Raw genomic sequence first — 57,671 nt, forward strand, 5'->3', positions numbered from 1 at the left:
GAGGTTGAGGCCTTTGTTCTCCATCGCGCCCGAGTTGTAGTCCTCCACCGCCACCACCATGTAGCGGTCCAGGTCGAGGGCCAGCCCGTAGCGCGCCTCGTCCCAGATCACCGAGGCCAGCAGCGAATTCATCGCGTGCTCGGTCTTCTCCAGGTCGCCCGGGCGCACGTAGACCTGCAGCAGGTGGTCGCGGCCGCCGCGCGTGCGGATGCGCTGGTCGCGCGACACCAGGTTGCCGGCCACCAGGGCGAACAGGTAGCTGGGCTTGGGGAACGGGTCGTGCCACCTGGCGTAGTGGCGACCGCCGTCGAGCAGGCCCTGCTCGACGAGGTTGCCATTGCTCAGCAACACCGGGTAGCGCGCGCGGTTGGCGCGCAACAGCACGGTGTAGACGGCCATCACGTCGGGTCGGTCCAGGAAGTAGGTGATGCGGCGGAAGCCTTCGGCCTCGCACTGCGTGAAGAAGCCGCCGCTGCTGGTGTAGAGGCCCTGCAGCGCGGTGTTCTTGTCGGGCGCGCAGGTATTGCGCACTTCCAGCGTGAAGCGGTCGGCCTCGGGCGGGTTGTCGATGACGAGCTCGCCGCCTTCGTGGCGGAACGAGACGCTGGCGCCGTCGGCCTGCACGCGCAGCAGCGTCAGCGCCTCGCCGTGCAGGCGCAGCGGCTGGCGCGGCAGCGCGAGGTTGCGTTCGATCGTCAGCCGGCTGGCGACGATGGTCTTGGCCGGGTCGAGGTCGAAACTCAGTTCGGCGGCACGGATGAAAAACGCCGGCGCGGCGTAGTCCTCGCGGCGCACGAGAGTCGTGGTGGCTTCACGCATGGGGCGTGGTCTCCAGGGAATGGTGGGCCGGCAGCCCGCGGGGGCTACAGCCCCTGCTTCAGGCTGGCTTCGATGAAGGTGTCCAGGTCGCCGTCGAGCACCTTCTGGGTGTTGCTGATCTCCACGTTGGTGCGCAGGTCCTTGATGCGGCTGTTGTCGAGCACGTAGCTGCGGATCTGGTGGCCCCAGCCGACGTCGGTCTTGGTGTCTTCCAGCTTCTGCTGCGCCTCCTGGCGCTTGCGCAGTTCGAAGTCGTACAGCTTGGAGCGCAGGCGTTTCCAGGCCACGTCGCGGTTGCCGTGCTGGCTGCGACCGTCCTGGCACTGCACCACGATGCCGGTGGGGATGTGCGTGAGGCGCACGGCCGAGTCGGTCTTGTTGATGTGCTGACCACCCGCGCCGGAGGCGCGGTAGGTGTCGGTGCGCACGTCGGCGGGGTTCACCACGACGTCGCTCGTGTCGTCGGCCTCGGGCATCACCGCGACCGTGGCGGCCGAGGTATGGATGCGCCCCTGGGTCTCCGTGGCCGGCACGCGCTGCACCCGGTGCACGCCCGACTCGTACTTCAGGTGGCTGTAGACACCGTCCCCCGAGAGCATGATGGACACGTCCTTGACGCCGCCCACGCCGCCCGCGCTCATGTCCATGATCTCCGCCTTCCAGCCCTTGCGGTCGGCGTAGCGGAGGTACATCTGCATGACCTCCTCGGCGAACAGGCCGGCCTCGTCTCCGCCCGCGCCGGCGCGGATCTCCAGGATGACGTTCTTGTCGTCATTGGGATCCTTGGGCAGCAGGAGGATCTTCAGCTCCGCCTCCATCTCGTCGCGCTGGGCCTTGAGGCCGGGCAGGGACTCGCGGGCGTAGGCCTTCTCGTCGGGGTCCGAGCTGCCGAGCCAGGCCTCGACCTCCTTGAGATCGGCGAGCACCTTGCGGTAGGCCCGGAAGGCCTCCACCAGCTTCTCCAGGCCGGCACGCTCCTTGGAGACCCGCTGCAGCCTGGCCGTGTCGGAGATGATGTCCGGGTTGGACAGGTCGGCGGTGAGCCGCTCGAACTTGCGCTCCACCTCTTCGAGTTTGTCAATCATCGGTCTGGGGTGGGGGTTGTGCCCCGTTGTCCGGCCACTGGCAAGGCCGGACGGGGTCAAGAAATTCCGTGGACTTCCGGGCCGGGAGCGTGAAAAAAGGGCGGTTCGCTGCCGCCAGTGCCAATGCGGCCCACTTCCGCCTATACGGAGTACCAGAAGATGCCTGCCCAGAAGGGAAACCGCAGCAAGAAGAAGCTGTCCAACCGCTCGGCCACGAAGAAGGCGTCGCTCAAGCGCCGCCGCGCTCGCGAGCGCCGCAAGTAGTTCTCCGCCTGCCTCCTCCCCTGGTCTCCGGGGGAGGGGGCGAGTAACCGTCTCCAACGCCGGACTCCCTTGGGGCGGACCCTCTCGGGGCAGCTTGACTCTTGCTTGCGCCCCCAAAGAGGCGGCGCCTACATTGCCCCGCGACTTCATGGCCAGGGAAAACGACAACATCGCGCTCTCCGACGAGCACAACTCGCGTGGCATCGAATTGGCCGATCGCGGGTGGCTGGATGAGGCGATCAAGGAGTTCAAGAAGGCGATCGATCTCGATCCCGACTCCGCCCACGCGCACGACAACCTCGCCACCGTCTACGCGGAGAAGAAGCTCTTCCGCGAGGCCCTCGGGGAGTACCTCACCGCCCTCAAGCTCGAGCCGGAGAGCCCCACCGCGCACTACAACCTCGCCTGCTTCCTGTCCTCCCACGCCGCCGAGATGGCCGTGACCGAGTACCGGGAGGCCATCGAGCTGGACCCCGAGTACCCGGACGCCCACCTCAACCTGGGCCTCACCTACGCGGACCAGGGCCGGATCGAGGAGGCCATGCGCGAGCTGCAGACGGCCATCGAGCTGGAGCCGCAGGACGCCTTCCCCCGGCACGAGCTCGCCGCGCTGCTCATGGACGAGGGGGACTACCGCTCGGCCATCACCCAGCTGAAGGAAGTGGTGCGGCTGGAGGCGGACAACTTCGAGGCGCACCTGGATCTGGGCATCTGCTACGCCCAGAAGGGCTTCTACGCCGAGGCCGAGCGCTCCTACGACAAGGCGCGCGCCCTCAACGCGGACGATCTGCTGCTCAACTACAACCTGGCCGCCCTGTACGCCCTCTGGGGCCGGCGGGCCGAAGCGTTGTCCTACCTGCAGAAGGCCGTGGCCGCGGATCGCCAGAAAGTGCAGGGTTGGCTGGCCACGGATACGATGTTCGACGCTCTGAAGGGCGACCCCGAGTTCGAGGCGCTCTTCTGAGCGTCTGAGCTCTCTCTATGGAATGGGTCTTCCTCGGGCTGGCGATCCTGCTGGTCTTCGCGAACGGGTTCTTCGTGGCGACGGAGTTCGCCATCGTGAAGGTCCGCCACACACGCCTGCAGGCGCTGGTGGACGAGGGCCGGCCGGGTGCTGGCGCCGCCATGAAGATGGTGGAGAAGCTGGACGCCTACCTCTCCGCCACGCAGTTCGGCATCACGCTCGCGTCACTGGGGCTCGGCTGGCTGGGTGAGCCGGCGTTCGCCCATCTGCTGGAGCCGGTGCTGAACCAGGTGGTGCCGGAGGCGGCGGGGCCCACGCTGGCGCACTCGCTGGCGGTGGCCATCGCCTTCGCCATCATCACCTTCCTGCACATCGTGGTGGGGGAGTTGGCCCCCAAGAGCTTCGCCATCCAGCGCGCCGAGGACACGACGCTGACGGTGGCCCTGCCCATGCGGCTCTTCTACTTCGTCTTCTACCCGGCCATCTGGCTCCTCAATGGCGTGGCGGGGTGGTTGCTGAGGGTGGCGGGCCTGCACGGTGCCCACGAGTCGCAGGAGGCCCACAGCGAGGAGGAGCTGCGCGTCATCCTGCATAGCTCGGCGCAGGCGGGCGCCATCACCACGGCGCGCGCGGAGCTGCTGGAGCGCTCGCTGGAGATGGCGCAGAAGACGGCCCGGCAGGTGATGGTGCCGCGCAACCAGGTGAAGTTCCTGGACGTGGAGGAGCCCCTGGACAAGTGCGTCGCGGACGCGCGCGCGGCCGGCCACACGTGGCTGCCGGTGGCCCGGGGCAACATGGACGAGGTGGAGGGGGTGGTGAACGTGAAGGACCTCTTCTTCCTCCTGTCCAAGGGCGACCTGCGCAGCCTCGCCCAGGTGCAGCGCCCGGTGCTCTACGTCCCGGAGCACGTGACGCTGGAGCAGCTGCTCAACGAGTTCCGCCGCCGCCGCCGGCAGATCGCCCTGGTGGTGGACGAGCACGGCGGCACCTCGGGGCTCGTCACGCTCGCGGACGTGGTGGCCGAGGTGGTGGGCGACGTGGCCGAGCTGGGCCGGCGGGTGGACGAGGTGCGCGCCCTGCCGGGTGGCCGCTTCGAGCTGCCGGGCACCGCCCAGCTGGATGACCTGGAGGACCGCCTGGACGTCTCGTTCGAGATCGACGACGAGGACGTCGAGATCACGACGATCGCCGGCTACATCATGGCCCGGCTGGGCCGCATCCCCGAGAAGGGGGACTCGCTCAAGCTGGACATGTGGCGCATCCAGGTGGAGGAGGTGGAGGGGCCGCGCGTGGTGCGGGTGACGGTCGAGCCCCAGGCGAGCCCCAAGCCCCCGGTGACCGCGGCGGTACCGGAAGTCTCCTGAGCCGTCCTGCCCGGCTCAGCCGAAGTTGTAGGCGAAGTCGACCCAGGGGACGGGGATGGGCAGGCCCGGCACGCGAATGCCGCCGAGGTCCACCGCCCAGCTCTCCCCGAAGGGGCGCACCGCCAGCGAGGTGACTGCGCACGGGGACGCTCGCCGGAGCCGGCTTCGATGTTCGGACCTGTAGCAGCCCGTAGTCTGGGTTTGGCCCGCCCGCTCGCCTGGAGAGCGGCCATGTCAGACCGGCCTGCTATGCCGCGAAAGCTCACACGAGGAGCGAGTGAGCGGACAGGCGCCCGAGCCCAGGTCGCCTGTGGAATCGATTGAGGAAGGGTAGGGTCTGTTCTCGCCCTGACAGCCCCCTGTCCGCCAGGCCGGTGGGCGCCATGCTTGCCTGCTCGCATATCGTCACGCATGGCAGGGTCATGCTTGATCGGCTGAGATCCAGCGTGCTACTCGTCTGATCGCTCCGAGGCCGATTTTTCGGCCTCCGGAACGCTTTTCCGCCCGCTCGCCCACCTTTCGGGAGCACGTCTCGACATGCGAATCAAGCGCCTGGATATCACCGGCTTCAAATCGTTCATGGAGCGCAGCGTCTTCACGTTCGATGACGGAGTGACGGGCATCGTCGGCCCCAACGGCTGCGGCAAGTCCAACGTGGTGGACTCCATCCGCTGGGTGATGGGCGAGCAGAGCGCCAAGAACCTCCGTGGCCGCGGCATGGAGGACGTCATCTTCAACGGCTCGGAGTCCAAGCCGCCCCTGTCCATGGCCGAGGTGTCCCTCACCTTCCACGTGGACGACACGGACGTGCTCCCCGCCCACCTCTCGGGCCTGCCGGAAGTCACCGTGACGCGCCGCCTCTTCCGCAGCGGCGAGTCCGAGTACCTCATCAACAAGACCACCTGCCGCCTGCTGGACATCACCGAGCTCTTCCTCGGCACCGGCGTGGGCACCAAGGCCTACTCCATCATCGAGCAGGGCCGCGTCGGTCTCATCGTCTCCAGCAAGCCCGAGGACCGGCGCAACCTCATTGAGGAGGCCGCCGGCGTCACCAAGTACAAGTCCCGCCGCAAGGCCGCCGAGCGCAAGCTCGAGGCCACCCAGGCCAACCTCCTGCGCGTCTCGGACATGACGAACGAGCTGGAGCGCCGCCTGGAGAGCCTGTCGCGCCAGGCCAAGAAGGCCGAGAAGTACAAGAAGCTCAAGGCGCGCATGAAGGAGATTGATCTGCACTCGGCCTCGCACCGCTTCCTGGCGCTGCACGCCGAGTCCAAGGTGCTGGTGGAGAAGCTCAGCAGCCTGGGCGGCGAGGAGCGCGAGAACCTCGAGAAGATGCGCGAGCTGGAGCTGGTCATCACCAACCGCCGCACCGCGCTGGAGTCCGAGACCGAGGCCCTCCAGAAGCTCTCCGCCGAGGTGCACACGCTGGAGAGCAACGTGCAGCGCGCGGACCAGGACCTGGCCTACTGGCGCAAGGACCTGGAGGAGACGAGCGCCCGGGTGGCGCAGTCCGAGGCCGAGCTGCACAACGTCCGCTCCCGCCAGTCCGAGCTGGCCGAGACCATGGCCTCCCGCGAGTCCGAGCTGAGCAACATCGCCGGCTCGTGGAAGGAGGACGAGGTCGCCATGAAGGTGGCGCAGGAGGAGCTGCGCCGGGTGAGCCAGCTGCAGGCGGAGATCTCCCTGCGCCTGGAGCAGGAGCGGGCCGCCGTCGTCACCGTGGCGAGCCGCCTGGCCAACCACGAGAGCAACCTCGTCAACCTGGCCCGCCAGAAGGCGGACCTGGAGTCCCGGCGCGCCCGCAACCGCGCCGAGGCGGACGCGCTGCGCGAGCAGGAGAAGCAGCTCGAGGACGCGCGCCAGCACGTGGCCCGCCGGGTGGAGGACAGCCGCCACCTGTCCATGGAGCTCGCCGAGCGCAAGGGCCACGAGGAAGAGGCCCTGATGCGCACGCGCCAGGCCTTCATGGAGAACGAGGTCCAGGTCATCGGCCTCCGCGAGGAGCTGAGCGACAAGCGCAGCCGGCTGGCCTCCCTGGAGGCGCTCCAGAAGGACTACGAGGGCTTCGACAAGGGCGTGCGCGCGGTCATGGTGCGCGCCGGTGAGGAGGCCCGGCAGCAGGGCATCTTCGGTCTGGTCGCGGACGTCATCTCCACCACGCCCCGCTACGAGCGCGCGGTGGAGGCCGTGCTGGGCGAGCGCCTGCAGCACGTCGTCGTGGAGAGCCGCGACAAGGGCGTGGAGCTGGTGGAGTACCTCAAGTCCGCCCTCGAGGGCCGCGGCAGCTTCCTGCCCGTGCCCACCCCCGAGCGCGTGCCCTCCGCCGTGCAGCCGGACGTGTCCCGCCCCGGCGTGCTGGCCCGCGCCCTCGACGAGGTGACGTGCGAGGAGGCTCTCAAGCCCGTGGTGCAGCTGCTCCTCGGGGACGTGGTCATCGTGGAGGACATGGCCGTGGCCAGGGCGTACGCCGAGGCCGAGGGTTCCTCCTGCACGCTCGTCACCCTGGACGGCGAGGTGTTCCGCCCCGACGGCACCATCATCGGCGGCGAGCGCGAGGGCGTCGCCGTGGGCGCCCTGCAGAAGAAGCGCGAGATTCTCGAGCTGGCCTCCGAGGTGGCCCGCGTCGAGGAGCGCTACAACGAGATCCTCACCCGGCACTACACCCTGCAGAAGCAGATGGGGGACACGGAGGACCTCCTCAAGGGGCTGGCGAAGAACCAGCACGCCGAGGAGCTGAGCCTCGCCAGCCAGGAGAAGGACCTGCACAAGGCGAGCGAGGACCTGGCGCGGGTGCGCGACCGGCTCCGGGCGCTGGACGCCGACGAGGCGCAGCTCACGCAGATGTACGACGGGCTGGCCCACGAGGAGGAGAACAGCCGCGGCGAGGTGGCGCACGGCCAGGCGGACCGCGAGGCCCGTGAGGAGCGCGTGAAGCAGCTGGTGGGCGAGCTGGAGTCGCTCAAGCAGCGGGCGGAGACGGCCACCCACAACCTCACCAGCCTCAAGGTGAAGGTGGCCGCCGGTGGCGAGCGCGGCGAGGCCGCCCGCAAGGAGCTGGAGAGCCTGCTGGCCCAGAAGGAGGAGATGGCCAACCGGGTGCGCAAGCTGGAGTCCACCGTGCGCGAGGGCTCGGCGCGGGTGGAGGAGTTCCAGCGCCGCATCGCCGAGACGGAGGCCGAGCGCGCCAAGAAGGCCGAGGACCTCGCGGTGACGGCCGGCGTCCTGGAGTCGCGGCGCACGGCGCATGGCACCGCCTCGTCCGAGGTGCGCGAGCAGGACAACGCGCTGCGCGAGCTGCGCACGAAGCTGGAGGGCCTCACCCAGGGCCTGTCGCAGATTACGTTGCGCGAGCGGGAGATCGCCCTGGAGCTGGAGCACCTGGTGGCCGGCATCCGCGAGCGGCACGGGACGGAGCTGCAGGAGGAGGTGCACAAGTACCACCTGCTGCCGTCGCTGAGCGAGGAGGCCGAGCAGGAGCTGAAGGACCTGCGCGCCCAGGTGGAGAAGATGGGGGAGATCAACCTCACGGCCATCGACGAGCACGCGGATCTGACGAACCGCTCGGAGTTCCTGCTGACGCAGAAGAAGGACCTGTCCGAGTCGATGGAGAAGCTGCAGGAGGCCATCCGGCGCATCGACGCGTCCAGCCGCGAGCGCTTCAAGCAGACGTTCGACATCGTCAACGAGAAGTTCCAGGCCATCTTCCCGCGCCTGTTCGGCGGCGGCCGGGCGAGCCTCGTGCTGACGAACGAAGGGCAGGGCGGCGAGCCGGGCGTGGAGATCGTCGCGCAGCCCCCGGGCAAGAAGCTGCAGAGCATGAACCTGCTGTCCGGTGGCGAGAAGGCGCTGACGGCCGTGGCCCTCATCTTCGCCATCTTCCTCATCAAGCCCACGCCCTTCTGCCTCCTGGACGAGGTCGACGCCCCGCTGGATGAGGGCAACGTGGGCCGCTACAACGACATGGTGAAGGAGATGAGCAAGCAGTCGCAGTTCATCCTCATCACCCACAACAAGCGCACCATGGAAGTGGCGGACACGCTCTACGGCGTCACCATGGAGGAGCCGGGTATCTCCAAGCTCGTCAGCGTGAAGCTGCGCGAGGCCAAGGCGGCCAACGACAACATCACGGCGGCCTGACCCCCGCTCAACCCCTGCCGTCCAACCACCCCTCTCCCCTCGGGAGAGGGACGGGGTGCGGGTATCCGGCTCCCGGATTCCCCCCGTGTGAAGGCGCGAAACCTGACTCCAGGTCCCGCGCCTTCGCCGTTTCAGGAGGCTTCAGTCCTCTCGCCGTTTGGCGCGAGAGATCTCCCGGCCCATCCGGGAGCGGGCCCGCTCCAGCTGGCGCTGTTGCCGCTGCGCGGCGGGATCCGCTTGCCGGGCCTGCCAGGCCTGCTCGCGCCGCAGCTTCTCGTAGCTGGCCAGCCGCTCCTTGGAGAGCTCTCCGGTCTCCAGGGCGGCGCGCACCGCGCATCCCGGCTCACCCCGGTGGGTGCAGTCCCGGAAGCGGCAGCCGCCGGCCAACGCGAGGATGTCCGCGAAGGCGTGCTCGAGCCCTTCCTCCTCGCCCCACAGCCCGAGCTCGCGCATGCCAGGCCCATCGATGAGCAGCCCTCCGTGGGGCAGCACGAACAGCTCCCGGTGCGTGGTGGTGTGGCGGCCCCTGTCGTCGTCGGCGAGGACGGACTGGGTGGCCAGACGCGACTCGCCCAACAGGTGGTTGACGAGGGTGGACTTGCCCACGCCCGAGGAGCCGAGCATCGCGCCCGTCCTTCCGGCGGGGAGTTGTGCACGCAGCGCCTCGAGCCCCTCCCCGGTGTGCGTGCTCAGCGCGAGCACGGTCACTCCGGGGGCGAGGGCCTCGACTTCGAGCACCCGGGTGGCCGCCTCCGGCTCGAGGTCCGCCTTGCTGAGCACCACCACGGGCGTGGCTTCACTGTTCCACGCCAGGGTGAGCGCCCGCTCGATGCGGCGGGGGTTGAAGTCGCCATCCAACCCCGTCACGAGGAACACCACGTCGAGGTTGGCGGCGATGGGTTGACCCGCGTGCTCGTGGCCCGCCTCGCGCCGCATGAGGACTCCGCGGCGGGGGAGGACGGCGTGCAGCAGGGCCTCGCCTTCGCCGGGAGGCAGTTGCACCGCGACCCAATCGCCGATGGTGGGCAGGGACTCGGCGCTGGCCGCGTGGTGGAGGATCCGTCCCGAGGGCCGCGCGAGCACGGTCCTCTCCGCGGTCTGGACGGTGAGCAGCCCGCGGTCCTGGCGCACGACGCGCCCGGGGATGAGGGAAGGGGAGGACTGGGTGAGGAACTGCGAGAAGGCGGAGGTGAGGTCAGGACCCCAACCGAGGGATTCGAGGAACACTGTGAAGGACTCCGGGCAGAGCGGTGCCGATGGCGCACTTTTGAATTCAAGGGCGCCCAGCAAGGAGCGGGACCGCGCTGCGTCGGACCTTCGGCCGGCTAGGCGGCCCGCGCCTCCTGGGCGAACAGGGCGTCAACCACGGCAAGCGCAATGGGAGCGTTCATGGAATCCTCCGGGGGCAAACCGCTTCTTCTGACTCAACCGACGCGGAAATCCTGACAATTTCCCTCGGGAGGGGGGCGGGCAACCCGGAAAGACAAAAGGCGCGGAACCCGTCGGGAGGGCTCCGCGCCTTCGTCATCCAGGGCCCCTCACGAGGCCCAGGTGGTCACTTGTAGCTGACCTTGGGGCAGGCACCCTGGTCGGCCTTGAGGCGCTCCTCGGCGCTCTTCACGTCCTGCTCGGCGGCGGTGACGGCCTCCTGCAGCTTGCCCTCCAGCTCACCCCAGGCCGCGTCCTTGGCCTTGAGCTCCTGCACGTTGGCCAGCGACTGCTGCTCCACCTGCAGCTGCGCGGTGAGGGCAGCCACCGAGCCCTTGGAGGCCTCGACGAGCGCGTTGCACTTGCTGGTCAGCTCCGGCAGCAGATCGTACTGCTTCTTCTGCGGCGTCTTCTGGAACCTGGTGATCACCGCCTCGTAGATCTCCGCCGCGTTGGCGCGGGTGCCGAAGGCCAGGGCCGTGTTCGCGGCGCGCTGATTGCGCAGCAGATCCAGCTGGTAGAAGCGCAGCTCGGGCGACATGTCCGCCGACATCTCGCTCGCCTGCGAGTGGAAGTGGGTGAAGCGGTAGGGGAACTTCAGCTCGGTCACCGAGATGTTGGCCGGCAGGGCCATCATCTTGGCCTGGAGGCAGGCGGCGAGCGCATCACCCTCGGGGGAGCCGGGGGAATCGAAGACGACCTCCGCCGGGTTCGGCACGCCCTTCTTCAGGTCCACCGTGGCCTTGAGCTGGGGCGGGATCTTCGTGCCGAAGGGGGCGTAGCACTCGCACCAGGTCGGCTCGGCGAGCCGCACCGTGCCCGAGAAGTCCGAGCCCGGGTTGATGCCGAACTTGACGGTGGCGCTGCTGCCCACCTCGTGGACGAAGGTGCTCTCGGACGTCACCGGCTGGGCGCCCTTGGGCAGGGCGGTGAGCGGCACGCGCGTGTCCACCACCTTCTGGATGCAGGCGGTGCCCTCGGGGGTGAGGTTCTCCCCGGAGATGGCGTGGGTGCCACCCTGGTCGGTGAGGGTGGTCTTCACCACCACGCGGGTGGTCTCGGCGCCACCGCGGGACTTGGGATCCACCAGGCACTCCATCACCTCGGGACGGGTGCTCAGGAGCGCGCCCACGAGGACGCCCTCGTTGGGAGGCTGGGGGAGGGTGAGGGCCTTGGGCTGGCACACCGCCACGTCGAAGGGCGGCTGGTTGGTGATGCGCATCCGCTCCTCGGTGGTGGTCGGGCCCGCCGGCTTCTTCTGGGCCTCCTGTACGCCGGCACAGCCGGTGACGGCGAGGATGGACGCGATGGCGATACGGCGCATCATGCTGGGGAATCTCCCTTGGGGTTGGGGAAAAGCGAGGGCCTATTTATCAAGGCCCTCGGCATTCTTGAGATCCTTCAACCGCAGCCCGTTCTTCTTGAGCAGGCGGTAGAGGCTCTGCATGGACAGGCCGGTGTGCTGCTCGGCCGTCTTCATGTCGAAGTTGGACACGCGCATGACCTCGGCGAAGTAGAGGCGCTCGAAGTCCGCCACCACCCGGTCCTTGGCCTCGTGGTAGGGCATGCCGGTGACGAGCGCGGCCACGCTGGTGGTGGGCTGCTGGCCCTCCGCCTTGCGCTCGGGCTGGGCCATGAAGTCCAGCCAGCTCACGTTGCCCGTCTCCTGCATGAGGGCGCCGCGCTCCAGCACGTTGCGCAGCTCGCGCACGTTGCCCGGCCAGTCATAGCCCTCGAAGAGGGCGAGCGTCTGGGGGGTGAGCTCGAAGGAGGACTTGAGGCCGCGCAGCAGGGACTGGGCGAGCACGGGGATGTCCTCGCGCCGGGTGCGCAGCGGGGGCAGGCGCACGCGCGCCACCGCCAGGCGGTAGTAGAGGTCCGCGCGGAAGCGGCCCTGGCGTACGTCTTCCTCCAGGTTGCGGTGCGTGGAGGCGATGACGCGCACGTCCACCTGCACCGGCGCCCCGTCCAGCGAGGGCACCTCGCGCGACTCCAGCACGCGCAAGAGCTTGGGCTGCAGCGACAGGGGCAGCTCCCCCACCTCGTCCAGGAAGAGGGTGCCGCCCTGGGCCGCCTCGAAGACGCCCTTGCCGCCCTCGTCGCCGTTGGAGCGCAGGCCGCCGAACAGCTCGCGCTCGGCCTTCTCCTCGGTGATGAGGTTGCAGTCCACCACCTTGAAGGGGCCGTGCCGCCGCCGCGAGTGCTCGTGCACCGCGCGCGCCGCCAGCTCCTTGCCCGTGCCCGTCTCGCCCTCCAGCAGGAGGTTCATGTCCTCCCGGGCGATGCCGCGCAGCTGCGCGAAGACGACGCGCATCTTCTCCGAGGCCGCCACCAGGTGGCCGAAGGCATCCGCTCCACCCGTCACCTCCACCTCGGTGGCGCGCGCCTCCTGCTTGATGGCCAGCTTCGTCTTGCCCACCATCACCTTGTCACCCGGCTGCAGCAGCGCCTGCATCACCTGATGACCATCCAGGAAGGTGCCGTTGCGGCTGCCCAGGTCGCGCACGATGATTCCCTTGCTGGTCCGCTCCAGCTCGATGTGCCGGCGGCTCACCGTCTGGTCGCTCAGCACCAGGTCGCTCGCCACATCCGAGCCCACGCGCAGCAGCGCATCCTGCGTGGTGACCTTCTTGCCCTTGTCCGGGCCGGCCACCACCTCCACCGTCCAGTCACGCACTTGAATCCGTGTCGAGCGAGCCTCGGGGCTCTGCACGGTCTGGGTGACCTCCGGCCTGTCGTCGATCATTGGCGTAGACCCTCCACCCGGGGCGGCGGACTGGGTACTTCCGCCAGCGTCGCGGGAGTTTCCTGTTTATGGGGCCGTTACGGCGGGAGCAAGCGTTAGTGTCCGAGTGTACGGACCCCTGCATCAGGGCGGCTGTAAAAAAGAAGCCGCCCGGGAGGTCCAGAGCCCTCCCGGGCGTGCGTGCTTCATCGGGTATCCGGGGTCCGTCAGTACCTGGAGGGTGAGTCGCTGGCCGGGAAGGACTCCTTGGCCTGCTCGTCCACGATGTCATCCGAGGCGTTGCCACCGGACTTCACCTGGGCGTTGGTCTGTGCGCCGGCCGAGCGGCGCGCCTTCTTCGTGTCCTGGGCTTGTACCGTCTTCTGGCCGCCGCTGATGCCGCCGCTGGCCTTCACGCCCCCGGTCCGCGCCAGCCGCGCGCCCAGCAGGTTCTTCGCGCGCTCGGCCAGGTCCTTCTGGGCCTCCTGGTAGTCACGGAAGAAGTCCACCAGCTCCTGGTCCCCGCTCTGCTCGGCGTCCTGGATGTACTGGCCGATCTCCGAGGCGCCCTGGAGACAGTGGTAGAGCACGCTGATGACGTCGTAGTTCTCGTCCTGGGTTCCCGTGACCTGTTCCCCTGCCTCTGCCATCGTCCACCTCCGTGGGTGTGGAGTTGCTCCGGGCAACCTGCACACGGTGGAAGGGGGACGCCCGGGGAGCACGGCTGGCCGCCTGCTCCCGGAGGCGCGGAGCGGTGACTCAGGCCTGGAGCATCGGCTCGAGCCGCCCCTCGCTCTCCAGCCGGGCCAGGTCGGAGTAGCCACCCACGTGGGTGTCGCCGATCCAGATCTGCGGCACGGTCCGCTGGCCGCCGCTCATCTCCACCAGCTTCGACCGCATGTCGTCGTCACCGGTGACGTCCAGCTCCTCGTACTTCACGCCCTTGCGCGTCAGCAGATCCTTGGCCCGGACGCAGTAGCCGCAATAGGTGGTGGTGTAGATTTTCACGGGCTTCACGCATGTCCTCCTCGTGTCTTCCTCCAAACTAAGGGGGAGGGGGACGCCACGCCACCCGGCGTACGCTCGGCTCCCTGAAACGCGAACGGCCCCCGGCTCCACGAGGGAACCGGAGGCCGTCGCTGGAGGCACTCCCACGGACACCGGAGCGCGAGAGGCACCCGCGCTCCGCTGCCCGGGGGCGACTACATGCCCATGCCGCCCATACCGCCCATGCCGCCCATGCCGCCCATACCGCCGCCGGCGGGCATGTCCTTCTCCTCCTTCGGACGCTCGGCCACCATCGCCTCGGTGGTGAGCATCAGGGAGGCCACGGAGGCCGCGTTCTGCAGCGCGTAGCGGCTCACCTTGGCCGGGTCGATGACGCCGGCGGCCAGCAGGTCCTCGTAGACGCTGGTGGCGGCGTTGAAGCCGAACGAGCCCGTGCCCTCCTTGACCTTGTTGACGATGACGCTGCCCTCGAGGCCGCCGTTGCCGACGATCTGGCGCAGCGGCTCCTCGACGGCGCGGCGGATGATGTCCACGCCGAACTTCTCACCGGCCTCGACCTTGAGGGTGTCCAGGGCCTTGGAGCAGCGCAGCAGGGCCACGCCACCACCAGGCACCACGCCCTCCTCGACGGCGGCGCGGGTCGCGTTGAGCGCGTCCTCGACGCGAGCCTTCTTCTCCTTCATCTCGGTCTCGGTCGCGGCGCCCACGTTGATGACGGCCACGCCGCCCACCAGCTTCGCCAGACGCTCCTGGAGCTTCTCGCGATCGTAGTCGCTGGTGGTCTCCTCGATCTGGGCGCGGATCTGCTTCACGCGCGCCTCGATGTCCTTCTGCGCACCGGCACCGTCGACGATGGTGGTGTTGTCCTTGTCGATGGTGATGCGCTTGGCCTTGCCCAGATCCTGGAGCGTCAGCGTCTCCATCTTGATGCCCAGGTCCTCGGCGATCATCCGGCCGCCCGTCAGGGTGGCGATGTCCTCGAGCATGGCCTTGCGGCGGTCACCGAAGCCCGGCGCCTTCACGGCCGCCACGTTCAGCACGCCACGGATCTTGTTCACCACCAGGGTGGCCAGGGCCTCGCCCTCGATGTCCTCGGCGATGATCAGCAGCGGCTTGCCGGAGCGGGCCACCTGCTCGAGGATGGGGAGCATGTCCTTCATCGAGGAGATCTTCTTCTCGTTGATGAGGATGAGGGCGTCGTTGAGGACGACCTCCATGCGCTCCGGGTCCGTCACGAAGTACGGGGAGAGGTAGCCGCGGTCGAACTGCATGCCCTCGACCACGTCCAGGGTGGTGTCCAGGCCCTTGGCCTCCTCCACCGTGATGACGCCCTCCTTGCCGACCTTCTCCATCGCATCGGCGATGATCTGCCCGATGGTGGTGTCGCCGTTGGCGGAGATGGTACCGACCTGGGCGATCTCCTTCTTGTCCTTGGTCGGCTTGGCCAGCGTCTTCAGCTCGGCCACGATGGCGGCCACGGCCTTGTCGATGCCGCGCTTGATGTCCATCGGGTTGTGACCGGCGGCCACCAGCTTCGCGCCCTCGCGGAAGATGGCCTGGGCCAGCACGGTCGCGGTGGTGGTGCCGTCACCGGCCACGTCGGAGGTCTTGGAAGCCACCTCCTTCACCATCTGCGCGCCCATGTTCTCGAACTTGTTCTCCAGCTCGATCTCCTTGGCCACGGTCACGCCGTCCTTGGTGATCGTGGGGGAGCCGAACGACTTCTCGATCACCACGTTGCGGCCCTTGGGGCCCAGGGTGACCTTGACCGCGTCGGCCAGGATGTTCACGCCGCGGAGAATGGCCTCGCGAGCGCGCACGTCGAACAGAATGTCTTTCGCCATAGTGATGAATTCCTTTGGGTGGGTTGAGGAGCGGGGAAGGGGGACGACTACTTCTCGATCACGCCGAGCACATCCTCCTCACGGAGGATGAGGTGCTCCTCACCGTCGATCTTGATCTCGGTGCCCGCGTACTTGCTGAACAGGATGGTGTCGCCGGCCTTGATGTCGAGCGGGCGGACCTTGCCGTCCTCGAGCACCTTGCCGTTGCCGACCGCGATCACGTGGCCCTCGAGGGGCTTCTCCTTGGCGGTGTCGGGGATGAACAGACCGCCCTTGGTCTTGTTCTCCTCGGCCACGCGCTTGACGATCAGGCGGTCCTGCAGGGGACGAATCTTCATGGTCTGTCTCCTTGAGCTGGGGCGCCCCGGCATGCGGAGCACCCATGGGGGTGGGAATAGGGGCCTCGCGGCCCGGGCCGTTAGCACTCGCACCTCGCGAGTGCCAATCAGCCAGCGCGCGGGATAATAACCAGCGAAGTCGACCCGTCAAGCGAGCCGGGACCGCGGGGAGGGGTCTCGCCAAGTTCCCGTCACAATTGGGTTTTTCCGCTCTGTCTTCCTGTGGACGTCGGGAGCCGGACAGCGGGGGACCCCCACTGTTTCTGGCAGTCGTGGGGGTCGAGTGCCAGCGTAAGTACCCGGAATGACTGGGGGACCTTTTGCCGCACGTGGGGGGGCGTTGGTAACTTTTACGTGGCGTCCCCGGCCCGCAAAACCCTGGGGGGCGTTGGAGGTCGAGAGTCCATGAGTCAACTGGTGACGGCCCCGTCGTTGAAGGAGTTCTTCAAGGCGCTGTTGGAAGAAGTCATCCGGCGCCAGAAGCTCGCTGTCGGGGAGACGACGGAATTCTACCTGGTCAACCTGCTGGCCGAGTTCGCCTGTACCGACAACCTGTTCAGCAAGGGGGAGGACGGGCGCAAGGAGCAGGAGCCGCTCGCCATGCTGTACCACCGCTCGCTGCAGCAGCAGCGCGACGAGCGCATCCGCACCCTGCGGCGGCTGGGGGACGTGTCGCTCTACCAGGCGGGCTTCTTCTCCGGCGCGCTGCGCGAGAGCGCCGTGGGCCAGGACTACTACATCCAGATGGGCGGCGCGGCCTACGGGCAGCTGGCGGACCTGGCGCCCGCCGCGGGCTTCGCCGCCGTCTACCGGGAGCTGAGCGCCCGCTTCCGCGCCCTGGTGGACGTGCTGGAGGAGATCGCCGCACGGGGGCTGGTGCAGAACGGCCCCTCGGGCGCCCTCAAGGTGTACGAGAGCTGGGTGCGCACCGGCAACGACAAGCTGGAGCAGGTGCTGGTGGATGCCGGCCTGGTGACGCCCAAGGGCCTGCCGAACTGAAGCCGGGAGGCCCTGAATGATAGGCCGAGTGCAGGAGCACCTGGAGGCCATCTACGGCATCACCTGCGCCGCGCGGGCGGAGGGCTTCGTGGTGGACCGCGAAGCCGCCGTCCAGCTGGGCGCCACCGGGCGCAGTGAGGAGGAGCTGCTCGTCCACGAGGCGGAGGGAGAGCTGGAGATGGCCCTCTACCTCGCCCCCGCGCTGCTCCACCGCCTCAAGCCCTACGAGAGCGGCCCCGTGGACTCATTGTTGGAGTCCGAGCTGGACGGCTTCTGCCAGCTCGCCGAGGGCGTCTCGCACTTCCTCTACGTGGCGCACACCGCCATACATGGGCGTACCGTCTCCCTGCTGGAGCTGGAGGCGCAGGCGGAGGTGGACAAGTTCGCCCTGTGCCTGCTGCACCGGTGGGGGGATGGGGTGGGGAGGTGGGCGGAGGAGCTGTTGGGGAGGCTGTTCGACCGGGTGTCCTACCGGGAGCGGCTGTCCGCGGCGGAGCGGTGGCGGTACGAGGAGGCCAACCGGCTGTCACGCAACTTCTGCTCGCGGTTGATGGGGCACGTGACGGGGCGGCGGCTGGAGCGGCTGCTGACGGATCTGCGTTACGCGTACCGGTTGGGGGCAGAAGCCAAGCTGCGGCATTTCGGACAAGTCTCCTGACCGCGGCGGCCGGGCATCGGTTAACTTGAGGCCATGCCCCGTGAGGCGTCCGCCGGAGGAATAGTCATCCGAGAGCAGGGGGGCGAGCTGGAGGTGGCCGTCATCCGGCCCCACGGCCGCTCCCTGTGGGCGCTTCCCAAGGGGCATGTGGACCCGGGGGAGACGCCCGAGCAGACCGCCGTGCGCGAGGTGTGGGAGGAGACGGGGCTGAAGGCCACGCTCGTCGCGCCGCTGGGGGAGATCCGCTACGTCTACCAGTTCCGCGGGCAGCGCATCTTCAAGCGGGTGCACTTCTACCTGTTCCGCTACCAGTCCGGGGTGCTGGGAGACATCCAGCACGCGGGCCACCGGGTGGAGGTGGACGAGACGCGCTGGGTGCCGCTGACGCGGGTGGCGGCGCTGCTGGGCTACAAGGGCGAGAAGGCCATCGCCGCGCGCGCGGCCAGGATGCTGCTGCGCGCGGGGGCCAGCCTCGCCCTGTCCGGGCTGTTACGCCCGGAGGGCTCGGGCGACTAGGCGCCGTTGGCCTTCTCGGACGCGGCGTACTTGCCGGTGAGGGCCTCGCGCACGTCCCGGTCGAACTTCACGTGGCCGGTGGCCACCTCGCGCAGGGAGAGCACGGGCGGCTTGTTCTTCGAGGTGTCGATGATGGGGCGGGCGCCGGCCATGAGCTGACGGGCGCGCTTGGCCGCCAGCAGCACGAGCGCGAAGCGGTTGTCGACCAGGGGGAGGCAGTCTTCGACTGTGACGCGAGCCATGGTGGGAAACGTCCTTCGCTAAGTACTGGGAGAAGAGATTCAACCTAGAGAGGGACCCCCACCGAGTCAAGGAAGGATGACGCGCCCCGTGGGGCAGGGGAAGCGCGGGGGCGCTCGGCCGCCCGTGTGCTACCCTTGTCGAGGCCTGAACGGACCCCCCGGCTGACGCCGCCCTGGACCTCTCCCGGCGTGCTCGCTGGCGGACGCGGTAGCCGATGCCCTGAAGCGGGTCTCGCTCCGGTTGAAGCACGTACAGAGTGCGCCCCAGAGAGTCCCCCATGCACCGCCTCCTGCCCCTGTTCGCCACCGTCGCCCTGTGTTCCCTCGCCTGCGAGCGGAAGTCCCCGCCGCCTCCGCCCTCCGCTCCCGCCACCTCGGAGCAACGCGCCCCCACACAGGAGGGGCCCATCGTCATCGGCTCGTTGGGGAGTCTCACGGGCTCGGAGGCCTCGTTCGGCACGGTGGTGCGCGATGGCATCCAGTTCGCCGTGGAGCAGGTGAACGCCGCCGGCGGCGTGAAGGGCCGCAGGGTGGAGCTCCGCTCCTATGACACCCAGGGCAAGCTCGAGGAGTCCGTGGCCGCGGCCAAGCGCCTCCTCACGCAGGACAAGGTGGTGCTCATCCTCGGAGACGTGACGTCGTCCGGCTCGCTGGCCATCGCCGACGCGGTGCAGGCGGCCCGCGTGCCCATGGTGACGCCCTCGTCCACCCACCCCGACGTCACGAAGAAGGGCGACTTCATCTTCCGCACCTGCTTCATCGATCCCTTCCAGGGCGGTGCCATGGCCCGCTTCGCCCGGGAGAACCTGAAGCTCGAGCGCGTGGCGGTGCTGCACGACAGCAAGAACGCCTCCTCGCTCGGCCTGAGTGACGCCTTCATCGAGACCTTCAAGAAGCTGGGCGGGACCGTGGTGGCGGTGGAGAGCTACTCGAAGGGGGACTCGGACTACCGCGGGCCGCTGCTGGCGGTGAAGAAGGCGAAGCCCCAGGCCCTGTACCTGCCGGGCTTCTACAGTGAGGTGGGCGTCATCGCCCGCCAGGCACGCGAGATGGGCCTGACGATGCCGCTGCTCGGCGGCGATGGCTGGGAGTCGGACCGCATCTTCGAGCTCGCGGGCGGCGCGCTGGAAGGCGCCTCCTACTCGTCCCACTACGCCGAGGACAACCCCGCCCCCGAGCTCCAGCGCTTCATCACCTCGTTCCGCGAGCGCTACGGCCGCTCTCCCGAGGCCGCCTCCGCGCTGGGCTACGACGCGGCGAAGGTGGCGCTCGCGGCCATCGAGCGGGCGAAGTCACTCTCCGGCCCGGACATCCGCGACGCGCTCGCGAGCACGAAGAACCACCCCGGCGCCACGGGCACCCTCACCCTGGACGCGGACCGCAACCCGGTGAAACCCGCCGTCATTCTCACGATCCGCGAAGGCAAGCGCCGGTTCGCCGCCGCCGTGACACCCTGAGCCCTCTCGAGCCTTGTCGCCTCCCGGTCGTTTTCCACCGGCCAACACCTGTCTTCTTTTGAGGGATGACGTCGGACCCGGAGTGCGGATGTTGGGTGCGCTCTGGGAGGTCTCCGTATGGCGGATGTGCGCGATGAGGCGTTGGCCGAGGAAGGCTCATCGCTCAAGGTCGTGATGATTGCCGCGGTGGCCGCCGTGGGTGGCTTCCTGTTCGGTTTCGACACGGCGGTCATCAATGGGGCCGTCGGCGCCCTGCAGTCCACCTTCCATGCGAGTGACGCGGCCATCGGCATCTCCGTGTCCTCGGCGCTCCTGGGCTCGGCGGTGGGAGCCTTCGTGGGCGGGCAGCTGGCCGACCGCATGGGCCGCACCCGGACGATGGTGGTGGCCTCGGTCCTCTTCTCCGTGGGCACCGCGGGCTCCGGCGTGGCCTTCGGGCTGGTGGATTTCAGCCTCTGGCGCCTGGTGGGCGGCATCGCGGTGGGCATCGCCAGCGTCATCGCCCCCGCCTACATCGCGGAGATCGCCCCGGCCCACCTGCGGGGCCGGCTCGGCTCGCTCCAGCAGCTGGCCATCGTCTCCGGCATCTTCGCCGCGCTGCTCGTGGACTACGGCATCGCCGCGGCGGCGGGCGGCTCCGCCTCGAATCCCCTCTGGCTCGGCATGGCGGCGTGGCGGTGGATGCTCCTGTCCGAGCTTCCCCCCGCGGTCCTCTATGGCATCGGCGCCCTGCTGATTCCCGAGTCCCCCCGCTACCTCGTCGCCAAGAAGCGCGATGACAAGGCCCGGGACGTGCTCCGCTCCATCATCGGGGCTCGCGCCGAGGCGAAGGTGGAGGAGATCCGCCAGAGCCTCTCGAGCGAGCACACCGGCCGGTTCTCGGACCTCCGGGGCCGCTTCGGGCTGCTGCCCATCGTCTGGGTGGGCATCGGACTGTCCGTCTTCCAGCAGTTCGTGGGCATCAACGTCATCTTCTACTACTCGAGCGTCCTCTGGCAGGCGGTGGGGTTCTCCGAGCGGGACTCGCTGGCCATCACCGTCATCACCAGCGTCACCAACATCGTCACCACGTTCATCGCCATCGCCACGGTGGATCGCTTCGGGCGCAAGCCGCTGCTCATCGTGGGCTCGGTGGGCATGGCGCTGACGCTCGGGGCGATGGCGTACCTGTTCGGCACGGCCGGGGCGGATGCCGCGGGCAATCCCGTCCTCCAGGGAGCGGCGGGGACCATCGCCCTGGTGGCCGCCAACCTCTACGTCTTCTGCTTCGGCCTGTCCTGGGGACCCGTGGTGTGGGTGCTGCTCGGGGAAATGTTCAACAACCGCATTCGCGGCCGTGCGCTGGCGCTCGCGGGCTCGGCGCAGTGGATCGCCAACTTCATCGTCTCCTCCACGTTCCCCTCCCTGCGCACCGCGGGCCTGGGGCTGGCCTATGGGCTCTACACCGCCGCCGCCGTGGCCTCGCTCGTCTTCGTGCTCGTCTTCATCCGGGAAACCAAGGGCAAGGAACTGGAGGACATGGAGTGATGGAGGGCCAGAGGCAATCCCCTGAACGCCTGCGCGACTGGGCCGAGGCGTGTTGAGCCGCTTGATGCGGCCCTCCTCGATGCTCCTGCTCGCCATGGCTCCCTTTTTGTCGCTGGCCGCTTGTCCTCACTCGCGCGGCTGGTCCATAATCCATCCACCTTCTGCCCATCAAAGCCCCAGCTCACCGCCCGATGCACTTCATGTTCGGACACGTCTCGCGCCAGAGCACACCCCTGAACGTGATGAGGATCCGAGCAGCGCTGATGGGGCTGTGCCTTCTCGGCTGCGCCAGCGGCCCACATACCGGACAGACGGAAGACTACGGCTTTTTGGGAGACTCCGAAATCGTCTGGGTACGTGGTCCATGGAAGGACATCCGTCCCTCGACAGATGTGGATGAAGTCATCGACCAGCTCTGCCCAGCGGTGCTGGCACTCCCCAGAGCGCAGCTGGGCGAATATGGTCAGGAGTACTGCGGCGTCATCTACTCGTTCGAGGATGGCCTCTACTACGCGAGCATGCCCTCTCCCCTGACGAAAGCGGCGCTGGTGGGCCCGAGCAGAAGGAAGTCCTGTTTCTCACCAGCGGTGGTGAAGGACCCTCGAGGCCAGCTCGCGCCTCTTGCCGACTTCCACAGCCATCCATGGCCCTCCTCGCCCTTGAGCGAGCCAGACAGGCGTGGGCGGAATCAGCGTTATCGCGTTCGCATCCAGTTCGATACGACCTGCCGCATCCAGAAGTTCGTGCCCTATGTCCGTGAGGCCCGGCCCGGCGAGGTCTATGAACGGCAGTCCGGGAACTGGAAGCTCATCGGCTACATCCAACCCCAGAACAAGGACTCAGGCTTCATCACCCCTGTACAGCCATGAATACCCATCTGCACTCTCGGCGCCGTTGGGAGGCGTTCATGGGAAGAGCCGCCGGCCTGATGCTCTGCTGGGCCGTGTCGGGATGCATGACAGCTCGCAGCTCTGTCCGTTACGTTCCAGCCGAAGAGGCCGCCTGGTTCAAGTTCGGAAGGGATTTGCCCGAAGAGGGGAGGGTCGAACTCTCCGGTGCCCGGGCCGCGGCCATCCAACTCGCCATGGCGCGTTTCCTCCCGTGGGATGTGCGTCCTCCAGCCGGAGCAACCCGGAGCGACATCTGCATCCTCCAGCGCCAATCCTGGGACGTGGAGACGGCGCCAGGAAGGGACGGCACCACCCTGGTCCGCTTCTCCCTCGCCCCTGGAGCTTGTTACCGGTGGGGTCCGCCGCTGGACATGGAAGCCACCTATGAAGTGGACCTGCGGAACGGGCAACTCCTGGAGAGGGACCCGATGCAGCCTCCTCCCGAGCTTCCCAGGGAAGGACGGCTCCACCTCGAGGGCAACATCGCCGCGGCCATCCAGCTCGCCCTGGAGGACTTTCTTCCCAGCGAGGCCCTACCGCCCAAGGACACCCGTCCAGAAGAGGCGTGTCTCTACCGGCCCGGCTCCTATGACGTCACGGCGGCTCCTGAGCCCACGGGAGTCGTGCAGGTCCGATTCACTGTCGATGAGCGAGCCTGCCAGACGAACGCGCTGTGGGGCTCTTCGGGAGCCCTGGCCAGCATGGACAGAACCGTTCATGCCGTGGACATCCGCACGATGCGCATTCTCGCTGTCGGCAATCACGCGCACCTGAGACCCGCTGCTCAGACTCCAATCGAGCAGAAGCTGGAGAAAGAGAAGCCGGCAGCGAGTGCCCCCAGGAGTGAGCCGGACAAGGCCCAACCGGACTGAGCATGGAGTGAGGGAGGGCCCGCTCACGGCTGCTCCAGCGCGGACACGTCCGGGCAGGCGGAGGCACTGCCCACCACCGCAGGCTCCCAGCTCCGCTTCAGATAGGTGACGCGGAAGCTGGCATCCCAGCACTCCACCTGCGTGGCGGTGAAGCCCGGAGGCACGTCTCCGCCCGTCACCGAGATGATTCCCACGCCTCCCCGGTCCGTCGTCCACCGGCTGATGATGGCGAGGTCCTCCTTCTGCGTGCCGGGGAGGATGTCGGTGTCCTCCAGCAGGAAGCCCATCTCTCCGAGGCCGCTGGGAAGCTCGCGGTACGCGTAGAGGAGCTCGGAGGCCTTCTCGGGCGAGGAGGGCACGAAGCGCATCCGCACGGTGATGGGGAGCGCGCGCGTCTGGTAGACGATCTCCAACAGGTCCAAATCCGCGAGCCCTTTGACGTCGAAGCCGTGGGCCTTCGTCTGCTTCACGAGGATCCTCACCGCGCCCGTGCCCTTGCGCAGCCCACCGTCCGGCTGGAAGGTGCCCTCGATGGCGGACCACCACCCCTCCTCTCCAGTGCCCTGGGTCCGGAACTGGAGCAGGTAGATGAAGCTGTCGGGCTCGCGCTTCATCGCGAAGCGCACCTCGTGACCGGGGTGGTCCGGGTCCGGCCAGGGTCCCCACACGCGCAGCTCCGGCGCACGTGTCGTGGGCGGCAGCTCGCGGATCCGCTCCAGCAGGGTGAGCAGCCCATCCATCCCGTTGTTGAACGTGTCCGAGGCGGCGCGCGTGTCCCGGTAGAGCGTGGACGGCTCTCCCACGGCCAGGGCATCCGTGCGCCGGCGCAGCCCCCCCTCGCTCACCGTGCCGCTGGAGCCGGGAAGCTCGGAGGCCAGGTCCTCCCGGGTGGGCAGGGCGTTGAGGAACTCGAGATCGTCGTTGGAGAAGTTCCCGCCGCACGCGGCGAGGCAGCCCAGCAGCAGGAGCCAGCAGTGGCGCATGAGGCGCTCCCTGTCAGAGGCGGTACGTCACGAGCGCTCCGAGCTCCCAGTAGCCCAGGGAGCGCTGTGCGTCGACGTTGTAGAGGAGGTAGTGGACGCGGGCGCGCCCGGTGAGCTCGAAGCGGTCCGATAGCCGCCAGCGCACGCCGCCCACGAGGCCCGGGGTGAGCACGGCGTAGAACTGGTCCGGGAGGCTCGCGTCCTCGAAGTCGCGGCCCATGACGAGGTAGGCGAGCCGGGGGCCCACGAAAGGGGAGAAGCGGCCCAGGGGCCACTCGGCCACGAGCGAGGTGCCCACGTTCAACAGCGAGTACCGGTAGCGCGGCCCCGAGAGCGTGGGGAGCTCCAGCGTGGCCTGCCGTCCGCCGAGCGACAGATCGACGTCCCAGCGCCAGTTCTCGCGGAAGTAGTGGTGCAGCCCCACCTCCAGGCCGAGCAGCGGCGTGGAGAGGAAGAGGTTCTCGCGCGTGGGCGTGTCGAAGAAGGAGTGGTAGCCGCCGGTGAGTCCCAGCGTCCAGTACGTGCGCAGCGCGCGCTCGCGAGGCGCCACGCCCTTCACCGGGTCATCCGAGAAGGGCGCATCGTGCAGCCGGGACTCGTCGAGCACCGTGGTGCGTCCGCGCTGGACCTCGGCCTCGCCCACGCGCAGCCGGTCCGCCAGCCGGCGCTTCACCGTGTACCGGCCCGGGGCCAGGGCCAGCCGCCGCTCGGCGTCCACGGCCTTGTCCACCTCCGCCACCACCAGTCCGGCCGGGTTCACGAAGTAGTAGGCCCCCGCGGGCGCGGTGCGAGGCACCAGCAGGCCCTCGTCGCGTCCCCGCAGGTCCGTCAGCACCAGGTCGCCATTGCCGGCGAGGTCGTAGCTGAAGGTGGGGTGCTGGGCTCCGGCGCTGCTGTCCGCGGTGTCCGCCACCGTGCGGGCGTAGGCATGCGAGTACGCCTCGAAGAGCGTCACCTGCCCGTCGCCCGAGCGATCCGCGTCCCCCATCATCCCGCTGCCCAGGTGGTGGGAGAAGTAGCTGCCCCCGAGCAGGTCCGACTCTTGCGAGTCCTCGTCCGCCGAGCTGGAGGTGAGGATGACGAGCCCCCGGGCCTCGCGCGTGGCGCTCGTGTCGATGGCGAAGGCCGGGGCGCGCCGGGCCCCCTTGGTCCGCGTGAGCGCTCCGGAGCGGCACGAGTCCAGGATGGCGATGCGGATGTCCGCGGGGGCCGCCAGCAGCCGGCGCTTGAGCGACTCCAGGTCCAGCGCGCTGTCTCCCAGCCGCAGGGCCCCGTCCTTCGCATGGCCCGAGTAGTAGACGATGAGCGCGGTGCGCTCGCCCCGGGCCCGAGCCACCTTGGCGCTCGACTCCAGCTCGGCGAGGGCGCGCAGGAAGTCCCCGGCCTCCTCGTCCAGCAGCAGCCGCGCGTCGCCGTACTCCACGCCACCCAGCCGCGTCAGCAGCCCGTGCATCTTGCGCGCGTCATCCCGGGCGAAGCGCAGGGGCCGGGTGTCCGCGCCACCGTCGTCATTGCCCACCACCAGCGCGAAGCGTCGCAGCGGCTGCGCCTGCACGGCCGCCGCCAGCACCAGCGCCAGCACGAACACCAGCCCTTGTCCGGACGGGCGGCTCATGGCTTGCGCAGCAGCCAGTGGGTCTCCTCACCGCCGGAGCCTAGCGTGGTCATGTTCTCCACCTTGCCGCCCGCCGCCTCCCAGGCCCGCCGCGCCGACGCCCGCACCGCCTCCACGCTCAGCGGCCGATCGGAGAGCACCATCACCACGCGCTCGTAGCCCGCGCCGCTGAACACCACGCTGTCGGGCAGCCAGTGCCGGCCGGGGCCCGCCTCCACCGGGAGGCTCATGCCGTCCTGGGCGTAGAGCTCCGACACCTCACCGGCCGCGTCCACCGACACCGCGAGCACGTACCGGTAGGGCCCGGCCACGTACGCCAGCCGCACCTTCTCGTCCGACTCCAGCGCCTCGGTGTCTCCCGGCAGGACGCCGCGCTGGGGCCCGCCTCCGCCGACCCGCAGCTCCGCCGAGGCTCCGCCCTTGAGCCGGTTGACGGGCGGCTGGGAGAGCATCGGCCGCACCAACAGCACCAGCAGCACCGAGGCCGCCATCGCCACCAGCACCCCATTGCGCAGGGGCCGCGAGGGCTGCGTCTTCGGCTTGTTCAACGCGCGCTCCACGCGGGCCTCGAAACGCTCGAAGGGCACCTGCGCCTCGAAGCGGGCCTGGTCCGTCTCCAGCCCCTTCACCACGTCCTGGCACTCCGCGCACCCGGACACGTGGGCCCGGGCCTGCTCGGCCTCCTTGCCGGGAAGCTCTCCGGCGTGCAGCCGCCGCAACGTCCACTCCGACAGGTGCGCGCTCATGGGACCTTCAGCTCCTCGTTCGACATCGCGGCGAACTGCTCCAGCCGCTTCCGCACCGTGGGCACCGAGCGCCCCAACATCGCGGCCACCTCTTCCAACGTCATCCCGTCCACCCAGTAGTGCACCACCGCCGCCTGCGTCTCCACATCCACCCGCGACAGCAGCGAGCGCACCAACTCCCGCGTCTCCAGCTTCCGAGCCCCGTCATCCCCCTCGGGGCGGGCCAGCTCGTCCCGCTCGAACCAGCGCCGCCACGGCGCCCGCTCCGCGCGCAGCTGGTTGAGGCAATGGTGGGTGGCGATCTTCATCAACCACGCCAGGGGCGAGGACTCGTCGCGCAAGCCCTCCGAGTGGGTGAGGGCGCGGGCGAACACCTCCTGCATCGCGTCCTCGGCCCGGCTGGCGTCCTTCAACAGGTAGCGGCAGCGCCCATACACGCTGCCGCCATACGCCGTGTACAGCTCGCGCAGGACCGTGCGCCGATCCTTCTGACCGCCGTCGATTCCCGTTAGGACCGGTGGACTCGCTCCTGCCACGAACTGCCTCGTCTCGCTGCGGGTTGAAGGGCGGCGAGCTTACAACGAGGAGTAGCTGGCCGTGGCGAAGACGCAGTCGGTGGCCTCGGCGCCGTACTGCACCTGGGGCAGGGTGTAGCTGGCATACAGGTAGCGGCTGGCGAAGGCCGGGTCCCAGCACTCGCTGGCGTGGCCCTTCTCCGCGCCCAGGTCCCCGCCCGACAGCTCCACGTCCGAGCGGCCGGCGCCCGTCTCCAGCCAGCGGCTCTTGATGGTGAGGGTCTCCTTCTTGTCCGAGCCCTCCGCCTTGTACCAGTCCTGGACGAGCTTGAAGTCGAACTGGCCGCCCTGGCCAGGCGTGGCGGCGTAGCGGTAGTCCGCGTCCACGCGCTTGCTGGCGTCGTTCTCGTCACGCACCTGGCGGAACGCCGCGTCCACCGTGGCGGCGCTCGTGTCGTCCTGGCGCGCGTACTTCACCGTGAAGCGGCCCACGTTCGCGTCGTGCTCGGGCAGCGTCGCCTGCTTGTCCCAGTCGAGCGTGAACTCGCCCGTGCCGAAGCCCCTCACGGGCTCGCCCGCCTCGTCCACCGCGGCGGTATGGGTGCCGGTGATGACGTCCACGAAGGCCGAGTCCTGTGCCTCCTTCGCCTTCGCCGACACCGTGTAGCTGTAGGTCTGCTCGCCCGTCTTCTTCACGGTGAGCTTCCACGTGTTGCGCGCGAGCGCCTCGGTGTACGGGCCCCACACCGCGGTGTCCTGGGTGAGCGTGGTGGGCGGGTACTGCGTCACCTTGTCCACCAGCCCCAGCACCCACAGCGTGCCGCCGTTGACCAGCACCGTCGTGGCCCGCGTCAGCTTGTACATCTCGCTCAGGTCGCCCTTGCCCTGGGCGTGCACGGCCTCCGCGGACGTGAGCCCCTGGCCGCTCTTCTCCGGCGTCTTCACCTCCACCAGCTCCTTCGTGGGCAGCACGGAGCGGAACTCCGTCTCCCGGTCCATCCGGCCACAGCCCGCGAGCATCAGGGCGGAGATCAGCAGGCTCTTGCGCAGCGTCATGTTCGTTCCCTCTCGGTTGTCCGCCCGGCCTTCGCGTCCGGTGCGGGTCATCTGCCCGTAGGGACACAGCAGGGTCCAAAAACAGAAAAGGCGATTTTCGGTTCGAGCAAAACCCAGGGATTCCAGGGGGTTGGAAGTCCCCTGGCCGCCCTCCAGGCATACCGGACGGGGGCTCCGACGAGAAAAAGGACCCGTTCCTAGGTTTGGCCCATGGAAAAGCGACACCCCAACCACCCCGGGGAGATGGGAATCGACGCCTCGCTCGCCGAGAGGAACCGCACCACGGACGAGATCAACGCCCGTGGCCGGGCCATCGAGGTGTTGCTGGACGCCGGCGTGCCGTTCCTGGTCGGCGGCGCCTACGCCTACTCCACCTATACGGGCATCTATCGCGACACCAAGGACCTGGACCTCTTCCCCCGCAAGCGGGACGCGGAACGGGCGCTGGTGGAGCTGGAGAAGGACGGCTGGCGCACCGAGCGCGCGGACGAGGTGTGGATCTACAAGGCCTACAAGGGCGAGTACTTCGTGGACTTCATCTTCTCCTCGGGCAACGGGGTGGCCACCGTGGACGACGAGTGGTTCGTCCACGCGAGGACGGCCTCCGTGTTCGGCCACCCGTGCCTCATCGCGCCGGCCGAGGAGACCATCTGGTCCAAGGCCTTCGTGAACGAGCGCGAGCGCTACGACGGCGCGGACATCAACCACCTCATCCTCAAGATGGGGAGGGGGATGGACTGGGAGCGGCTGCTGCGGCGCTTCGACCGGTACTGGGAGGTGCTGCTCAGCCACCTGATGATGTTCCGCTTCGCCTACCCGTGCGAGCGGGACCTGGTGCCCACGTGGCTGATGACGGAGCTGATGTCGCGCACGCTGGACACGCTCAAGGAAGGCAACTGGGACGAGCGGCTGTGCCGCGGGAATCTCATCTCGCGGGTGAACTACGCGGTGGACATCCATCACTGGGGCTACGGCGATGGCCGGTCCTGGGATGAACGAGATCGAGAGAAGGGGGAGGCACGTGGCGCGGGACGCGAACTCGAAAATACGCTTGGCGGCGGTCGGTGACCTGCACTGCCGCGAGGATCAACACGGCCGCTTCCGTCAGCTCGTCAAGCAGGTCAACGCGGAAGCGGACGTGCTGCTCCTGTGCGGAGATTTGACGGACCGGGGCATGGTGGAGGAGGGCAAGGTGCTCGCCGAGGAACTCTCGGCGCTGCGGGTGCCGGTGGCGGCGGTGCTCGGCAACCATGACTACGAGCACAACCAGGCCAAGGAGATCTGCGGTGAGCTGTCGAGGGTGGGCGTCCACATCCTTGATGGGGACCACTTCATCTTCGAGAAGGTGCTGGGCGTGGCGGGGGTGAAGGGCTTCGGCGGAGGCTTCGGCAACGCGACGCTGCAGGCCTTCGGCGAGGGACAGACGAAGTCCTTCGTGCAGGAGGCGGTACACGAGTCGCTGAAGCTGGAGGCGGCGCTCAGCCACCTGGATACGCCGAAGAAGGTGGTCATCATGCACTACGCCCCGGTGCCGGAGACGCTGGAAGGGGAGAACATCGAGATCCGCCCCTTCCTCGGGACGAGCCGCCTGGCGATGCCGGTGGACCACTACGGCGCGGAGGCCGTCTTCCACGGGCACGCGCACCATGGCGCGCCGGCTGGAAAGACGAAGAGCGGCATCCCCGTCTACAACGTGGCGATGCCCCTCATGACGAAGATGCACCCCGACCAGCGCTTCATGCTGCTCGAGGTGTGAGCGCCCGCTTCGCGAGCAGGCTTCGCTGCTCTGACGGTGAGCGCCAGGCGAAGTCGCCTGGCGGCCCGAGACGCAGCGCCGCCCGCCAGGCGGGAGCGTCGCGGTCGCGCCAGGGGTCCGCGAGCCGGCCGGCGGAGGTCAGCGCCAGACGATCGAGCCCGGGCTTTACCGTGTCAAGGCGGAATGCCTTCGCGCGCTGCGTTGACGCTCCGTCCGCCCCGGAAATAGGCTCGTACGGCACAGGGCCATCGCCGTCCTTCGGAACAGGGGCATTCCTTATCATGAGAATCGATATCACCGCGTTGCAAAGGCTCAATCAGGTCAAGGCGGACCGGCTGAAGACGATGCTCGATGATAGCGCCAGCCTCAACGGCTTCATCGCCCGGAATTCGGCGTGTCTGATCAACACGACCACCACGGAGTACAACCCGGCGAGCATCTACGATCCGCAGTACGTCAATCCGCAGGGCAGCCTGCTGATCGAGATCGCGGAGTGGTTCTTCAGGAACTACACGGCCGGGTACATCGTGGGCATGCTGTGCCACGAGGTCGGCGCGCACTACATGGCGGACCATGCGTTGCGCATCCAGCCGGTCAGCCAGCTGCGGGGGCTGGTGGAGCGTCCGATCACCCACGCGGTCCAGGCCATCGCGCGAAGCCGCCAGAACAGCGAGGAGCGCATCAAGGACTTCTCCTTGAAGGTCCAGGACGCCGCGACGAACTGGTCCTACACCCCCAGTGACGCGAAGCAGCCCGATCACATCTTCGCCAGCTGTTACGGTTACGCCCGGTACAATTACTATCGCGGGCTGATGATCGAGTTCGCGGAGATCATCGCCCTCTATCGCCGCAATGACGCGGACTCATTCTCCGCCCAGGATCTGCCGGACCTGATCGACTGCTGGCTCATGGACATCTCCTCCATCCTGGCGACCAAGGACGCGCGTGGCTGGGGGCCCGCCTACGCGTGGTGGGTCTCGACGGCCTATGCCGCGCACCTGGCTCGCCTGAAGGCGGATGTGAATGGTTTGACGGCCGATGCGGATGTGCGAGCCGCCGTCCAGAACATGCAGAACAAGTCGTCCGCTCGCGTCTTCGCCGACTACGGGCAGATGATCCCCCGGCTGTTCATGTAGACGTCTTCGGGCCTCCTGGATTGACTCGGGGGCGGGGCCTCTTCGATGCTTCGCGCCGAGGTGGAGCTGGGCGGGGTGAAGCTGCCGGCGTACGCGCCCGTGGCGCTGATGGTGGGCTCGGCCAACCGGGACGAGCGGGTGTTCGAGCGGGCCGATGAGCTGGTGTTGGAGCGCCGCACGCAGCAGCACATCGCCTTTGGCTATGGCGTGCACTTCTGCCTGGGCGCGCCCCTGGCCCGGATGGAGGCCCGCATCGGCCTGGAGGAGCTCTTCTCCCGCTGCCAGGGCTTCGTCCTCGCCCCGGGGGAGCTGAAGTGGAACCACTCCATCGGGCTTCGCGGGCCGGTGGCGCTGCCCCTCCGCGCCATCCCCGCGTGAGCTGGCTCCACCTCGGTCCGCGAGTTTCCTTGGCCTTCAATCTGGGATAAAGCCAGTCCTCGCCCAGATGCTCCATTCCGTGTGTGCCATGTTCCAAAAGAGAATCATTCCCGTCCTATTCCTCGCTTGCTGGACTCCGCTCTCTTCCGCGTACGCGGCGGGAGAAGCGCCTGTCGACGTCAAGAAGAAGGAGGCTGCTGAAGACACCAGGAAGGAGGGGGCTGACGACGCCAAGAAGCAGGAGGTGGTCGTTCCCAAGATCACCATTGGAACGATCCGCCAGGCCCGCCGGAACGGCGAGTACGAGAAGGCCCTCGAGCTCATCGGGCTCGCGCGTCAGAGCCCGTTGGACACGCCCGAGTTGCTGGCCTTGTCCCTCTACGAGGGAATCCTCTTGTATGAGGTGGGACGGTTCGTGGAGTCCGGAGATGCTTTCGAGATGGCGCTGCTGATCCGGCCCGAGGCGAAGCTTCCCGAGCCGGTTTCGCCCAAGATCGAGAGCCACTTCGAGACCGTCCGGAAAAAGGCGCTGCTGGAGACGAGCACCCCCACGCCCCCGGACGCCAGGCAGAAGCCTTCTCCCGGGGCTTCATCGAATTGCCCGACCGGGCACATCATTCCCAATGGCAGGACCTTGCAAGCACAGCAGTTGTGGCGCCTGGCCATGATGAACCAGATGCTGTGCGTGCGAGGCATTCAGGGGGGCGCGGTGGCGGGGCGCTTGTCGGAATTCAAGGCCCAGGTTTCGAAAGCGAGCTCGCCCACGGAATGGGTCCGCGTCATTCAGGAGATCGACCAGTTCGCCAGGGAGTACTCCCTCTATCCGTTCAACTCGGATTGGACTCACGTGAAGTCCCTGGTGCCAGAAGAGCGCTGGGAGCTCGGCGACGAGGACCAGGATGTGGCCCTCCCCGAGCCCCCCGCCTCAGCCGATGAAGAGCCGGCGAGTCTCCTCGGGTGCCGGGCGGCTGTTGCTCCCGACTGCGAGCGGCTCATGCGGCGCCTGCTGCTGCTCCAGAATCAACTCCCTGGGGTCGAGACCGCGAACAGGTTCACCGCGCGGACGGAGCTGCTGCACCTGGGCAAGAAGGTTCGGGAGGCCTTCTCCAGCGAGACATTGCAAGCCGCCTCGCGCGACATCGATGCCTGGCAGAGCAGGTGGCACTGACGTTCCACCCTCCACGGTTCCTGGGGTGGAGCCGTGGAGGGCTCGCTCTCCTCACTCCTCGAGCATGTCGATCTTGAGGAGGTTGTCCTGCCCGGCTTTGACGTCCACCTCGCGCTCGATCGTCCTGTCCGGGTGGACGAACTTCACGAAGTGGAGCCCCGCGGGCAACTCCAGGGGCTTCATGGGGGTGTGTCCCTTCTTGATGCCATCCACGAAGACGGTGGCGTAGGGATAGACGCGCAGCTCCAGGGTTCCCTTTCCCCTGGCCTTGGGCGCGGGCGGAGGGACGGGGGTGAGGGGTTGCTGGACCACCTGCATAGGTGAATGCTGCACCACCTGCTCGAGTGGCTCTTTCTCCGCCTGCTCGGGTGACTTCGTCGCTGGGTCGGTCAGCGGCGCGGTGTTCGGCACGCAGCTCCCCGTGGCGATGCTCAGGAGCGCCAACGAGGCAAGCGCCCACGACGGCATCACGGGCCGGCTCGCCGACTTCGGCATGCCGGGGCGCGACATGCCCGGCTCCCCACCCGGGAAGCCCGCCGCCTGCTGCTGGGGAACCCGATGATTGGCGGTCTGGAGCACGATGGGTCCGGACGGCCGTCGGGGCCGAACCGGGGCCGTCACGGGGGTGCCGGCGGCCCTCTGCTCCTCCTGCTTCGGGGCCTGGGGGGCGCGGTGATTCGCCGTTGCCGCCTCGGTCGTGGGCGCGGAGGAGCGCTTCCGGGTGAGGCCCGGGGGGACGGGCGTGGGCGTCTTGAGCGGCCCCTTCGTCACGGGGAGCTCATCCCCCGGGCTCGTGTTGGCGCGGTTGATGAGATGCGCCACCTGCTGCATCGTCACGGGCGCACCGGCGGAGACGATGAACTTCTCCAGCTCGGCCTGGAAGGCGTGGCAGTCCGCGTAGCGTTGATCGCGATCCTTGGCGAGGACCTTGTTGAGGATACGCCGCAGCGGAAAGGGAAGATCCGGACGGAGCTCGGCCGCCGGGGTGTGCGGCTCGAAGAGGATGGCCTGCATCAGCCCGGCCTCCGACTCCGAGGCGTACGGCCGCTGGCCCGTGAGCAGCTCGTAGAGCACCACGCCGAGCGCGTACACGTCCGCGCGTCGATCCAACGGCTTCGCGCGCAGTTGTTCGGGCGGCATGTACGGGAGCTTGCCCTTGACGACACCGCTCTCCGTCTTGTGGCTCTGCCCGGCGGCCTTGGCGATGCCGAAGTCCACCACCTTCACCGCGCCCTGCCGGGACAGCAGGATGTTGTCCGGGCTGACGTCGCGGTGGATGAGGCCTCGTGCTTCACCCGTGTCGGGATCGGTGAAGTCGTGGGCGAAGGCCAACCCCTCGCAGGCGAGGGAGATGATCCGGGCGCACACCGTTGCGGGCAGGGGCTGTCCCTGGGCCGCGGCGCGCTTGATGAGCGTGCGCAGGCTCGGCCCGTCGATGTACTCCATGGCCAGGAAGTAGGTGCCCTCGGCCTCGCCGAAGTCGAAGATCTGCACGATGTTCGGGTGCGTGAGCCGGGCGGCGAGCTTGGCCTCGGACAGGAACATCTGGACGAAGTCGGGTTCCGCGGCCAGCTCGGGCAGGATGCGCTTGACGACCAGGGTCTTCTCGAAACCCATGGGGCCGGCGGCCTTGGCGAGGAACACCTCGGCCATGCCTCCCGCGGCGAGCTTTCGCACCAATTCGTATTTTCCCAGCCGTTGCTGTTGCGTCACGGGTCCCCTCTTTTCCCTGCGGATCTGGCATTTCCATGCCGGACTCTCGCGAGGACGCGCTCCCAGGTTCAGCGGGCCCCCAAATATCAGGTGGCACTCAACTTGTCGTGCACTTGTCTGCACATGTGATGTGCGTGATGCGTTTTAAAGCAGTACAGGTCTGGAGGTCGGGCAAGCCCTGGCTGAATCAACCAGACTTCAGCAGCTCACGAGGATGTCAGGATTTCAGTTTCACGGGAGTGAGCTGTCTTCACTGGATCCATCCCGTCATGCGAAGCCGGGGTGAGCCCGGTTGCGGCCGATGCAGGGCCTCGCGGCGTGTCTTCACGTCTCGGGGGAAGACCGAACAGCGCATGGCGCAGCGCGAGCAATGGAACTGAACCTCGGCGCCCACCGCGCCGGCTTCGACGGGGGTCTCGAAAAACCGGCGGGAAATGGTTCTTTCACCCCCAACTGTGCTCTTTTCGCCGGGAGCGAATGTTGGTTCACCCCCGGTGAGCGCGCGGAAGCGTGCCGCCAATCCCCTCGCAAGGAGCAGACATGGGCCTGGAAATCCAGAGCAAGAACGTCTCGATGAACAGCGCGACGCCCTCGGAGTTCAACTTCAACAGCGAGATCTCGCAGTACGTGGCGGGCATCGCGTCGTTCCAGTTCAGCTACGGCAATGACGACCACCACATCGAGCAGTTGAGCCTCAACCTCACCTCGAACAGACCGTCGAGCCAGAAGGTGACCGTCTCGGTGACGGCGATCATGTCCGATTCGAGCGGCAATCAGATCAACCTGCAGAACTCGTACGTGACCGTCACCGTGATCGCCTGGACGGGCGCCTCGACCAACGCGGTGCTGCTCAACCCGGCGGTGAGTGTCGCCAACGGTGGGAGGAGCGATGGCATCAACCTCCCGGACTCCAGCGAGCCCATCCTCCAGGCGGCGCTCGCGGGTTTCAACTTCGCGTACTCCGATGACGACCACCACGTCCAGTTCCTCCAGGCGTCGGTGGGCTCCCAGCAGAACGGCAGCGTGGGCTTCATCACCGCGACTGCGAACATGAAGGACGACAGTGGGCACTTCGCCTCGACCCAGTCCGCCAGCGGCCTGCTCATCGCCAGCTCCACCTCCCAGCCGGGCTTCGTCGTCGTGCCGTACTCGGACCAGAGCCCGCAGGTCCGGACGATTCCGATGGGAACCCCGGTCAAGGACGCGGTGACCTTCATCACCGGCTTCCAGGTCCAGTTCGCGGCTCAGGACGATCACCACGTGTATCGCCTCGGTGCCGGGCCGGACAAGGTCTGGGTCGACACCGGCGACAACACCCAGGTCCAGACCACGGGCGTCCAGGCCTGGATGGCGGACAAGAGCGGCAACATCCAAAACAACAACAAGAGCAGCTGCAGCATCATCGTCGTCGGCATTCCGGCGTAGCGGACGCTCCCCCGGCCGCCGTTGCCTCACCGCCCGCTCCGCCCCCAGCGCCCGTTGCCGGGGTGGTGGCGGGCGCTTTCGTTTGCCCTCCTTCCTGGAGCATCCATGGCTTCCGACTCGCAGATCCCGTCCATCCGCACGTTCCAGTTCGACTCCAGCGCCTTCGGCAACCTGAAGAGCAGCGTCAACCTCTTCCGGGGTGACATCAACTTCACCCAGACCCTGTTCTCGATGCCGGGGCGCGTCTCGGGCGATGGCATGGACGTGACGGTGGCGCTGCTCTACCAGAGCAACGTCTTCCGGGATGGGCAGACCTGGAACCGGGACAACCCCACCGGCGTGGTGGGGCTCGGGTGGAGCCTGCCGACGACGTCCATCCAGCTCGACGACAGCGGCTCCGTGACGCCGGGCACGCGCACGTACCAGTACGTCAGCGGCGGCTCGCCTGCCGCGCTGGCGCGGGAGCCGGAGACGCCGTTCCTGTTCTCCATGCCGTCGTCGCTCTCCAGTGGGCTCTCGGGCGGCACGGTGTCCGCGGACGTGGTGGCGCGGTTCGCCAGCAACGGCATCGCGCTCGCAACGACCGCGAAGGTGACGGCGGTGTCGTCCACGCAGTGGGCCATCGCCGATGACGACAACCAGCAGCTGTTCAACCTCCAGCTCGACGGCGGCGGCCTGGACGCCTACGACGGCGGCGAGTCGTTCCAGCTCGTCAACTACCAGTTCTGGAAGATCCTCTATTACGCGCCGTACGAGCGCTGGGTCGTCATCAACGAGTCGGGCCAGAAGATGTCCTTCGGCGGCCGGGGCCCGGACACGCCGCGGGGCTACGCCACCTCCGCCGGCAACAGCATCGAGTGGGGCGTGCGCTGGTACGTGCCGAACGCGGAGACCGGCCAGCCCGAGGCGATCTGGGAAGGGGACAGCAACCTCACGCAGGGGCAGGGGCAGTACGCGCGCGCGTGGCACCTGGTGAGCGCGATGACGCCCTGGGGCGACTCCATCCGCTACAGCTACAACGGCTGGGACCGGAACAGCGCGGGGCTGATCCCGGACGTCGAGCAGCAGGTGGGTGCCGGCGGGCTGCCGTACACCAAGGCCTGCTACCTCACCGGCATCACCGACGTGTTCGGCCGCACCCTCACCTTCAACTACGAGGACAAGCTGTGGAGCAACGCGACGCCCGAGAGCGCGCGCGAGTACGCGGACCCGCACAAGGCCGTCCCGGACAACACGCCCAACGCGTACCAGGACCGCTACGAGACGCGGTACCTGGACAACATCGTGGTGAAGGGGCTGGACGGCTCCACGCTCTTCAGCCTGAAGCTCCTCTACCAGCCGAAGCAGCCCGCGGGCGGCGTGGCGGGCAGCCCGGTGGCCAACGTGACCACCCACACCGGCGCGCTGTTCGGCGACACCTGCAAGCGGATCCTCACCCGCGTCGTGCTGTCCAATGCGTTCAACGACAGCCTGCCGGGAATCGTCTTCGACTACTACTTCGACTCTCCGGCCTCCTCCAATACGGCGTCCAGCCCCGGGGCGCTCAAGTCGATCACCTACCCGCAGGGCGGCGCCGCCACGTACTCGTACACGAAGCAGTCGCTGGACATCTGTGACCGCACCTACGCCGTCCCGCAGCCGTCGGATCCAGGCTTCGCCGGCTCCACCCCGCGCGTCTTCTTCGGCGAGGACTACGCGGTGACCACCTGGTACAGCGCGGCGAGCGGCAAGCTGTCCATGCAGGTCTACACCTGGCTGGGGCGCTGGGAGTCCTGGTCGCTCACCCCGGACACCGTGTTGTTCAACGACAGCGCGGGGCTGGACCTGTCGACGCTTGAGGTCGTCCCCAGCGGCGAGTTCTTCGCCCTGTCCTTCGAGCGGGTGAACGAGACCGACGTCTACATCTTCCAGAAGGATGTCGCGCGGCCGGGCCAGTGGGTGCCTGCCACGCTGAACGGCACCACCACCGGCGTCAACACGCCGGCCCTGAGCTACACGACCACCAGCGCCACCGCGGTCCTCTCGGGCGGGGACACCTTCCTGCTGGTGACGCTGATGGATGAGATCCACGGCAAGTACTCGTACGACCGCGTCACCTGGCGCTGGACGACGAACGCGTGGACGCGCGAGTCGTTCACGCTCCCGGCCTTCGCCTGGGGCATGGCGCGCAACGAGTACTACCTGCTGCTCGATCAGCGCGGGACCGCCTCGCTGTACTTCCTGGATCCAGCGCTCGTGTGGAACGGGCCCAGGACGGTGTCGATCCCGGACTTCTCGGTGCAGGACCTCTCGCGCATCACGCTGGTGCCGAGCGACTCCTTCGTCATCGCCGCCAACCTCACCGGGCAGAACAGCCAGCAGCTCAGCTACACCCTCCACTTCCTGCAGTGGGACGCGGCGTACGGCCTCCAGTCTCCGCCGGCCCAATTCTCCTTCTCGGATCGCCAGGAGCCCAGCGGCGCGTTCCCCACCCCGTGGGTTCCCGTCGTCATCTCCAACACGCTGGTGGCGGCCGCCGCGCGCGTGCTGCGCTTCAACGGTCAGACCTGGCTGGTCAACTCCGGCCTGTACAACGGCAATCCGCAGTCCGGCCGCCAGCAGCGGTACGCCTACGGCCCGGACTACGCGCTCCAGATCGTCGCGGACGGCAATGGGGTAGGGGCGCCCGCCGCCAAGGTGCTTTCGTTCGACCCCGACACGGACACCCAGGGTTGGACCCGCGCTCCCGTCACCCCCGCGCAATCACTGCCCGTGCCGCCGCAGAATTCGAAGACGGCGAACTGGCCGTCGGCGGGCGCGGAGGACTACTGCGTGCTGGGGCAGTTCCTCTACTTCCGCGGCAGCGCCACCCACTGGGATGGCGTGATGGCGGGCAGCCCCACCGCGGACGTGCAGGCGCTGGTCAACCAGTCGCTCGGCGCCACCAACCGCTTCGTCCTCAACTCGCAGGCGGTGGTGAACGAGGCGCCGCGGTTCCTGTCGTACTTCGTCTTCGACACCCAGGGCGCCACCGGTAACCAGGTGGCGGCCACCGTCCTGATGAACGGCCAGGTGTCCGGCGCGGCCCAGCCGCTCTCGGATGAGCGCATGTCCACCCCGTCCGAGCCGGGCGGCGGCGGCCCCGGCACCGCCGCTGGCGGCCCGAGCGCGTTCGCCGGTTACCCGAGCACCGCCAGCGGCTTCAACCAGGCCACGCAGATCATCCTCCACCGCTACGCCGGTGAGGCCATCGAGGGCGAGCTCCTCCACTACGCGGTCACCGGCCTCACCGTGGACGACGGGTTCGACGCGCCCTCGCCGCACAGCTACGTGCCGGATCCGTCGAATGCGGCGTGCGATCCGTCGGGTGACGTCGTGAAGTACTTCACCTCCACCGTCTACCCGGGCACCGCGGACCCCTCGAGGCCGGTGTTCGGCTCGGTGGTGAACCGCTACTTGAACGGCCTGGGGATCCGCACCGGCGCGGACTTCTACAACATGCTGGACGGCCTGCTGGCCGAGGTGGACGTCCTCGACAACCAGGGCAACATCCTGACGAAGACGACGAACGACTGGCACGTCTACATCCAGCGCGCGAGCGAGCCCGTGGACGGCTCCGCCCAGCCGCTGAACCTGCGCGGCGGCTTCGTGGTCCAGCTCCAGCAGACCAAGGTGGAGGACGGCGTCACCAGCAGCCAGCAGACCGCGTACGTGCCCGAGGGCTTCACCGCGCCCTACTCGGGCCAGCCGGTGGCCACCACCACCCGGACGGTGGGCGGCACCGGCGCGGCCGAGACGTTCATCGCCACCAGCCAGTACGGCTACGAGGTGGACAACCCGGCCATCTCCGGGCCGATGCGCGCGCTGCACCTCCTCAACGACGTGGCCCAGTCGGTGACCACCTGGACGCGCGGGACGGGTGAGGCGATCCCCGCCAAGGGCACCGCCACCACCTACCGGAGCTTCCCCAGCGCGCTCGGGGCGAACGTGCTCGTGCCCGGCAAGGAGGCGGACTTCTCCTGGGTGGGACCCGCGGGCGTGCCGTTCCCGTTCAACGGCTACTCCCCCGGCACGGCGCCGGACGGGTGGCTCCTGTCCAGGCGGGTGGTGGCGCGCACTCCGTTCGGCCAGACCGTCGAGCAGTGGGACGGGCTCGGCGTGCCGATGTCTACCCTCTACGGTACGGACGACACCTTCCCGGTCGCCGTCTTCAACAACGCCTCGTTCCTCGGCGGCGGCTGCGCCTACTGCGGCTTCGAGCCGTATGAAGGCGGCGGCGGGTGGACGGCGCAGGGCACGCGGACCGTCACCGGCGACGCGCACACCGGCCAGAGCAGCCTGAGCCTCCCGGCGGGCGGTGGCGCAAGCCTCTCGGCACGACTGACGCCGCCGAACGTGAGCCAGACCTACCTGTTGGGCTTCTGGTACAAGACGCCGGCGGGCTTCACCCCCGTCACCGGCGCGGGCTTCTCCGTCACCGTGTCGGTGGACGGCGTGGCGGGGACTCCGCTGACCGCCGCCTTCGCGGACACCGGCGGGACGTGGGCCTACCGCACGCTCGGCATTCCGCTGACGGCGGGCACCTCGTCCATCGCGCTCTCCGTCCAGGCGGCGAACCCGTCCCAGTCCGCGGTGCTGCTGGATGACGTCTTCGTCGCGCCGCTGACGGGCCGCCTCGCCGCCCGCACGTACGACCCGGGCTCGCACCTCACCACCGCCACCCTGAGCGCGTCCGGGCGCACCCTCCGGATGCGGTACGACGCCTTCAACCGGACGGTGGCGACCGTTGGCCCCGTGGAGCAGGTGAAACAGCTCACCCAGGAGTTCCTCTCGCGCGAGGGCAATGCGCGGGACGCCTTCGATTGCGCCAGCCCCAACACCAACCTGGCGGTGGGCGTGGCCGAGGGCGGCAGCCTCGAGACGTTCCTCAACGGCGACGAGTGGCGGGCGCGCTGGCAGGCCACCGGCTCCCCATCGGCCTGGAGCCGCGCCAACGGTGCGCTGACCCACACCGGCTCCACCAGCGACACGCTGACATGGCGGGGCTTCACGGGGGGCTCGCCGGAGACGGCGGCGCTCTTCTTCGAGGTGCAGCCGGCCGGGACGTTGTCGGGCGCGCTCGGTGTCACCTTCGGCTCCGGCTACCGCATCGCGTACGAGCCGTCCTCGGGGTTCAGCTTCACCGCGCCGGGCGGCGGCACCGTCCAGGCGCCGCTGGCGAGCCCACCCCAGCTCCCGCGGCAGTGGCTGCTGGTGATGGGCAGCGGTGTCGTCGTCTTCTTCGGCGACGGCCAGCTGCTGTTCAGCGCGAAGGTGACGGCCGGCGACACCGGTACGGTGGCCTTCTCCACCGGGCCCAACGGCCTCTCGTTGCGCAACCTGTCGATGATGGCGGGGCCACGCGTGGGGCTCACCTATGACGACGCCACCGGCCAGAACCGGCAGAACCAACAACTGCTGGGCGACGACGCCCTCCTCTCGGCGGTCATCCTCGATGCGCTCAACCGGACCGTGGCGGTCACCCGCACCATGCCGGCGAGCTTCGGCGGCGGCGCCTCTCAGCCGGTGCTGACCTACAGCCCGACCTTCGTCGACGTGCAGGGCTTCCTCGATGCGATGGACAGCACCTGGGAGATGACCGGTGACATCGCGGACTACTACCGGGGACAGACGGACGGGCCGGTGAAGCGGTCCGATGACGGCGGCTATCCCTATTACGGGTACCGCTTCGAGGCCTCCACGCGCAACCGCCGCCTCGAGCAGGGCCTGCCCGGCCAGCCGTTCGCGGTGCATGACGTCGACACCACCTCTCCGCTGGAGCGGGAAACCATCCAGTTCGCCTACGGCGCCAACTCCGGCTCGTCGTTCAACCTCCCGGCGGGGGATTTCAGCAGCGACACCCTCATCAGCCAGATGAAGAACCAGTCGGTGAGCCTGCGCGACACCACCGGCCGGAAGATCGCCTCCGCGCTCAGCGATGCCACCGGAGCGGTGGTGGGACAGGGCCAGAGCACCGTCTCCTTCGCCGGCTCCAGCCCGGCCACCACCCTGCCTGGCGGCAGCTCCACGCTGAACCTGAGCCAGCCCAACGCCTTCACCACCAGCCCCCAGGGCAACCCGGCCGCCTTCACGTCCTCCGTCGTGCAGGATCCGCTCGGCCGCACCACCGCGAGGACCGATCCCGACAGCGGGACGACCTCGCTCATCTACGACCCGGCGATGAACCTGCGCTTCGCCCAGCCCGCGCTCGACGCCGGCCAGACCTGGTTCGTCTATTACAAGTACGACGCCCTCGGCCGCATCCTGGAGGAGGGGACGGTGCCACAAGCGTGGGATCCCGCCCGGCTCGCCGCTCATGCCGTCACGCCGCAGTGGCCCGACGCCTCGGTGGCGCGCACCGTGACGCGGACCCATGCCTACGACGGCGACGGCGACGATCCGCTGCCCATCGGCCAGAAGGTGTCGGTGGTCACGGTCACTCAGGCCCCCACGGGCAGCACCGCCAGCGCCATCACGGTGACCGAGACGTTCACCTACGACACCACCGGGCGCACCTCGACGATGACGCTCGCCACCGAGGGCCAGCGCGGCACCGTGACGTACGGCTACGACAACCTCGATGCCATCGTGCGGGTGACCTACCCCGCGGGCGGGCCGGTCTCCGACGTCTTCTACTCGTACGACGAGAAGGGGCGCGCCATCGGCATCGGCACCTCGGCGGGGGCCACGGACCTCGCGGCGTACGTCTACACGCCGGATGGCGACGTGTCGCAGGAGCTGCGCAACGGCGGCACGCTGCAGGGCATCTACGAGTACGCGTCGCCCGGGTGGCTCTCGACTCACGCGGTCACGGTGAAGGGGAACGAGCAGCCGTCGTTCTCGCTCGGGTACACCTTCTTCGCGGACGGCTCCATCCAGACCCGGTCGCTGAACCTCGCGTTCGGCGAGCCCGCGGCCCAGAACGACGCGACGTACGCCTACGACGGCCAGAGCCGGCTGGTGAGCGCCACCGTCGCGGGCGGGCAACCGGGCAACGAGTCCGTCGGGCAGTACGACGCCAACGGCAACATCTGGTCCATCACCCAGGACGGTGTCCCGTACACGTTCACCTACGCGCCGGGCACCAACCAGCTCCAGACGCAGTCGGTGAATGGAGCGCCCACCTCCGGCTTCACCTGGGGCGCGGACGGCCGCTTGCTGAAGAGCGAGACGCTGGCGCTCGACTACGAGCCGGCGTTCAACCTCACCCGCGGCATCACCGTTGCCGGCAACGACCCGGCCCAGGTGCGGCTGGCCTACGGTGGCCAGGGGCAGCGCGTGGTGAAGCAGGTGAGCAGCGCGTCCTCGTCGTCCTTCGTCTACTTCAACGGCCTGTCCATCCAGCCGCTGGCGCGGGTGTCCGGCACGCAGTGGTCCCTCTTCGTGTACGGGCCCACGGGGCTGGTGGCCGCCGTCAGCGACAAGCGGTACTTCCCGCTGCGCGACTACGCGCACACCGTCTGGGCCGTGGTGGATGACCAGAACGCGCTCGTCGCCCAGTACAACTACCGCCCGTTCGGCTCGCTGGCGGGGGCGTCCGGCTCCCACCTGGACGTCATTCCCTTCCTGTTCATGGGCCAGGAGCTGGATGCGGAGACCGGGCTGTACAACTTCAACGCCCGGCTCTACTCGCCCGAGTTGCGCCGCTTCCTCTCGATGGACATGGCCCGCCAGGCGCCGAGCCCGTACTGCTTCGTCGGCAACAACCCGCTGATGATGACGGACCCCACGGGCAACACCTCCACCTGGGCGCGCGTGGGCATTGGCGTGGGAATGGCGGGCGTGGTGATCTCCAGCTTCCTGCTCAGCTTCGTCACCTTCGGCGCGTCGGACGCGGCCATCGCCCCCCTGGAGACGGGACTGCTCGCCGAGGAAACCGCGACCGGCGCCACCAGCATCGCCGGCTCGCAGGCGGGGGCGGCGGCCACCGAGGGAGGTGGCGTGGCGGCCAGCTCCGCGGTGGGGGCGGGCACCGAGTCGGCCGCCGCCAGCAGCGAGCTGGCCACCGGTGCGTCGTCAGGCGCCGAGGCGGGGATCAGCAGCACTCAGGCCGCCGCGGATCTCGGCTCGGCGGCCGCGCCCGCGGCTTCCGGCGCCGCTGGCTCCTCGGACCTGGCGACCTCCGTGGCGAACTTCGGTTGGCAGCTGCTCACCAACACCATGTTCAGCATGGGCATGTCCGGGCTCCAGTACGACATCGCCCCGGGCGGGAAGTTGACCGGCAAGGGCTTCGGCGACGCGATGTTCTCGGGATTCATCAGCGGCATGTTGTACGGAGCCTTCTCCGGCTTCGTGGGCCTCAAAGTGGTGACGGAGGGGATCGACAAGTGGAACCCCCTGGGTCGGATCCTGTTCAAGCTCGCCGCCAACACCCTGGTGGGCGCCGGCACCGGGGATGTCGCGCAGGTCCTCACCAACGCGCTCGAGCACCAGCCGTTGTACCAGGGCCTGGCGCTGGCCTCGGGAATCGGAGCCGGCTCGGGTCTGCCGTTCGGCATCGGCGACGTGATCAAGAACGACTTCGGCCCGGCCATGAGCCTCCTCGGCGTGTCCGCGGAGAACACCACCAAGACCACCGACTTCGTCAACAACGCGCTGAAGAGCGCCAAGAGCACCACCGCCAAGGTCTCCTACGGACTCACGGCGTTCCACCTGGTCGGTGGCTACGCGGCGTGGGGCGCCTACACCGCCGCGAACTCGTCGAATAACGGCAACGGCTGAGCGGTCCCGCGGCGGGGCGGGGCTCCACACCCCGCCTCGCCGCCCCGGGCACGGGCCCCGCCAGGCCTCAGGCACCTCGCACAGTCTGGCGCACACGCGCCGCGCTCACCTCGTACGCCTCAGAGGTAGATGCACGCGAGGTTGGACGCGCTGGTGCCCAGGTCCACGGGCACCCCGGAGATGGCCCCGTTGTCGTAGTAGCACCAGCGGTGAGCCGCCGCGCGACAGGCCTTGGAGGAATCCGGCCCGGCCAGGGGCGCGGTGTTGCAGCCCGTCCTCGCACCCCATACGGCGTTGTCTACATTGCTGAAGTAACCGCGGTTCGACGGCTGATCGATGCAGTTGACGTAGATGTTGCCCCCACCGAACTCCTGAGGCAGTCCGCCCGTGTAGCCCTTGCTGGCGCAGTAGCGGTGGGCCGCCGAGGTGCACGCTTTGGAGTACTCGGGCGTGGTGATGACGTTGTCCACCGTGCACCCAGGGTTGATGGCGGTCAGGTCGGAGACCGGAATGAAGAACCCCTTGGCGCGGAAGCAGGCGAGATACGCGGTGGTGGAGGTGCGCTCGACGATGGTTCCGCCCTCCCATCCCAGACTGTTGCAGTGGCGGCGGGCGGCGGCGATGCAGGTGCGGCTGTATCCGACGGTGGAGTCCATGTCCGCGCCCGTACAGTTGGTGAGCGCGGTCAGGGTGGAGTTGGGGACACTGGTGATGAAGTTCTCATCGACGTGGCCATCGCAGTCGTTGTCGATGTTGTCACGGGTCTCGGGATTGGGGGTGCCCGGCGTGCAGGTGCCCGGCGCGCCGTTGACGCAGGCCGGCGCCGTCCGGCGGCAGGCTCCCACGCCGCAGCTCAGGGGCGCGAGGTCCTCGTCGATGAGCTTGTCGCAGTCGTTGTCCTTGCCATCACAGACCTCGGGCTGGGGAACGCAGATCTCCACGGTCACCGTCAGCGTGATGTCTCCATGGCGGCAGTCGATGGCCGGTTCGTCGTCCCCCAGGGTGACGAGCTGGAAGGTGCGCGCGTCGGGGAGGGTGGGGTAGGCCGCCTCGTCCGTTTTCGTGAAGTCACTGAGGTAGACATTCATGCTCCCGGCCGTCTCCGTCACCGGCACCGTACAGTCCGCTCCCGTGGCGCCCGAGCTGCACCAGGCCGGTTGCAGGGTCTGGTTGTCGATGGGTTGGTTGAGGATCTTGGACCACACGTACGGCACCGGGTCGGTGCCCAGCGCGTTCGGGGCGTTGGAGTACGCCGCCACGCGCCGGTCGCTGCTCATGAGGATGTAGCTGCCGTAGTTGAGCAGCATCACATCGTCGTACTTGAACGTGGTGCTGTTGGTGCTGCTCAGCCGCAACGAGGTGATGCGTTGGCCCGCCAGTCCTCCGAGGGTGATGGGCTCTTCGTACCGCCCCGAGGCGTACCCGTTCCTGGGGTCCTGGTTGCCCGCGGCGATGTTCCCGAACCCGCAGTCGCCGGTGGCCTGATTGTTCGGCCAGGTCAGCGTGTAGGTTTTCGTGAGCTTCTGCTCCTCCTGGAGCAGCGACTGCTCGGGCGGCACTTCGCCCATCCTGGACTCGTCCTCGGTCGGGCCGCACCCGGCTCCCCAGAGGAGCGCCATGCAGGGCACGACAAGGCGGACGGACAGCACTTGCGAGAGAGGCTTCTTCATTCGGATGAACTCCTGTTTTCCATCCCCTCGAGGGGGTTCTGGAGCAGCACGCCGGACCCGGCGCCGGGAGCACATAGGACGAAGCCGCGCGAAAACCATTGCGCGGCGGCGGAGACGCATCTCCGTTTCCTCGTGGGATGGGCCCTGGGAGGGAAATGCTACAGTCGCGCGCGATGTCCCGTTCCGACCCTCGCGAGTCCCAGTCCCCCCCACTGGTCGCCGAAGTCTCCACCGCCATCGGCCACGAGCAGCGCGCCCCCGCCTCCGCCGAGCAGGGGGTACCGGTGCTGACCGTCCTGTCCCATCCCACGGCCACCCGGGCGGGAGAGCGGCTCCTGCTGGAGGGAGTCGCGGCCGGCCGCGAGGTGTCCCTGTCTCGCAACGGCCCGAACTTCACCCGGCCTGGAGAGACCTTCGGGCAGCCCCTGTCGGACCCTTTCGTGAGCCGGACGCCCCTCGTGTTCTCACCGGGAGCAGGGGGGCGGCTCCGGCTGCGCGTGGGCGAGGGCGGAACCCGGGTGGTGGTGGACGGGCAGCTCGTGACGAGCCGTGAGTTCACCCCGGAGGAGCTGGCGGTGGGCGTGCCGTTGGAGCTCTCGGGGCGCGTGGTGTTGCTGCTGCACCAGGACGCGGGCGGGGCGCGGGCGTCCGGGGACACGCTGGGCATGGTGGGCGAGAGCCCGGGCATCCGGCGCGTGCGCGAGCACATCCAGCGCATCGCCGACCTCCATGTCCCGGTGCTGGTCCGGGGAGAGACGGGAACGGGCAAGGAGCTGGTGGCCCGGGCCATCCACCAGCACAGCCCGCGCAAGGAGCGCCCCTTCCTCAGCGTGAACCTGGGCTCCATCCCCAAGGAGCTGGCGGCCGCCGAGCTGTTCGGCGTGAAGAAGGGCGCCTATTCGGGCGCCACGCAGGACCGCGAGGGCTTCTTCCGGGCGGCCCAGGGCGGCACCCTGTTCCTCGACGAGGTGGGCGAGGCGCCCCCGGAGGTGCAGGTGATGCTGCTCCGGGTGCTGGAGACCGGCGAGCTGTACCCGGTGGGCGGGCATGCCCCCATCAAGACGGATGTCCGGCTGATCGCCGCGACCGATGCCAACCTGGAGGAGCACATCCGCGAGGGGCGCTTCAAGGCGCCGCTGCTGCATCGCCTGGCCGGTTATGAGATCCGGCTGCCGCCCCTGCGCGAGCGCCGCGAGGACCTCGGGATGCTGTTCCAGCACTTCGCCCGGGAGGAGCTGGAGACCATTGGCGAGGCCCACCGCCTGACGCCGAAAGATCCCTATGCCGAGCCGTGGTTGCCGGCACCGCTCGCGGTGCGCCTGCTGCGCTACGCCTGGCCCGGCAACATCCGGCAGTTGCGCAACATCACCCGTCAGCTGGTGATTGGCAGCCGGGGGCAGGCCGTCCTCCAACTGGACTCGCGGCTCGCCGAGGAGCTGGATGCCACGGGGCCCGCCCCCAAGCCCGCCGCCCCCGCGCCCACGGCGGTGGCTCGCCGCAAGTCCACCGAGGTCACCGGCGAGGAGCTGCTCGCGGCGCTCCGGCAGCACGCGTGGGATCTCAAACTGGCGGCGGACACGCTCGGGATTCCGCGCTCCTCCATCTACGATCTCATCGACAAACACCCGAACATCCGCCGGGCGGGAACCCTGAGCGCGGAGGAGATCACCGCCTGCCATCAGGCGTGCGGAGGCGACCTGGACGCCATGGTCCAGCGCCTGGAGGTCTCCAAGAAGGCGCTCAACCGGCGCCTCAAGGAACTGGGCCTGAGCGCCAGGAACGCCTGAGGCAAAGCCTGTCAGCCGCAAGGAATTGGCTCATGGAGCCGAAAGGAGCAGCACCGTGGCGAAGCATCAACTGATCATCTCCAGGGACTTCAAGAGGCCCTCCGTGCTCCGCTCCGAAGAGGGGCAGCTCAAGGCCACCCGCACGCTGGTGGTCAACTGGAAGGGCTCGTGGGAGCCAAGGGATCAACCCGAGCTGTTCCTGGTGGTGGCTCCGGGGGATGAGCTGGAGATCGTGTTCGCCGACGAGCAGCACGAGAGCGGCAGCCTCTGGCTCTTCAACCGGGTGAACCCCTTGCGCTCCTTGCTCCTGCCCCTGCCGGAGAGCCAGCGTCAGGAGCGCTGGGAGCGCGTGGATCTCCAGAAGGGGAGCGTGATCCTCACGGTGAACGGTGAGATTGCCCGGGACTCGGGCGAGTCCCGGTATGACCTGCGCGTCAGTGCATTGGGGGAGATGCCACCGCCCATCGTCGGGCAGGGAAATCCCGGCACCCTGACGGCATCCAAGCCCTGACCGCGGGAGGGGGGCTACGCGGGAGGCGCGTACTGGAGCTGCAACAGCGCGCCGCGGCCGTTGAAGGGGTGGTCGGCGCCCTGCACCGACATCCAGCCGCACTCGCCGCGGTTCCACAGGTCCACCACCCGGTTGTCCGAGCTGTAGGTGGCCCCACCCGAGCCGTAGTATCCGACCACGGCGAACTGGTTGGCGGCCACCGCGAAGGGAGTGCCCCGCAGGTCCACGTTGCCCAGGCCAGGGTTGCCGAAGTCGCAGTTCATCGCCGCGGCATAGGCCATGGAGGTGACGGCATCCCCGTGCCACAGCAGCCCGGAGGAGGTGGAGAAGGTCTGGTCACCCGTGCTCACGCGCAGGGTGGCGGGGTCGATGCGGACCTTGGAGAAGAGGGTCCGCACGTTGGTGCCGCCGCCGTTGTTGTAGCCCGCGGTGTACTGGGAGAAGTTGACCGAGGTGCCCGTCGACGGCAGCGGCAGGTACTCGGCGGGAGTGCCCGCCATGTTGTGGCACCAGGCCGTCCAGGGCTTGGAGGCCTCACCGTTGACGTACAGCACGTACTCGCCATCCGCCGCGGAGGGCAGGGCGGTCTTGATGTCCTGGCAGCTCGCCGGGGTGCTCGGCCTGTACTGGAGCTGGAGCTGAGCGCCGCGGCCGTTGAAGGGATGGTCGGCGCCCTGCACCGACATCCAGCTGCAATCCCCCCGGCTCCACAGGTCCACCACCTGGTTGTCCGAGCTGTAGGTGGCCGCGCCGGAGGGGTAGGAGCCGACCAACGCGAACTGGTTGGGAGCCGCGGCGAAGGGAGTGCCCCGCAGGTCGACGTTGCCGACTCCAGGGTTGCCGAAGTCGCAGTTCATCGCCGCGGCATAGGACATGGAGGTGACGGGATTATTGACGGGGTGCGTGAGGTAGCCGGAGGAGGTGGAGAAGGTCTGGTCGCCGGTGGTCACGCGCAGGGTGGTGGGGTCGATGCGAACCTTGGTGAAGAGGGTGCGCACGTTGGTGCCGCCACCGTTGTTGTAGCCCGCGGTGTACTGGGAGTAGTTGAGTGAGGGGCCCGTGGACGGCAGGGACAGGTACTCGGCGGGAGTGCTCGCCATGTTGCGGCACCAGACCGACCAGGGCTTGGACCTGTCGCCGCCGACGAACAGCACGTACGCACCATCCACCGCGGAGGGATTGGCGGTCTTGATGTCCTGGCAGCTCGCCGGGCCGGTCGTGAGCGCGGCCCGCGTCTGGCCTGGCTCCGTGGGGGCCTGGTTGTCCGGCGCCTCCATCCCGCAGGCGGGGAGGACGGCGAGGCTGGCGGCGAACATCAGCTTCTTCCAACGAGGTGCGTGCATCATGGTGGGTTCTCCGAGGCTCGAGAGTTTTCAGCGAGCTCGGGGAATCCTTGAGCACACCTCGTGCCAACACGCCCCAGGAGGGCTCCTCAGAGGAGAACCTCCGTGGGGACGGGTCTGGGAGGGGGTGGAACGGCCGTCGGCGAATGTCGCCGACATTCGCGAAACGTCCGCTAGGGTCCGCTGGACTGGAGGCGCTGGAGGGCGCTGGCCCACTCCCGCTGAAAGCCCGGGTTGGCGGAGAGCGCGAGGGAGAGATCCTCCCGGGCCCGTCCGCGCCACTCCTGCTTGAGCGCCAACAGACTGCCCCGCAGGAGCCGGGCGTCCGGCCATCCGGGACGGACCGCGAGGAGCTGCTGGGCCAGCTCCAGCCCTCGTTGAAGCGAGGGGCCCGGGTCCTGCCCGGCCCGCATCACGTGGGTGGACCAGCGGCGGAGGAAATGCCCGAGGCCGATGCGGAAGTCCTGCCGCTCCGGAGCCAGCTCGAGCCCCTTCTGGAACGCCTGGAGCGCCTCCTCGGAGTCCTGGGGGCGCCCGCCGGGGGAGAGCGCCCGGGCCCCCAGCGCCTCACCCAGGGAGTACCAGGCCTCGGCCTGGGCCGGATTGTGCGCGAGGGCCTGCCGCAGTGCCGCCTCGGCCCGTGCGCTGCTGGGGCGGGGATCCTTCCCGTGATCCAGCTCGAACGTGGCCAGGATGGCATGGACCATGCCGCGGTTGGCCATGGCTCCCGCGTCCTCCGGAAGCCACTGGAGCGCCTGCCGCAGGGCCTCGTCGGCCGCGCGGACGCTCGGGCCAGGGTCTTCCCCCCGGGCGCGCTGGTACAGGGCCCGATGGGCGAGCACCTCCCCGAGGTTGATGTGCCCGTAGCCCCCCTTCGGCGCGAGGGCCACGGACTGCTCGCAGGCCGCCCGGGCCTGGTCCAGCGCGGGGAACGGATCCTCCCCGCGGTCCCAGCGGGCCTGGGCCTGCTGGAGCAGCGTCAGGGCCAGCCCGTTGTGGAGCTGGGGAATGCCGGGGCCGAGCTTGATGCCCTCGCGGAACATCTCCGCGGAGCGTTCCAGTGAGGGGCCGGGATCACCCCCCGAGCCGCGCAGCCGTTGGGCCACGAGCGCGTGTGCCAGCCCCGCGTAGAAGTAGGGCACCACGTGACCGGGGTTGAGGCTCCGGGCCTTGTCCAGTGCCGCCACGGCCTCGGTGAGGTCCGCGTCCGGAGCCGGGGCCCGGGGATGCCGGGCGCGGGTGTAGTACCCGATGCCCAGGTTGATCCACTCTTCGGGCACCTGGGCGTCGCGCTGGATGGCGGCGAGATAGGACTCGATCGACTTGCCGTAGGCGGGCAGCGGATCCGCGCCGACCTGATCCTCGTAGTCGGCCCACGTCTTGTAGACCATGCCCAGGTTGAGGAGGAAGTCCTGGTCCCGCTCCTCCGGGGCGATGCCCTCGAAGCTCTCCACGGCCTTGCGCAGTTGCTCGCGCGGATCCAGCGAGTGACTCTGGCGGGTATAGCCCCAGATCCACCAGGCCTGTCCCAACTCCAGCCGGGCCTTGGAGCTCGAGGGGGCGAGCTCCAGCGCCCTGCGCGCGGCGGCCACGGCCTTCTCCGGCAGTGTCTCGGAGTAATCGCCCAGGTTGCGTTGATGCTCGGCGAGCCGCCGGTGGAGGCGGGACTCCAGCACGAGCGCGTCCGGATGCTCGGGCATGGCCGTGAGCGCGCGGGAGACGGCCTGGAGGGCCTGGGTGTAGCGGGGCGTGACATCGCCCTTGCCATACAGCTCCAGGACGAGCGCGCCGTACTCCAGCTCTCCCTGGGCCGTGTGGATGGAGGCCACGCTCTCGCCGATCGCGGCTGCCTCGGCGTAGGCCTTTCGGCCCGCCTCGAAGTCCGCCAGCGCGCCCGCGTGCTCGCCCTGGTTCCACTGCCGCATGGCGCGGGCCTGGAGGATGTCTCCGCGCAACCGGGGTGCCTCATGGAACCAGGAGAGCCCGGTGCCGATGGCGTCCAACTGGGAGAGGGCCTCGTCCCACCGGTTCTCGTAGAAGGCGAGCAGCGCCGCCACGTACGCGGTGGAGGGAACCTCGGCCCCTTCACTCTGGCGGAGCCAGGCCAGTGCTGGCTCCCGGTAGCGGCGCTCGATCTCCCGCTTGCGAGCCTCCCGCCGCTCGGGGTCGCGGAGGCGCTCGGCCTCCAGCAGCTGCTCCTGGTACTGGTGTCCCGTCACGAGGGCGAGCGCGTAGGCCACCCGGGGCTCGCGGAAGCCATGCTTCCAGGCGGCTTCGAGCGACTCGAGGGCCCTGGCCTCGTCTCCGAGCGCGAGATGGCCACGCCCCAGCGCATAGTGACCGGGCCCCAGGGCCTGCTCGCCCGCCTCGTGGATCTCCGCCTCGAGTGCCGCCATGCGCGCGCGGATGACGCGCTGATCCTCGCGCGTGTCGTGCAGGTGGGAGAGGTCCGAGTAGCGTGCCAGCGCCTCGATGCGTTCCACGGACTCGGTGAACCGCCGGGCCAGACGCTCGCGCACGGCGGTCTCACGGCGGGCCAGTGCCACCTGACCCAGGGCCAGGAGCACGAGCACGGCCGCCAGCGTGGCCACGGACGCCACGAGCCGGTGCTTGCGCAGCTTCTTGCGCAGGCGGTACCAGGCCCCGTTGGAGCGGGCCTGGACGGGCTCGCCCGAGAGGAACCGGTCGAGCTCCTCGGCCAGGGCGCGCGCCGAGTCGTACCGGGCCGAGCGCTCCTTCTCCAGACACTTGAGCGTGATGGCCTCGAGGTCGGCGGGGATGTTCGGATCCACCGCGCGGGGAGGGCGTGGCTCCACCTCGAGGACGTTCTTGAGCACCTCCAGCCCGTTGCCGCCGGGAATGGGAGGGTGGCCCGTCAACACACTGTAGAGGGTGGCGCCCAGGCTGTAGACGTCCGCCCGGCGATCCAGGCTGGAGACCTCGCCGCGGGCCTGCTCGGGCGACATGTACTGGGGCGTGCCCATCACCGCGCCGGTGACGGTGGCGCCATCGTTCCAGTCCCGCGCCAGACCGAAGTCCATCACATAGGGGCGCAGCGTCCCGTCCTCCGCGCGCTCCACCATGATGTTGGAGGGCTTGAGGTCGCGGTGGATGAGGCCCACGCGGTGCGCCTCGTTCACGCCCTCGGCGGCCTCGCGGAGCACCAGCACCTTCTGCTCGGCGGACAGCTCGCGGGCGAGCGCGTTCAACGTCCGCCCCTCGATGAACTGCATGGCGATGTAGACGCGCCCCTGGACCTCGCCCACCTCGTAGACCTTGCACACCCGCTCGTGGTTCACCCGGGCCTGGGCCCGGGCCTCGGAGAGGAAGCGCTGGGTGAGCCCGGGCTCATCCCCCCGGACGAACTTCAAGGCCACGTTGCGGTTCAGCCGCGGATCATGTGCGAGGAACACGCGCCCCATTCCGCCCTCGCCGAGGAAGCGCACGCACTGGTAGCGCTCCCAGCCGCTGACGGGGAAGACCGGGACCTCGGGGGCGCTCGCGTCCCGAGCGGCGGCCACCTGGGGGGTGGCGGCCCGGACCTGCGCCATCATCGAGATGAGCGTCCCCTCGGACAGCCGGCCCCGCTCGCGCAGCAGGGCCAGGGGACTGCGCTCCAGGCGCCGGGCCTCCTCTCTCAGGGAGTCCATCTCCTGCTCGGAGACAAGGCCCTCGGCCAGGGCCGCCCGCAACTCGACCTCGAAATCCGGATGCATGGGGGAAACGCTCCTCGGGCACCCATCCTACTGGCTCCAGACGGCCAAATGGAGCGCCCGTGAGGTAAGGTCCGCGCGACCATGCCTCTCCATACAATCAATCGAGTGTCTTTGATTCGCGGTATCGCCCTGTCTCTGATTGTGGGCTGCACGCCTCCCCCGAAGACGGTCCTCCGGGTTCCGCTCTATCCGTACATCCCCGATGCGGCGGGCGACAAGCTCAGCGCCATGGCCGCGCGGATCGAGACGGAGTTCGAGCGAGCGAACCCGGACGTCGATCTCGTGCTCAATCCCTCCTGCTTCACGGATGATTTCTATGAGCCGGCGCAGATCGCTCGCTCCCTGAAGGGGGAGGGTGAATGCGGCTACGATGTCATCGAGACGGATACGGCGATCCTGGGTGAGCTGGTCGCCGAGGGCGCCGTGCGTCCCTGGCCGCAATTGCCGAAGAACATCGAGTGGCATTCGTCGGGAATCCAGGCCTCCACCCACGCGGAGCAGAACGCCGTCTACGGTGTCCCGCACTGGCTCTGTGGGCACTTCGTCATGTCGCGCGATGAGTCCGTGCGTCAGGCTCGGACGACGAGCGCGCTGGTCCAGGCCCTGGAAGCCCGGCACACGGCCGTTCCCGACATGGCCTTCAACATGCTCGGGAGTTGGAACCTTCCCTCGCTCTATCTGGATGCCTGGGTAGACGCCCATGGCCTGGAGGGAGTCCGGTCCGCCGTGACCACCTCGAGCTACGATTCCGAGGTGCTCCAGTCCCTGCGAGCCTTCGCCAGCACCTGCGAGGCTTCCGGAAGCAATCCCTGTCTCGACGGGACGTATGACCTCGAGGAGAACGCCGACCTGCCCGCGAAGCTGTTCGCCGAGAACAAGGCCGATGCCACCGCCGGGTACTCCGAGCGGTTGCACGTCATCCTCAAGAGCCTCCCGGCGGGAGAGAGCCCTTCCGCCATCCAGATCTCCTCCGCTCCGCTGGCCGAGGGGAGCCACCCCATCCTGTTCACGGACTCCTACTTCCTGGGCGTGCGCTGCACCGGCGAGTGTGAGGAGGCGGCGCTCGCGTTCGTGCAGTACATGAGCCAGGCGAGCACCTTCGAGTGGATCCTGATGAGCGAGGATGCGCCGGAGGGGACGCGCGTGCCCCGGTACCTCCTGCCCGCCGCGCTCGACGTCTACAAGGCGCCCCGGCTTCGTGCCGATCCGTTCTACCCCACCCTCGAGGAGGAGACCCGGAGCGGTGGGCCGTTCCCCAACTCGGGCTTGTATGGCATTCGCAAGCAGATGCGTGACGCCATCAAGGAGGAGCTCACCCGTCCGCTCACGGCCGCTCCGTGAGCTCGCTCCAGGGGGCGAGCGCGGCACCCGGCTTCTCGCTCCTGGAGTGTGAAGGAGTTCATACGTTGGCTGCGAGATGGTTCACAGCGCGGTCACGGCGTCCGTGGCACAACGCTGAGCATGCAGGGGCCGATGAGCCACTGCGGCAACACGCAGCACCACACCTGAGGGGGGAAACATGGACGCTACGACCGCACGCAAGTTCTACCAGAATTACGTGACCACCATCTACGAGGCGGGCCGCGTGGAGGAGCTCGGGCGCTTCTTCACCGAGGACATCGTGCCGCACCCGGCCATCCCCGGAATGGAGCCGGGCCTGAAGGGGATGAAGGCCGTCATCAAGGGGTGGTTGGCGGCCTTCTCGTCGATGCGCTACACCATCGACGGCTTCGTCTTCCAGGGCAACATCATCGCGTCGCGCATCAGCATCAACGCGGTGCACACCGGTGACTTCATCGGCATCCCGGCGACCGGGCGGAAGATCACCGTCGTGTCCCATCCGCACTACCGGCTGGAGCACGGGAAGATCGCCGAGTTCTGGGACATGCCGGACATGCTGTCGCTGCTGCAGCAGCTCGGCGTGTTCCCCGCTCCGTCGCTGGCGGCCTGGTACCCCACCACCCGCCTGGGCCTCACGAAGAACAAGCCGGAGCTCATCGCGCCCAGGGTGGCGGGCGTCGGGGTGGTGCGGGACTTCGAGCGCGTGTGAAGCGGGGCCTCACGAGGGGGGCTGGGCTCTGACGGCCCCCCTCGCGAGCACCCCACGCGAATCCCTAGCAGTCCGCGCTGCAGGAGGCGGGCGTCTCCCAGGCATCACACACGCTGTCGCCGCACGCGGAGTTGAGGAACGTCTCGAACACGGCCTTGCGGTGGGGGATGAAGGTGGTGTTGAGCGCCGGGGAGATGCGGTGGCGCGGCCCATCCGGCCCCGGATCGGTCTGCTCGGAGACGTGGACGAAGCCCAGCGAGCCCGGCCAGGTGATTCCGCCTCCCAGGTTCGCCCCATTGCTGAGCTGGTGGCAGCCCGCGCACGAGAGCGCCATGGAGCGTGCCACGATCTGGGGCGGTGTGAGCGTGCTGGGGATGGCGTTCAGCTTGAGCTGGATGTTGTTCATCAGCGCGGCGTTCCCCGCCGCCTGGTTCACGTAGTGGTTCTCCAGGGGGCTCTGCGCGTCGCTCTGGCCGCTGTTGACGTTGTCCGCGAAGGCCATGGAGAAGAGGTTGATGTCGTTGATGGCCAGGTTGGACACCTGCCCGGGGAAGTCCACGTTCTGGAAGGAGCCGGCCAGCGGGTGCGCCGAGCCCGCGTTGAAGAGCGTGCCGCCCGGGTTGGTCTTCACCGTCACCGGGATGAACTGGAGCGTGCAGCTGGTCCCGCTCGTGCTCGTGCCGAAGCACGGCTTCTGGATCTTGAACTCGCGCAGCAGCCAGTTGGGAGACATGAACTGGTTGGTGCGCACCTGGCCGGTGGTGCCCGGTGGCCGGTTGCCCAGGTTGTCGATGTGGAGCACGGGCATGAAGCCCGGCAGGCCCACGAAATAGAAGTCCCGCAGCCTGTTCGCCCGTGAGGTGGCGAGGGGATCCGTCGTGAGGTTGGCCCAGAAGTCGGCCACCGGCCGGCAGCCCTCGAGGCCCAGGGCGGGGGTGGGGTTGGGCAGCACCGCCTCGAAGATGACGAGGTTGCGGTTGCCCGGGTTGGTGATGCCCGAGCGCTTCGCGAAGACGACCCGGTACTCGCCGCAGTTGGCACCGTCGGCGGGCGCCAGATCAAAGCGGTTGAACAGGCCCACGGGGATGTAGGAGTCCGGGTTGGTGGCGGGCGAGACGAACGGATCCACCAGGGCCTGGTTTCCCTCTGCGCGGGGGCAGGCGTACGGGAAGCCATTCATGTTGGCCACGCCCGGGCTGTTGCAGTTGGGCCCCATGCCGAGCCCCGGCCCCAGCCGCGCCGTGTCCCACCACTGGCGGAACAGATCCAACGGTGTCTTGGGCACGCCGCTGGTGGCGATGAGCTGGTTCATCACGTCCAGGAACGGGAACCTGCCGAGGATGACCTGGTCCGTCACCACCAGCGAGCGCCGCGGATCCACCGCGACGGCCAGCGCCGAGGGGCCGGTGGGGCCCGCCAGTGGCAGGGCGCCAATTCCCCGGCGCTCGGGGTGGAGGCTCTCGGCCTGGAGGTCTCCCGCGGGAGTCGCCGGGGCCGCTTCCACCGGCCGTGGCTCCGTCGGCTCACAGCCCCCTACGAGTGCCAGCGCAGCGGCTCCCAGCAGGGCTGCCCATTGCTTCTCGTGCATCCTCTTCATGTGTGACTCCCAAGCGGATTGGTTCGATATTTCCTGTTATCCAGAATATAACAGGAGTAGTGGATTTTACATAGAGTGTTGTTGGATTTTTCTCCTGGTGGGGGAATGGGTGTCCGTGTAGCAGGGGCGCCCGGTTGGGGCCGGGCAGGGAGGCGCCGGGCCTGAAAACACAGAGGCCGGACGCCCGCGGAGTGGTGGGGCATCCGGCCTCGGTTTTCAGGGGGCGCGGGTGTCTGTCTTCAGAAGAGGCGGGGGAAGAGGGCGCTCACGGAGTGCCCACCGGTCCCGGTCAACCCCTCCACCTGGCCGGCGAGCGGGTTCTTCGCGGACATGTTGAAGAAGTCCGCGGTCACATACAGGTAGCCAGGGCCGGCATCGAAGCTGGTGCGGAGGAATCCCGCGGTGTCGTGCAGCACGGAGTGTGCCCTCACTCCGGGGATCCACCCCGTCAACGTGTCCAGCACCTGTGTCGCCAGCCCACCGCCGGGGCCCACCAGGCCTCCCGTGCTGTTGAGGGCAATCGCCTCGCCCGCGGAGATGGCTCCTCCGGTGACGCGCTCCACCATCTCCCCGTACTGCTTCTGCCACGGCTTCCAACTCGAGGAGTCGTTGAGCAATGCCTTGTCCTGC

At 68.6% G+C, this 57,671-nt stretch carries 42 protein-coding genes (1 of these 42 running past the window's edge); 21 read left to right on the top strand and 21 right to left on the bottom strand.

What is annotated here, in order from left to right; all coding sequences use genetic code 11:
• Positions 1-819, bottom strand: an 819-nt coding sequence (locus VFZ09_RS25925) for a hypothetical protein (RefSeq protein WP_349257909.1), incomplete at its 3' end; no start/stop codon positions are given.
• A 44-nt stretch (positions 820-863) separates the two neighbouring features.
• Complete coding sequence (prfA, locus tag VFZ09_RS25930) at positions 864-1,904, bottom strand: peptide chain release factor 1 (RefSeq protein ID WP_329730346.1); 1,041 nt, start codon at positions 1,902-1,904, stop codon at positions 864-866.
• A gap of 412 nt (positions 1,905-2,316) precedes the next feature.
• Between prfA and VFZ09_RS25935 the strand changes: the two genes are divergently transcribed.
• The 3 genes from VFZ09_RS25935 to smc all read left to right on the top strand — a co-directional run bounded on the left by VFZ09_RS25935 (position 2,317) and on the right by smc (position 8,633).
• Positions 2,317-3,132: a tetratricopeptide repeat protein gene (locus VFZ09_RS25935; RefSeq protein ID WP_329730347.1), complete on the top strand. Its 816-nt coding sequence runs from the start codon at positions 2,317-2,319 to the stop codon at positions 3,130-3,132.
• A gap of 17 nt (positions 3,133-3,149) precedes the next feature.
• Positions 3,150-4,496: a hemolysin family protein gene (locus VFZ09_RS25940; protein ID WP_329730348.1), complete on the top strand. Its 1,347-nt coding sequence runs from the start codon at positions 3,150-3,152 to the stop codon at positions 4,494-4,496.
• A 537-nt stretch (positions 4,497-5,033) separates the two neighbouring features.
• Positions 5,034-8,633, top strand: coding sequence for a chromosome segregation protein SMC (smc, locus tag VFZ09_RS25945; protein WP_329730349.1), 3,600 nt, complete (start codon positions 5,034-5,036; stop codon positions 8,631-8,633).
• 141 nt (positions 8,634-8,774) lie between these two features.
• Here smc and rsgA read toward each other — a convergent pair whose 3' ends face one another.
• The 7 genes from rsgA to groES all read right to left on the bottom strand — a co-directional run bounded on the left by rsgA (position 8,775) and on the right by groES (position 15,976).
• A complete protein-coding gene (rsgA, locus tag VFZ09_RS25950) occupies positions 8,775-9,860 on the bottom strand; it encodes a ribosome small subunit-dependent GTPase A (RefSeq protein WP_329730350.1) in 1,086 nt (361 codons plus the stop codon).
• Positions 9,861-10,188: 328 nt separating this feature from the next.
• Positions 10,189-11,388, bottom strand: a complete 1,200-nt coding sequence (locus VFZ09_RS25955) for a hypothetical protein (RefSeq protein ID WP_329730351.1) — start codon at positions 11,386-11,388, stop codon at positions 10,189-10,191.
• Between the two features lie 39 nt (positions 11,389-11,427).
• Positions 11,428-12,807, bottom strand: coding sequence for a sigma 54-interacting transcriptional regulator (locus tag VFZ09_RS25960; RefSeq protein ID WP_329730352.1), 1,380 nt, complete (start codon positions 12,805-12,807; stop codon positions 11,428-11,430).
• Positions 12,808-13,013: 206 nt separating this feature from the next.
• A complete protein-coding gene (locus tag VFZ09_RS25965; RefSeq protein WP_329730353.1) occupies positions 13,014-13,436 on the bottom strand; it encodes a hypothetical protein in 423 nt (140 codons plus the stop codon).
• Positions 13,437-13,545: 109 nt separating this feature from the next.
• On the bottom strand, positions 13,546-13,803 hold the full coding sequence (gene grxC, locus VFZ09_RS25970; protein ID WP_329730354.1) for a glutaredoxin 3: 258 nt from the start codon (positions 13,801-13,803) through the stop codon (positions 13,546-13,548).
• Positions 13,804-13,988: 185 nt separating this feature from the next.
• Positions 13,989-15,638, bottom strand: coding sequence for a chaperonin GroEL (gene groL, locus VFZ09_RS25975; protein WP_329730355.1), 1,650 nt, complete (start codon positions 15,636-15,638; stop codon positions 13,989-13,991).
• Between the two features lie 47 nt (positions 15,639-15,685).
• On the bottom strand, positions 15,686-15,976 hold the full coding sequence (groES, locus tag VFZ09_RS25980; RefSeq protein ID WP_267538613.1) for a co-chaperone GroES: 291 nt from the start codon (positions 15,974-15,976) through the stop codon (positions 15,686-15,688).
• A 405-nt stretch (positions 15,977-16,381) separates the two neighbouring features.
• On the opposite strand from groES, the gene VFZ09_RS25985 reads away from it, so the two are divergent.
• Genes VFZ09_RS25985 through VFZ09_RS25995 form a run of 3 tightly spaced genes read left to right on the top strand, consistent with a single transcriptional unit; the run spans position 16,382 to position 18,149 of the window.
• Positions 16,382-16,975, top strand: a complete 594-nt coding sequence (locus VFZ09_RS25985; RefSeq protein WP_329730356.1) for a hypothetical protein — start codon at positions 16,382-16,384, stop codon at positions 16,973-16,975.
• 16 nt (positions 16,976-16,991) lie between these two features.
• Positions 16,992-17,633 carry a hypothetical protein gene (locus VFZ09_RS25990; protein WP_329730357.1) on the top strand — a complete coding sequence of 214 codons (642 nt, stop codon included), beginning with the start codon at positions 16,992-16,994 and terminating at the stop codon, positions 17,631-17,633.
• Positions 17,634-17,666: 33 nt separating this feature from the next.
• Entirely contained in the window at positions 17,667-18,149 is a 483-nt protein-coding gene (locus tag VFZ09_RS25995) for an NUDIX hydrolase (protein WP_073568152.1), read from the top strand.
• On the opposite strand, the gene rpoZ is transcribed toward VFZ09_RS25995, so the two are convergent.
• Positions 18,146-18,391 carry a DNA-directed RNA polymerase subunit omega gene (gene rpoZ / locus VFZ09_RS26000; RefSeq protein WP_043396084.1) on the bottom strand — a complete coding sequence of 82 codons (246 nt, stop codon included), beginning with the start codon at positions 18,389-18,391 and terminating at the stop codon, positions 18,146-18,148. The two genes, VFZ09_RS25995 and rpoZ, sit on opposite strands and share 4 nt — an antisense overlap.
• 278 nt (positions 18,392-18,669) lie before the next feature.
• Between rpoZ and VFZ09_RS26005 the strand changes: the two genes are divergently transcribed.
• The 4 genes from VFZ09_RS26005 (at position 18,670) to VFZ09_RS26020 (ending at position 23,137) form a co-directional block, all read left to right on the top strand.
• Positions 18,670-19,848 carry an ABC transporter substrate-binding protein gene (locus VFZ09_RS26005; RefSeq protein ID WP_329730358.1) on the top strand — a complete coding sequence of 393 codons (1,179 nt, stop codon included), beginning with the start codon at positions 18,670-18,672 and terminating at the stop codon, positions 19,846-19,848.
• A 117-nt stretch (positions 19,849-19,965) separates the two neighbouring features.
• Positions 19,966-21,375 (top strand): sugar porter family MFS transporter, encoded by a 1,410-nt coding sequence (locus VFZ09_RS26010; RefSeq protein WP_329730359.1) that lies wholly within the window; start codon positions 19,966-19,968, stop codon positions 21,373-21,375.
• A 200-nt stretch (positions 21,376-21,575) separates the two neighbouring features.
• Positions 21,576-22,244 carry a hypothetical protein gene (locus VFZ09_RS26015; RefSeq protein WP_329730360.1) on the top strand — a complete coding sequence of 223 codons (669 nt, stop codon included), beginning with the start codon at positions 21,576-21,578 and terminating at the stop codon, positions 22,242-22,244.
• 155 nt (positions 22,245-22,399) lie between these two features.
• Complete coding sequence (locus tag VFZ09_RS26020) at positions 22,400-23,137, top strand: hypothetical protein (protein ID WP_329730361.1); 738 nt, start codon at positions 22,400-22,402, stop codon at positions 23,135-23,137.
• Positions 23,138-23,160: 23 nt separating this feature from the next.
• Here VFZ09_RS26020 and VFZ09_RS26025 read toward each other — a convergent pair whose 3' ends face one another.
• From VFZ09_RS26025 to VFZ09_RS26045, 5 genes are read right to left on the bottom strand one after another with little or no spacing between them, the layout of a single operon-like run.
• Complete coding sequence (locus VFZ09_RS26025) at positions 23,161-24,120, bottom strand: hypothetical protein (protein ID WP_329730362.1); 960 nt, start codon at positions 24,118-24,120, stop codon at positions 23,161-23,163.
• 13 nt (positions 24,121-24,133) lie between these two features.
• Positions 24,134-25,735: a caspase family protein gene (locus tag VFZ09_RS26030; RefSeq protein WP_329730363.1), complete on the bottom strand. Its 1,602-nt coding sequence runs from the start codon at positions 25,733-25,735 to the stop codon at positions 24,134-24,136.
• Positions 25,732-26,481 carry an ACP synthase gene (locus tag VFZ09_RS26035; protein WP_329730364.1) on the bottom strand — a complete coding sequence of 250 codons (750 nt, stop codon included), beginning with the start codon at positions 26,479-26,481 and terminating at the stop codon, positions 25,732-25,734. Before VFZ09_RS26035 ends, VFZ09_RS26030 begins: the two co-directional genes overlap by 4 nt.
• A complete protein-coding gene (locus VFZ09_RS26040; protein ID WP_329730365.1) occupies positions 26,478-27,017 on the bottom strand; it encodes a sigma-70 family RNA polymerase sigma factor in 540 nt (179 codons plus the stop codon). The genes VFZ09_RS26035 and VFZ09_RS26040 overlap by 4 nt, the downstream gene beginning before the upstream one ends.
• A 39-nt stretch (positions 27,018-27,056) precedes the next feature.
• On the bottom strand, positions 27,057-28,052 hold the full coding sequence (locus VFZ09_RS26045) for a hypothetical protein (RefSeq protein WP_329730366.1): 996 nt from the start codon (positions 28,050-28,052) through the stop codon (positions 27,057-27,059).
• Positions 28,053-28,262: 210 nt separating this feature from the next.
• Between VFZ09_RS26045 and VFZ09_RS26050 the strand changes: the two genes are divergently transcribed.
• The 5 genes from VFZ09_RS26050 to VFZ09_RS26070 all read left to right on the top strand — a co-directional run bounded on the left by VFZ09_RS26050 (position 28,263) and on the right by VFZ09_RS26070 (position 32,490).
• Positions 28,263-29,120 (top strand): hypothetical protein, encoded by an 858-nt coding sequence (locus VFZ09_RS26050; RefSeq protein WP_414640744.1) that lies wholly within the window; start codon positions 28,263-28,265, stop codon positions 29,118-29,120.
• Positions 29,104-29,808 carry a metallophosphoesterase gene (locus tag VFZ09_RS26055; RefSeq protein WP_329730367.1) on the top strand — a complete coding sequence of 235 codons (705 nt, stop codon included), beginning with the start codon at positions 29,104-29,106 and terminating at the stop codon, positions 29,806-29,808. Before VFZ09_RS26050 ends, VFZ09_RS26055 begins: the two co-directional genes overlap by 17 nt.
• 281 nt (positions 29,809-30,089) lie before the next feature.
• The gene (locus VFZ09_RS26060; RefSeq protein WP_329730368.1) at positions 30,090-30,944 is read left to right on the top strand and encodes a hypothetical protein; all 855 of its coding nucleotides are present in this window, start codon (positions 30,090-30,092) and stop codon (positions 30,942-30,944) included.
• 45 nt (positions 30,945-30,989) lie between these two features.
• The gene (locus VFZ09_RS26065; RefSeq protein WP_329730369.1) at positions 30,990-31,322 is read left to right on the top strand and encodes a cytochrome P450; all 333 of its coding nucleotides are present in this window, start codon (positions 30,990-30,992) and stop codon (positions 31,320-31,322) included.
• Positions 31,323-31,566: 244 nt separating this feature from the next.
• Complete coding sequence (locus VFZ09_RS26070; RefSeq protein WP_329730370.1) at positions 31,567-32,490, top strand: hypothetical protein; 924 nt, start codon at positions 31,567-31,569, stop codon at positions 32,488-32,490.
• A gap of 51 nt (positions 32,491-32,541) precedes the next feature.
• Here VFZ09_RS26070 and VFZ09_RS26075 read toward each other — a convergent pair whose 3' ends face one another.
• Positions 32,542-34,143: a serine/threonine protein kinase gene (locus VFZ09_RS26075; RefSeq protein ID WP_414640746.1), complete on the bottom strand. Its 1,602-nt coding sequence runs from the start codon at positions 34,141-34,143 to the stop codon at positions 32,542-32,544.
• 600 nt (positions 34,144-34,743) lie between these two features.
• Here VFZ09_RS26075 and VFZ09_RS26080 point away from each other — a divergent pair.
• Complete coding sequence (locus VFZ09_RS26080) at positions 34,744-35,628, top strand: hypothetical protein (protein WP_329730372.1); 885 nt, start codon at positions 34,744-34,746, stop codon at positions 35,626-35,628.
• A gap of 105 nt (positions 35,629-35,733) precedes the next feature.
• Positions 35,734-44,367 (top strand): RHS repeat-associated core domain-containing protein, encoded by an 8,634-nt coding sequence (locus VFZ09_RS26085; protein ID WP_329730373.1) that lies wholly within the window; start codon positions 35,734-35,736, stop codon positions 44,365-44,367.
• 119 nt (positions 44,368-44,486) lie between these two features.
• On the opposite strand, the gene VFZ09_RS26090 is transcribed toward VFZ09_RS26085, so the two are convergent.
• Positions 44,487-46,037, bottom strand: a complete 1,551-nt coding sequence (locus tag VFZ09_RS26090) for a MopE-related protein (RefSeq protein WP_329730374.1) — start codon at positions 46,035-46,037, stop codon at positions 44,487-44,489.
• Between the two features lie 173 nt (positions 46,038-46,210).
• On the opposite strand from VFZ09_RS26090, the gene VFZ09_RS26095 reads away from it, so the two are divergent.
• Complete coding sequence (locus VFZ09_RS26095; RefSeq protein ID WP_329730375.1) at positions 46,211-47,824, top strand: sigma-54 dependent transcriptional regulator; 1,614 nt, start codon at positions 46,211-46,213, stop codon at positions 47,822-47,824.
• A 55-nt stretch (positions 47,825-47,879) separates the two neighbouring features.
• A complete protein-coding gene (locus VFZ09_RS26100) occupies positions 47,880-48,335 on the top strand; it encodes a hypothetical protein (protein ID WP_329730376.1) in 456 nt (151 codons plus the stop codon).
• 14 nt (positions 48,336-48,349) lie between these two features.
• Here the strand turns inward: VFZ09_RS26100 and VFZ09_RS26105 are convergent, their stop codons facing one another.
• Together VFZ09_RS26105 and VFZ09_RS26110 are read right to left on the bottom strand one after the other, a co-directional pair.
• Complete coding sequence (locus tag VFZ09_RS26105) at positions 48,350-49,681, bottom strand: GON domain-containing protein (protein WP_329730377.1); 1,332 nt, start codon at positions 49,679-49,681, stop codon at positions 48,350-48,352.
• 170 nt (positions 49,682-49,851) lie between these two features.
• Positions 49,852-53,394, bottom strand: a complete 3,543-nt coding sequence (locus VFZ09_RS26110; RefSeq protein WP_329730378.1) for a protein kinase domain-containing protein — start codon at positions 53,392-53,394, stop codon at positions 49,852-49,854.
• Positions 53,395-53,505: 111 nt separating this feature from the next.
• On the opposite strand from VFZ09_RS26110, the gene VFZ09_RS26115 reads away from it, so the two are divergent.
• Together VFZ09_RS26115 and VFZ09_RS26120 are read left to right on the top strand one after the other, a co-directional pair.
• Positions 53,506-54,735 (top strand): hypothetical protein, encoded by a 1,230-nt coding sequence (locus VFZ09_RS26115; RefSeq protein WP_329730379.1) that lies wholly within the window; start codon positions 53,506-53,508, stop codon positions 54,733-54,735.
• A 178-nt stretch (positions 54,736-54,913) separates the two neighbouring features.
• Positions 54,914-55,444: an ester cyclase gene (locus VFZ09_RS26120; RefSeq protein ID WP_329730380.1), complete on the top strand. Its 531-nt coding sequence runs from the start codon at positions 54,914-54,916 to the stop codon at positions 55,442-55,444.
• A 64-nt stretch (positions 55,445-55,508) separates the two neighbouring features.
• Here the strand turns inward: VFZ09_RS26120 and VFZ09_RS26125 are convergent, their stop codons facing one another.
• Positions 55,509-57,041, bottom strand: coding sequence for a hypothetical protein (locus VFZ09_RS26125; RefSeq protein ID WP_329730381.1), 1,533 nt, complete (start codon positions 57,039-57,041; stop codon positions 55,509-55,511).
• Positions 57,042-57,280: 239 nt separating this feature from the next.
• Positions 57,281-57,671, bottom strand: partial view of an FG-GAP-like repeat-containing protein gene (locus VFZ09_RS26130; RefSeq protein WP_329730382.1) — the end only. Its footprint extends 5,039 nt past the window's final position; only the last 391 of its 5,430 coding nucleotides appear in the window; the start codon falls outside the window, past its right edge; it ends in the stop codon at positions 57,281-57,283.

The sequence above is a fragment of the Archangium sp. genome, from assembly GCF_036277355.1.
GTDB lineage: Bacteria > Myxococcota > Myxococcia > Myxococcales > Myxococcaceae > Archangium.

Excerpts from the sequence above, each read along its gene's own strand:
- VFZ09_RS25985 (WP_329730356.1), top strand. The coding sequence starts at position 16,382 with ATGAGTCAACTGGTGACGGCCCCGTCGTTGAAGGAGTTCTTCAAGGCG.
- VFZ09_RS26065 (WP_329730369.1), top strand. The coding sequence starts at position 30,990 with ATGCTTCGCGCCGAGGTGGAGCTGGGCGGGGTGAAGCTGCCGGCGTAC.
- groES (WP_267538613.1), bottom strand. The coding sequence starts at position 15,976 with ATGAAGATTCGTCCCCTGCAGGACCGCCTGATCGTCAAGCGCGTGGCC.
- VFZ09_RS25990 (WP_329730357.1), top strand. The coding sequence starts at position 16,992 with ATGATAGGCCGAGTGCAGGAGCACCTGGAGGCCATCTACGGCATCACC.
- rpoZ (WP_043396084.1), bottom strand. The coding sequence starts at position 18,391 with ATGGCTCGCGTCACAGTCGAAGACTGCCTCCCCCTGGTCGACAACCGC.
- VFZ09_RS25960 (WP_329730352.1), bottom strand. The coding sequence starts at position 12,807 with ATGATCGACGACAGGCCGGAGGTCACCCAGACCGTGCAGAGCCCCGAG.
- VFZ09_RS25965 (WP_329730353.1), bottom strand. The coding sequence starts at position 13,436 with ATGGCAGAGGCAGGGGAACAGGTCACGGGAACCCAGGACGAGAACTAC.
- VFZ09_RS26060 (WP_329730368.1), top strand. The coding sequence starts at position 30,090 with ATGAGAATCGATATCACCGCGTTGCAAAGGCTCAATCAGGTCAAGGCG.
- VFZ09_RS26080 (WP_329730372.1), top strand. The coding sequence starts at position 34,744 with ATGGGCCTGGAAATCCAGAGCAAGAACGTCTCGATGAACAGCGCGACG.
- VFZ09_RS26005 (WP_329730358.1), top strand. The coding sequence starts at position 18,670 with ATGCACCGCCTCCTGCCCCTGTTCGCCACCGTCGCCCTGTGTTCCCTC.
- VFZ09_RS25935 (WP_329730347.1), top strand. The coding sequence starts at position 2,317 with ATGGCCAGGGAAAACGACAACATCGCGCTCTCCGACGAGCACAACTCG.
- VFZ09_RS25995 (WP_073568152.1), top strand. The coding sequence starts at position 17,667 with ATGCCCCGTGAGGCGTCCGCCGGAGGAATAGTCATCCGAGAGCAGGGG.
- VFZ09_RS26025 (WP_329730362.1), bottom strand. The coding sequence starts at position 24,120 with ATGCGCCACTGCTGGCTCCTGCTGCTGGGCTGCCTCGCCGCGTGCGGC.
- VFZ09_RS26045 (WP_329730366.1), bottom strand. The coding sequence starts at position 28,052 with ATGACGCTGCGCAAGAGCCTGCTGATCTCCGCCCTGATGCTCGCGGGC.
- groL (WP_329730355.1), bottom strand. The coding sequence starts at position 15,638 with ATGGCGAAAGACATTCTGTTCGACGTGCGCGCTCGCGAGGCCATTCTC.
- VFZ09_RS26030 (WP_329730363.1), bottom strand. The coding sequence starts at position 25,735 with ATGAGCCGCCCGTCCGGACAAGGGCTGGTGTTCGTGCTGGCGCTGGTG.
- VFZ09_RS26050 (WP_414640744.1), top strand. The coding sequence starts at position 28,263 with ATGGAAAAGCGACACCCCAACCACCCCGGGGAGATGGGAATCGACGCC.
- VFZ09_RS26120 (WP_329730380.1), top strand. The coding sequence starts at position 54,914 with ATGGACGCTACGACCGCACGCAAGTTCTACCAGAATTACGTGACCACC.
- VFZ09_RS26075 (WP_414640746.1), bottom strand. The coding sequence starts at position 34,143 with ATGGCCGAGGTGTTCCTCGCCAAGGCCGCCGGCCCCATGGGTTTCGAG.
- VFZ09_RS26095 (WP_329730375.1), top strand. The coding sequence starts at position 46,211 with ATGTCCCGTTCCGACCCTCGCGAGTCCCAGTCCCCCCCACTGGTCGCC.
- VFZ09_RS26085 (WP_329730373.1), top strand. The coding sequence starts at position 35,734 with ATGGCTTCCGACTCGCAGATCCCGTCCATCCGCACGTTCCAGTTCGAC.
- VFZ09_RS26015 (WP_329730360.1), top strand. The coding sequence starts at position 21,576 with ATGTTCGGACACGTCTCGCGCCAGAGCACACCCCTGAACGTGATGAGG.
- VFZ09_RS25955 (WP_329730351.1), bottom strand. The coding sequence starts at position 11,388 with ATGATGCGCCGTATCGCCATCGCGTCCATCCTCGCCGTCACCGGCTGT.
- VFZ09_RS26010 (WP_329730359.1), top strand. The coding sequence starts at position 19,966 with ATGGCGGATGTGCGCGATGAGGCGTTGGCCGAGGAAGGCTCATCGCTC.
- VFZ09_RS26125 (WP_329730381.1), bottom strand. The coding sequence starts at position 57,041 with ATGAAGAGGATGCACGAGAAGCAATGGGCAGCCCTGCTGGGAGCCGCT.
- smc (WP_329730349.1), top strand. The coding sequence starts at position 5,034 with ATGCGAATCAAGCGCCTGGATATCACCGGCTTCAAATCGTTCATGGAG.
- VFZ09_RS26110 (WP_329730378.1), bottom strand. The coding sequence starts at position 53,394 with ATGCATCCGGATTTCGAGGTCGAGTTGCGGGCGGCCCTGGCCGAGGGC.
- VFZ09_RS25940 (WP_329730348.1), top strand. The coding sequence starts at position 3,150 with ATGGAATGGGTCTTCCTCGGGCTGGCGATCCTGCTGGTCTTCGCGAAC.
- VFZ09_RS26105 (WP_329730377.1), bottom strand. The coding sequence starts at position 49,681 with ATGATGCACGCACCTCGTTGGAAGAAGCTGATGTTCGCCGCCAGCCTC.
- VFZ09_RS26035 (WP_329730364.1), bottom strand. The coding sequence starts at position 26,481 with ATGAGCGCGCACCTGTCGGAGTGGACGTTGCGGCGGCTGCACGCCGGA.
- prfA (WP_329730346.1), bottom strand. The coding sequence starts at position 1,904 with ATGATTGACAAACTCGAAGAGGTGGAGCGCAAGTTCGAGCGGCTCACC.
- VFZ09_RS26090 (WP_329730374.1), bottom strand. The coding sequence starts at position 46,037 with ATGAAGAAGCCTCTCTCGCAAGTGCTGTCCGTCCGCCTTGTCGTGCCC.